Annotated in this window: 51 protein-coding genes and 4 tRNA genes (2 of these 55 only partly in view); 19 read left to right on the top strand and 36 right to left on the bottom strand. The window is 69.7% G+C overall.

The genetic code is table 11. From position 1 onward, the window contains the following. The 5 genes in view from ACZ4Z4_RS29890 to ACZ4Z4_RS29870 are tightly spaced (at most 45 nt apart) and all read left to right on the top strand, a layout consistent with a single transcriptional unit that may run on beyond the window. Window positions 1-637, top strand: partial view of a hypothetical protein gene (locus ACZ4Z4_RS29890; RefSeq protein ID WP_468334055.1) — the 3' portion only. Its footprint begins 170 nt before the window's first position; the window shows 637 of its 807 coding nt (coding positions 171-807); its start codon lies off the left edge, out of view; the stop codon is at window positions 635-637. Continuing rightward, the gene (locus ACZ4Z4_RS29885) at window positions 634-2,835 is read left to right on the top strand and encodes a hypothetical protein (RefSeq protein ID WP_468334052.1); all 2,202 of its coding nucleotides are present in this window, start codon (window positions 634-636) and stop codon (window positions 2,833-2,835) included. Before ACZ4Z4_RS29890 ends, ACZ4Z4_RS29885 begins: the two co-directional genes overlap by 4 nt. Before the next feature lie 45 nt (window positions 2,836-2,880). Beyond that, a complete protein-coding gene (locus ACZ4Z4_RS29880; RefSeq protein WP_468334049.1) occupies window positions 2,881-4,185 on the top strand; it encodes a hypothetical protein in 1,305 nt (434 codons plus the stop codon). Then, the gene (locus ACZ4Z4_RS29875; RefSeq protein ID WP_468334046.1) at window positions 4,182-4,730 is read left to right on the top strand and encodes a Pycsar system effector family protein; all 549 of its coding nucleotides are present in this window, start codon (window positions 4,182-4,184) and stop codon (window positions 4,728-4,730) included. Before ACZ4Z4_RS29880 ends, ACZ4Z4_RS29875 begins: the two co-directional genes overlap by 4 nt. A 42-nt stretch (window positions 4,731-4,772) precedes the next feature. Then, a complete protein-coding gene (locus ACZ4Z4_RS29870) occupies window positions 4,773-5,777 on the top strand; it encodes a M48 family metalloprotease (RefSeq protein WP_468334043.1) in 1,005 nt (334 codons plus the stop codon). Between the two features lie 70 nt (window positions 5,778-5,847). Here ACZ4Z4_RS29870 and ACZ4Z4_RS29865 read toward each other — a convergent pair whose 3' ends face one another. The 11 genes from ACZ4Z4_RS29865 to ACZ4Z4_RS29815 form a co-directional block, all read right to left on the bottom strand. Then, window positions 5,848-9,762 (bottom strand): DNA-directed RNA polymerase subunit beta', encoded by a 3,915-nt coding sequence (locus tag ACZ4Z4_RS29865; RefSeq protein ID WP_468334040.1) that lies wholly within the window; start codon window positions 9,760-9,762, stop codon window positions 5,848-5,850. Between the two features lie 98 nt (window positions 9,763-9,860). After that, window positions 9,861-13,346 (bottom strand): DNA-directed RNA polymerase subunit beta, encoded by a 3,486-nt coding sequence (gene rpoB, locus ACZ4Z4_RS29860; RefSeq protein WP_062780305.1) that lies wholly within the window; start codon window positions 13,344-13,346, stop codon window positions 9,861-9,863. Between the two features lie 593 nt (window positions 13,347-13,939). Then, on the bottom strand, window positions 13,940-14,323 hold the full coding sequence (rplL, locus tag ACZ4Z4_RS29855) for a 50S ribosomal protein L7/L12 (RefSeq protein ID WP_363248005.1): 384 nt from the start codon (window positions 14,321-14,323) through the stop codon (window positions 13,940-13,942). A gap of 108 nt (window positions 14,324-14,431) precedes the next feature. After that, a complete protein-coding gene (rplJ, locus tag ACZ4Z4_RS29850) occupies window positions 14,432-14,962 on the bottom strand; it encodes a 50S ribosomal protein L10 (RefSeq protein WP_150216777.1) in 531 nt (176 codons plus the stop codon). Window positions 14,963-15,232: 270 nt separating this feature from the next. Beyond that, a complete protein-coding gene (locus tag ACZ4Z4_RS29845) occupies window positions 15,233-16,087 on the bottom strand; it encodes an SCO4651 family lipoprotein (protein ID WP_468334035.1) in 855 nt (284 codons plus the stop codon). A gap of 80 nt (window positions 16,088-16,167) precedes the next feature. Further along, window positions 16,168-17,064: an SCO4651 family lipoprotein gene (locus tag ACZ4Z4_RS29840; protein WP_468334032.1), complete on the bottom strand. Its 897-nt coding sequence runs from the start codon at window positions 17,062-17,064 to the stop codon at window positions 16,168-16,170. Between the two features lie 157 nt (window positions 17,065-17,221). Next, complete coding sequence (rplA, locus tag ACZ4Z4_RS29835) at window positions 17,222-17,944, bottom strand: 50S ribosomal protein L1 (protein WP_125514461.1); 723 nt, start codon at window positions 17,942-17,944, stop codon at window positions 17,222-17,224. An 89-nt stretch (window positions 17,945-18,033) separates the two neighbouring features. Next, window positions 18,034-18,468, bottom strand: coding sequence for a 50S ribosomal protein L11 (gene rplK / locus ACZ4Z4_RS29830; protein WP_030782612.1), 435 nt, complete (start codon window positions 18,466-18,468; stop codon window positions 18,034-18,036). A 185-nt stretch (window positions 18,469-18,653) separates the two neighbouring features. Further along, the gene (nusG, locus tag ACZ4Z4_RS29825) at window positions 18,654-19,541 is read right to left on the bottom strand and encodes a transcription termination/antitermination protein NusG (protein WP_468334028.1); all 888 of its coding nucleotides are present in this window, start codon (window positions 19,539-19,541) and stop codon (window positions 18,654-18,656) included. Between the two features lie 77 nt (window positions 19,542-19,618). After that, window positions 19,619-19,906, bottom strand: a complete 288-nt coding sequence (gene secE / locus ACZ4Z4_RS29820) for a preprotein translocase subunit SecE (protein WP_468334025.1) — start codon at window positions 19,904-19,906, stop codon at window positions 19,619-19,621. A gap of 107 nt (window positions 19,907-20,013) precedes the next feature. Then, window positions 20,014-20,086 (bottom strand) — tRNA-Trp (locus ACZ4Z4_RS29815). A gap of 181 nt (window positions 20,087-20,267) precedes the next feature. Here ACZ4Z4_RS29815 and ACZ4Z4_RS29810 point away from each other — a divergent pair. Together ACZ4Z4_RS29810 and ACZ4Z4_RS29805 are read left to right on the top strand one after the other, a co-directional pair. Continuing rightward, the gene (locus ACZ4Z4_RS29810) at window positions 20,268-21,494 is read left to right on the top strand and encodes a pyridoxal phosphate-dependent aminotransferase (protein ID WP_362994392.1); all 1,227 of its coding nucleotides are present in this window, start codon (window positions 20,268-20,270) and stop codon (window positions 21,492-21,494) included. Window positions 21,495-21,637: 143 nt separating this feature from the next. Beyond that, entirely contained in the window at window positions 21,638-22,666 is a 1,029-nt protein-coding gene (locus ACZ4Z4_RS29805; protein ID WP_468334022.1) for an adenosine deaminase, read from the top strand. Here ACZ4Z4_RS29805 and ACZ4Z4_RS29800 read toward each other — a convergent pair. From ACZ4Z4_RS29800 to ACZ4Z4_RS29765, 8 genes are all read right to left on the bottom strand, one after another. After that, on the bottom strand, window positions 22,656-23,711 hold the full coding sequence (locus tag ACZ4Z4_RS29800) for a UDP-N-acetylmuramate dehydrogenase (RefSeq protein ID WP_468334019.1): 1,056 nt from the start codon (window positions 23,709-23,711) through the stop codon (window positions 22,656-22,658). The two genes, ACZ4Z4_RS29805 and ACZ4Z4_RS29800, sit on opposite strands and share 11 nt — an antisense overlap. 70 nt (window positions 23,712-23,781) lie before the next feature. Beyond that, on the bottom strand, window positions 23,782-25,224 hold the full coding sequence (locus ACZ4Z4_RS29795; protein WP_468334016.1) for a DHA2 family efflux MFS transporter permease subunit: 1,443 nt from the start codon (window positions 25,222-25,224) through the stop codon (window positions 23,782-23,784). Window positions 25,225-25,303: 79 nt separating this feature from the next. Further along, window positions 25,304-25,861: a TetR/AcrR family transcriptional regulator gene (locus tag ACZ4Z4_RS29790; RefSeq protein WP_468334013.1), complete on the bottom strand. Its 558-nt coding sequence runs from the start codon at window positions 25,859-25,861 to the stop codon at window positions 25,304-25,306. Window positions 25,862-26,024: 163 nt separating this feature from the next. Beyond that, complete coding sequence (locus tag ACZ4Z4_RS29785) at window positions 26,025-26,453, bottom strand: MaoC family dehydratase (protein WP_362994382.1); 429 nt, start codon at window positions 26,451-26,453, stop codon at window positions 26,025-26,027. Between the two features lie 4 nt (window positions 26,454-26,457). After that, window positions 26,458-26,910 (bottom strand): FAS1-like dehydratase domain-containing protein, encoded by a 453-nt coding sequence (locus tag ACZ4Z4_RS29780; RefSeq protein ID WP_468334010.1) that lies wholly within the window; start codon window positions 26,908-26,910, stop codon window positions 26,458-26,460. An 86-nt stretch (window positions 26,911-26,996) separates the two neighbouring features. Next, window positions 26,997-27,161: a 50S ribosomal protein L33 gene (gene rpmG, locus ACZ4Z4_RS29775; protein WP_004571794.1), complete on the bottom strand. Its 165-nt coding sequence runs from the start codon at window positions 27,159-27,161 to the stop codon at window positions 26,997-26,999. An 88-nt stretch (window positions 27,162-27,249) separates the two neighbouring features. After that, window positions 27,250-27,322: transfer RNA gene (locus tag ACZ4Z4_RS29770), tRNA-Met, on the bottom strand. Window positions 27,323-27,370: 48 nt separating this feature from the next. Further along, a tRNA-Thr gene (locus ACZ4Z4_RS29765) sits at window positions 27,371-27,443 on the bottom strand. Window positions 27,444-27,688: 245 nt separating this feature from the next. Here ACZ4Z4_RS29765 and ACZ4Z4_RS29760 point away from each other — a divergent pair. Continuing rightward, entirely contained in the window at window positions 27,689-28,984 is a 1,296-nt protein-coding gene (locus ACZ4Z4_RS29760; protein ID WP_468334007.1) for an amidohydrolase family protein, read from the top strand. Window positions 28,985-29,113: 129 nt separating this feature from the next. Further along, window positions 29,114-29,770 (top strand): SDR family oxidoreductase, encoded by a 657-nt coding sequence (locus ACZ4Z4_RS29755; protein ID WP_468334004.1) that lies wholly within the window; start codon window positions 29,114-29,116, stop codon window positions 29,768-29,770. Between the two features lie 51 nt (window positions 29,771-29,821). Here the strand turns inward: ACZ4Z4_RS29755 and ACZ4Z4_RS29750 are convergent, their stop codons facing one another. Next, window positions 29,822-30,034: a hypothetical protein gene (locus ACZ4Z4_RS29750; protein WP_362994372.1), complete on the bottom strand. Its 213-nt coding sequence runs from the start codon at window positions 30,032-30,034 to the stop codon at window positions 29,822-29,824. Between the two features lie 286 nt (window positions 30,035-30,320). Between ACZ4Z4_RS29750 and ACZ4Z4_RS29745 the strand changes: the two genes are divergently transcribed. Further along, window positions 30,321-33,038, top strand: coding sequence for an NACHT domain-containing protein (locus ACZ4Z4_RS29745; RefSeq protein WP_468334001.1), 2,718 nt, complete (start codon window positions 30,321-30,323; stop codon window positions 33,036-33,038). Window positions 33,039-33,113: 75 nt separating this feature from the next. Here ACZ4Z4_RS29745 and ACZ4Z4_RS29740 read toward each other — a convergent pair. Further along, a tRNA-Tyr gene (locus tag ACZ4Z4_RS29740) sits at window positions 33,114-33,195 on the bottom strand. A gap of 196 nt (window positions 33,196-33,391) precedes the next feature. Here ACZ4Z4_RS29740 and ACZ4Z4_RS29735 point away from each other — a divergent pair. Further along, entirely contained in the window at window positions 33,392-33,880 is a 489-nt protein-coding gene (locus ACZ4Z4_RS29735; RefSeq protein WP_223776178.1) for a YajQ family cyclic di-GMP-binding protein, read from the top strand. A 149-nt stretch (window positions 33,881-34,029) separates the two neighbouring features. On the opposite strand, the gene ACZ4Z4_RS29730 is transcribed toward ACZ4Z4_RS29735, so the two are convergent. Then, complete coding sequence (locus ACZ4Z4_RS29730) at window positions 34,030-34,296, bottom strand: GlsB/YeaQ/YmgE family stress response membrane protein (RefSeq protein WP_362994366.1); 267 nt, start codon at window positions 34,294-34,296, stop codon at window positions 34,030-34,032. Window positions 34,297-34,399: 103 nt separating this feature from the next. Here ACZ4Z4_RS29730 and ACZ4Z4_RS29725 point away from each other — a divergent pair, with 103 nt between their 5' ends. Further along, the gene (locus ACZ4Z4_RS29725; protein ID WP_468333998.1) at window positions 34,400-35,665 is read left to right on the top strand and encodes an APC family permease; all 1,266 of its coding nucleotides are present in this window, start codon (window positions 34,400-34,402) and stop codon (window positions 35,663-35,665) included. A gap of 37 nt (window positions 35,666-35,702) precedes the next feature. Here the strand turns inward: ACZ4Z4_RS29725 and ACZ4Z4_RS29720 are convergent, their stop codons facing one another. The 13 genes from ACZ4Z4_RS29720 to ACZ4Z4_RS29660 all read right to left on the bottom strand — a co-directional run bounded on the left by ACZ4Z4_RS29720 (window position 35,703) and on the right by ACZ4Z4_RS29660 (window position 47,785). After that, the gene (locus ACZ4Z4_RS29720; protein WP_468333995.1) at window positions 35,703-36,239 is read right to left on the bottom strand and encodes an SMI1/KNR4 family protein; all 537 of its coding nucleotides are present in this window, start codon (window positions 36,237-36,239) and stop codon (window positions 35,703-35,705) included. Window positions 36,240-36,544: 305 nt separating this feature from the next. Then, window positions 36,545-36,940: a YccF domain-containing protein gene (locus ACZ4Z4_RS29715; protein WP_398300146.1), complete on the bottom strand. Its 396-nt coding sequence runs from the start codon at window positions 36,938-36,940 to the stop codon at window positions 36,545-36,547. Beyond that, a complete protein-coding gene (gene htpX, locus ACZ4Z4_RS29710) occupies window positions 36,937-37,800 on the bottom strand; it encodes a zinc metalloprotease HtpX (RefSeq protein WP_468333992.1) in 864 nt (287 codons plus the stop codon). The genes ACZ4Z4_RS29715 and htpX overlap by 4 nt, the downstream gene beginning before the upstream one ends. A 183-nt stretch (window positions 37,801-37,983) precedes the next feature. Next, window positions 37,984-39,516 carry an NADH-quinone oxidoreductase subunit N gene (locus ACZ4Z4_RS29705; RefSeq protein ID WP_468333989.1) on the bottom strand — a complete coding sequence of 511 codons (1,533 nt, stop codon included), beginning with the start codon at window positions 39,514-39,516 and terminating at the stop codon, window positions 37,984-37,986. Next, a complete protein-coding gene (locus tag ACZ4Z4_RS29700) occupies window positions 39,513-41,108 on the bottom strand; it encodes an NADH-quinone oxidoreductase subunit M (RefSeq protein WP_468333986.1) in 1,596 nt (531 codons plus the stop codon). Before ACZ4Z4_RS29700 ends, ACZ4Z4_RS29705 begins: the two co-directional genes overlap by 4 nt. A gap of 6 nt (window positions 41,109-41,114) precedes the next feature. Continuing rightward, window positions 41,115-43,124, bottom strand: a complete 2,010-nt coding sequence (locus ACZ4Z4_RS29695) for an NADH-quinone oxidoreductase subunit 5 family protein (protein ID WP_468333983.1) — start codon at window positions 43,122-43,124, stop codon at window positions 41,115-41,117. Further along, window positions 43,121-43,519, bottom strand: coding sequence for an NADH-quinone oxidoreductase subunit NuoK (gene nuoK / locus ACZ4Z4_RS29690; protein WP_468333980.1), 399 nt, complete (start codon window positions 43,517-43,519; stop codon window positions 43,121-43,123). The genes ACZ4Z4_RS29695 and nuoK overlap by 4 nt, the downstream gene beginning before the upstream one ends. Beyond that, a complete protein-coding gene (locus ACZ4Z4_RS29685) occupies window positions 43,519-44,166 on the bottom strand; it encodes an NADH-quinone oxidoreductase subunit J family protein (RefSeq protein WP_468334244.1) in 648 nt (215 codons plus the stop codon). The genes nuoK and ACZ4Z4_RS29685 overlap by 1 nt, the downstream gene beginning before the upstream one ends. A gap of 14 nt (window positions 44,167-44,180) precedes the next feature. Next, the gene (locus tag ACZ4Z4_RS29680) at window positions 44,181-44,738 is read right to left on the bottom strand and encodes a NuoI/complex I 23 kDa subunit family protein (protein WP_468333977.1); all 558 of its coding nucleotides are present in this window, start codon (window positions 44,736-44,738) and stop codon (window positions 44,181-44,183) included. 2 nt (window positions 44,739-44,740) lie between these two features. Further along, the gene (locus ACZ4Z4_RS29675; protein ID WP_468333974.1) at window positions 44,741-45,709 is read right to left on the bottom strand and encodes a complex I subunit 1/NuoH family protein; all 969 of its coding nucleotides are present in this window, start codon (window positions 45,707-45,709) and stop codon (window positions 44,741-44,743) included. Next, window positions 45,706-46,737 (bottom strand): NADH-quinone oxidoreductase subunit C, encoded by a 1,032-nt coding sequence (locus ACZ4Z4_RS29670; RefSeq protein WP_468333971.1) that lies wholly within the window; start codon window positions 46,735-46,737, stop codon window positions 45,706-45,708. Before ACZ4Z4_RS29670 ends, ACZ4Z4_RS29675 begins: the two co-directional genes overlap by 4 nt. Continuing rightward, complete coding sequence (locus ACZ4Z4_RS29665) at window positions 46,734-47,405, bottom strand: NADH-quinone oxidoreductase subunit B (RefSeq protein ID WP_468333968.1); 672 nt, start codon at window positions 47,403-47,405, stop codon at window positions 46,734-46,736. Before ACZ4Z4_RS29665 ends, ACZ4Z4_RS29670 begins: the two co-directional genes overlap by 4 nt. Further along, window positions 47,396-47,785 carry an NADH-quinone oxidoreductase subunit A gene (locus tag ACZ4Z4_RS29660; RefSeq protein ID WP_055547887.1) on the bottom strand — a complete coding sequence of 130 codons (390 nt, stop codon included), beginning with the start codon at window positions 47,783-47,785 and terminating at the stop codon, window positions 47,396-47,398. The genes ACZ4Z4_RS29665 and ACZ4Z4_RS29660 overlap by 10 nt, the downstream gene beginning before the upstream one ends. Window positions 47,786-48,026: 241 nt before the next feature. Between ACZ4Z4_RS29660 and ACZ4Z4_RS29655 the strand changes: the two genes are divergently transcribed. The 5 genes from ACZ4Z4_RS29655 (at window position 48,027) to ACZ4Z4_RS29635 (ending at window position 55,063) form a co-directional block, all read left to right on the top strand. Then, window positions 48,027-49,199: a sensor histidine kinase gene (locus ACZ4Z4_RS29655; protein ID WP_468333965.1), complete on the top strand. Its 1,173-nt coding sequence runs from the start codon at window positions 48,027-48,029 to the stop codon at window positions 49,197-49,199. A gap of 153 nt (window positions 49,200-49,352) precedes the next feature. Continuing rightward, complete coding sequence (locus tag ACZ4Z4_RS29650; RefSeq protein WP_468333962.1) at window positions 49,353-50,714, top strand: sensor histidine kinase; 1,362 nt, start codon at window positions 49,353-49,355, stop codon at window positions 50,712-50,714. 331 nt (window positions 50,715-51,045) lie between these two features. Then, window positions 51,046-51,717 (top strand): LuxR C-terminal-related transcriptional regulator, encoded by a 672-nt coding sequence (locus ACZ4Z4_RS29645; RefSeq protein ID WP_468333959.1) that lies wholly within the window; start codon window positions 51,046-51,048, stop codon window positions 51,715-51,717. 330 nt (window positions 51,718-52,047) lie between these two features. Beyond that, window positions 52,048-53,979, top strand: a complete 1,932-nt coding sequence (locus tag ACZ4Z4_RS29640) for a 2-oxoacid:acceptor oxidoreductase subunit alpha (RefSeq protein WP_468333956.1) — start codon at window positions 52,048-52,050, stop codon at window positions 53,977-53,979. After that, a complete protein-coding gene (locus ACZ4Z4_RS29635; RefSeq protein WP_468333953.1) occupies window positions 53,972-55,063 on the top strand; it encodes a 2-oxoacid:ferredoxin oxidoreductase subunit beta in 1,092 nt (363 codons plus the stop codon). The genes ACZ4Z4_RS29640 and ACZ4Z4_RS29635 overlap by 8 nt, the downstream gene beginning before the upstream one ends. A 37-nt stretch (window positions 55,064-55,100) precedes the next feature. Here the strand turns inward: ACZ4Z4_RS29635 and ACZ4Z4_RS29630 are convergent, their stop codons facing one another. Beyond that, window positions 55,101-55,472 (bottom strand): winged helix-turn-helix transcriptional regulator, encoded by a 372-nt coding sequence (locus ACZ4Z4_RS29630; RefSeq protein ID WP_468333950.1) that lies wholly within the window; start codon window positions 55,470-55,472, stop codon window positions 55,101-55,103. A gap of 101 nt (window positions 55,473-55,573) precedes the next feature. Here ACZ4Z4_RS29630 and ACZ4Z4_RS29625 point away from each other — a divergent pair, with 101 nt between their 5' ends. After that, complete coding sequence (locus ACZ4Z4_RS29625) at window positions 55,574-56,434, top strand: SDR family oxidoreductase (RefSeq protein WP_468333947.1); 861 nt, start codon at window positions 55,574-55,576, stop codon at window positions 56,432-56,434. Between the two features lie 139 nt (window positions 56,435-56,573). Continuing rightward, a protein-coding gene (gene rarD, locus ACZ4Z4_RS29620; protein ID WP_468333944.1) for an EamA family transporter RarD crosses the window boundary here: on the top strand, window positions 56,574-56,637 show its beginning. Its footprint extends 920 nt past the window's final position; only the first 64 of its 984 coding nucleotides appear in the window; the start codon lies at window positions 56,574-56,576; its stop codon lies beyond the right edge, outside the window.

The raw sequence follows: 56,637 nt of genomic DNA, 5'->3' as shown, positions 1-56,637 counted from the left end.
CTCCGTGATGGAGCTGATCGATGCCGGCGCCTCGGTGACGGCGCTGCTGCGGGCCCTGCTCGCCGAGACGCCGACGGAACTGCGGGCCGTGAACCGGATGGCTTCGCAGTCGGCGCAGATCAGGCTGCGGGCCGTACTCGCCACGGGTTACGTCGCCGTCGACGAGCTCGACGGATGGGTGGGGGCCGACCTCAACCACGCCTGCCGGCTCCTCGACGCGGACGTACTGCGCAGAGCGCTGCGCGAGCGTCCGGACGACTTCGCGCTGTGCGTCTCGGAGAGCGTGCATCACGGCATCGTCCAGCACGACTACCGGGGCATCCCGAAGGACGCCTTCCACCCCGTTACGGTGGAGAGCAAGAACGGACCGCTGAGGGCCTGGCTGCACGGCCCGGCACCCGCGGGCGTGGCGAACCCCACCGATGCCCCCGGCACGCGGGAGCGGGAGGACCGCGCGGCGGCGGCACCCCGGCCGCGTACGAAGACCGCGCCTCCCGCTCCCCTCGACCTCAGCAATGCCTCCTTCGGGGGCAGCTACGTAGCCGGTGATCAGCACGGCGTGTCCGGCAACGGCACGGTCTACGGCGACGTGCACCTCGGAGGCGGCGGCGCACCCGGGCCCGGTGACCGGGGATGAACACGGGCGAGCCGGGCCCCCGGCAGCAGGCGGGCGGCGACAGAGACGTTCCCGAGAGCCCGCAGCAGCCGGGCCCCGAGGCAGCGGAGGCCGACGACCAGAAGGACGAGCGGGATCAACCTCAGGACGCGTGGTCCGCCCGCCGGGACCTGGTCGACCACAGCCCGAAGGCGATGGGCGTCGGCGACAACGCGCGCTTCGGCGGCAGCCTGGTCGCGGGTGACCAGCACGGCGTGAGCGGTGGTCTGGTCGCGGGCGACGTGATCATGGGAAGCAAGACGGAGGTCTACCACTTCGGTGTCTCCGCAACGAGTCACGGCTCCGGAGAGGTGCCGCCGTCGACACTGGAGCGCCTCGCCCCGTACTTCGTCGCCGACGAGTCCGTATTCGAGAGCCTTCTGGAGCGGCTGCGCACGGAGCGGGTCATCGTGCTCTCCGGCCCGCACTTCAGCGGCCGCCGCACCGCCGCGCTGATGCTCCTCCACCGCCTCGGCGTCTCCCCCATCCGCTCCCTCGTACGCGACACCACACCGGCGCAGCTCGTGCAGCAGCTCAGCGACGACCAGCGACCGGCCAAGGGGTACGTGCTGTGCGACCTGACCACGCGCCGCGAGCAGCCGCTCAGGGAACCGCACCTTCTCGCCGCCCGCGGTCAGCTCGAGGACGACGACGCGTACTTGGTGATCACGGTCGGCCCCTTGGCAGCCCTGGAGGACATCACCGCCGTCGAGTGGAAGCCGCCGAGCCCCCGCGACGTACTGACGAGCCATCTGCGTGCGCTGACCGACCGCACCACCGCGGACCGGCTGCTCGCGCTGCCCGCCGTCGCCACGTTCCTGGAACGCGGCCATCAGCTGCGGGAGGTGGCGGCCTTCGCCAAGCACCTCAAGCGGTACGCCGACGGAGAGGTCACGGAAGAGACGGTCGGGACGTTCTCGCTGGCCACTCTCGAGAACCAGGTCCAGGAGTGGTTCGACGAGAACGAAGAGCTGATCCCGCTGCGGGACAAGGCCTTCCTCATCGCGCTGGCCGCCTTCGACGGAGGCCCCTACGCGCTCACGGCTGAGCTCAGCGACCTGCTGTACGCCTTCCTCCAGAGGACCGCGAACTCCGCCCTGCAACCGGAGGTACCCGTCTTCGGCACCCACATCGGCAAGCGCCTCCAGCTCGCCCGTGCCCGGTGGTATCCGGAGGAGGAGAACACGGAGTGGGGGCCGGTCACCCAGTCCAAGGCCGCCTTCCTCGACGACCGGGTCTCACTGGTGCTGCTGCGCGAGGTGTGGACCGGACACCCGTCGGCCAGGCCCGCTCTCGTCCACTGGCTCCAGCGGCTCGCCGGTGACGGAAGGCCGCTGGTGCGCACCCGCGCGGCATCCACCGTCGCCGTCCTCGCGTACGCGGACCTGCCCTCCACCATGGCCCTGGTCATCGAGCCGTGGGCCACGTCCCACCTGTTCCGCCACCGTCTCGTCGCGGTCAACTCCCTGACGCTCGCGCACCTCCTGGAAGCGCCCAACATCCCGAGCGTCCTCGACTCCTGGTGCGAGAGCGAGGACCAGGCGCTGCGGTGGGTGGCCATCCGCGCCTATGGCCTGATCGGCGCCGAGCGGCCGGACCAGACCCTCGCCGCGCTGCGGAGCGCCGTCCGCAAGGAGTACGCGGCCGTCGACGAGGGCGGCGGCGAGCGGGACATCGACGAGCGGATGGTGCAGCAGCTCGCCCAGTCCGTGGAACTGCTGCTGCTCTCCCCGGCCGGAGACCGCGTCCTCACCGAACTGCTGCGCAGGCTCGATCAGGACCGCGCCGTGCGCGATCTGGCCCTGCTCGGATTTCTCAGCGCGTGCGCGCGGCGGGACGGTGACGCGCGGTACGGACGTCCGCTGGTCCTCGACTGGTACGCGACATCGGTGGCGGACGGGGCCCGCGCGGCCGGCGGGATCGCACATCTCTGGCGCGCGGCGCTCGACGATCGCGGACACACGAAGGACGCCCTGGAGGAACTGGGCGCCTGGGTCCGCGCGGCCGATCACGACCCGCCGACGGAGCGGGCACTGGCCGGCCTGCTCCCGGCCCTGGTCACCACCGCCTCCGAACACCAGCGCCTCAGCCACCTCCTGCGCACCCTGCACGGCGAGGACGGCGCTCCCCCGCCCGCCGCCGCGGCCCGGCTGCTGGCCGCGCTCCCGCCCCGCCGCTGACCCACCGGCACACCACCCGCACGCCCCTTCGAGGAGGCAAGCGCCATGCCCGACTTCCGCCAGCCACCGGACTGGCAGCAACCGGCCGACCGGCACACACCACTGATCGACCCCGTCATCACCGTGCGGCAGCTCTCACGGTTCGGATTCACCCGCAAGTCGCTGACCCGCATCGACCACGCCCTGGTCTTCTCGACCCCCCGCGGCGGGTACGACTCCTATCTGCCGCCCCTCCGCCCGAGCCGCGGCGAGGTGGCGGCGAAGCGCTACACATCGGTGTACGAGGTGGACATGGGCGTCCACCCGTACGAGGCCGAGGTCTCGCTGCCCAGCGACAACGACGCCTTCGAGTTCGTCGCCGCGATCGACCTGTCGTGGCAGGTCACCGACCCGGCCGCGTTCGTGAGGAGCGGCCATCGGAACGTACCGGTCCTGCTGCTCGGCGAGCTCCAGCAGGCCGCGCGGCCCCATACACGCCGGTTCGCCATCCACGACAGCGCGAACGCCGAGCGGCAGCTGCTGCACGTGCTCTCCGGGCAGGCACCGCCCGGCGCGGCCGCGGGACTACAGGTGATCTGGACGTTGCGGCTCCGCCGCGACCAGCAGGACATCGAACACCAGCGGCGGCTCCAGTCCATCGATCACCACGCCGCCGAGCAGATACGCACCGAGCAGCAGAGCGCGGAGTACGACATCGAACTCGACCGGCGCACCCGCCGGCAGGACGCGCTCCAGATGAGGCGAGCCGCGGAGTACGGGCAGCTCGACCACGAGCTCGCGCTCCAGCGCCAGACGTGGCAGCAGGAGCAGGACCGGCTGCGGGCCCGCCACGAGGCGGAGCTCAGGAAGATCGAGGCGGAGAAGATCGCGTTCTACCAGGAGTACCTGGAACAAGGGGGTGTGGTGGCCTGGGCCATGCATCTCGCGGGCAACCCCCAGGATTCACGGCTCGTCGTCAACAGCATGCGTGAGGACCGGCTCCGTCTGGTCCTCGCGGAGGTGGAGCTGGCGAAGGAGCTGCTCGGCGGCGACAGCGCCGAGGACTACGAACTGGAGGGCCCGAAACGGCGAGCCCTCGACTTCATGTACGAGATCTTCAACCAGCACGTCGAGGGACTGTCCCAGGGCCGGGCGCCGACACAGCCGTCGCCGGCTCCCACACCTCCGGAAGCTCGGCCCACCGAGCCCGGCCCGCTCCGTGACCTGCCGCAGTCGGCGCACCCGGACGAACGGCCGACGGCAGAGGCCCCCGACCAGGCCCCCGCCCCGACCGAACAGACCGAGTCCTTCCGCGGCTGGCGACCACCCCCCGGCTACGACGGCGAAGAGCACGAGGACCAAGTCCCGTGACGGCCACGAACCCACAGCCGACGGCACCGCCCCCCGCCCCCGCCCCCGTCCCCGGAGCCCACGTCGCCGAGCGGCTCCTCGCGGACCTGCGTGCCGAGATCGCCCGCGCGGACTCGAAGGCAGCCGTTCTCGCGGCGGCTCTCGGAGTGGCAGCCGGCGTCTTCAGCACCCTGCTGACCACGCAGGGCTGGAGTCCGGCCGCGCTCTCCGCGCCGGGCAGCTCGACGTGGTGGTCCGGAGTCCTCGCCCTCGCCGTGGCACTCCTGTCGATGCTTATGGCTGTGCTGCCCCGCTACAACAGCACCCGCATCGGATGGGCGCCCGGCGCTCCCCTGTCGTACTTCGGCGACATTCAACGAGCAGTCCGCAGCGGGCACCTGGCACAGGCACTGGCCGAAACCGAACGAGCACCCCTGCTCGGCACTCTCACCGCCCTGTCCGAGACCAGTCGCATCGCCCTGCGCAAACACCAGTGGATGCGCGTGGGCCTGATCTCCTTCGCCGCGAGTGCGGTGCTGCTTCCCGGCTCCCTGCTCATCGGCTGACATCCCACTCACCGGCTGACGTCCCCCTCCCGGAGGTTGACCATGGACCGCCCGACCGATCCGCCGCGCCCCGACCCACCCGACGACGATCTCGACTACCGCCACCGCGGCGGCCGCGTCCACTACACCGCTCACCAGCGCGGAGTCGACGCGACAGCACTCGGCCAGCTGGTCCTGCTCCTGCCCGGCACGATCATGAGCCTGCTGGTGATTCTGCTGTTCTCCGGCGGACTCGATGTCTGGCTGGGGCTTCCGTTCTGGGTGCTGCCGCTGGTCTGGCTGGCATCCGGAGCTCTGCTCTTCCACCGCCCGACCGAGGACTTCCTCGCGCGCTACCTCCTGCGCCTGCAACGCCCCATGCCCGAGGAGTACGCGCGTCTCGACCCCGTCTGGCGCGAAGTGACCGCCCGCGCGGGCGTCGACGGCCGGGCCTACGAGCTGTGGATCGAGGACAGCGACGGCCTCAACGCGTACGCGGCCGCCGGCCACATCGTGGGCGTCACCCGGTTCGCCCTGGACCACCTGCCGAGCTCCCAGCTCGCCGCGGTCCTCGCCCACGAGCTGGGGCACCACACCGGAGGACACGTCTGGACGTCGTTGCTCGGCTATTGGTACGCGCTGCCGGGCCGAGCGGCCTGGTACGTGATCCGGCTGATCGTCGTCTTCGCGATAGCCGTCGCCAGCTCCTTCTCCTGGCTGGCCACCGCGGCACTGATCCTCGTGATCGGCTTCCTCACGTACTCCACGATCACCTACCTCTACGGCCTGCCTCTCGTCCTGCTCGTCACGCCGTACCTCATCGCGGCCGTGGGGCGCCGAGCCGAACTGCGCGCGGACCAGCACGCGGCGGCGTTGGGGTTCGGTCCGATGCTCGCGCAGGTACTCGTGGCGATGCACGCGGCCGAGACCGAGGCCGGCCACCGCTCTCTGGCGGCCGCGGGGGCCGGGCACGACGCCCCGGGCATGCTCGCCCGGCTCCTCTCCACACACCCCGACTACCCGACCCGGCTGCACCGCCTCAGGCCGTACCTGGAGCCGCGCCGATGACGGGAACGCCAAAGGGCGCCCACCCCACCCACGGGATAAGCGCCCTTCAGCAATGCGACAGACCTAGGCCTTACTGGTTGTACGGCCCATAGTCGTAATCCTCCAGCGGCACAGCCTGACCCGACCCCGTCCCGAAGGGCGAGTAGTCGATGTCGTCGTAGCCGACGGCCGAGTACATCGCGGCCTTGGCCTCCTCGGTGGGCTCCACCCGGATGTTGCGGTAGCGGGAAAGACCCGTACCGGCCGGGATGAGCTTACCGATGATGACGTTCTCCTTGAGGCCGATGAGGCTGTCGGACTTGGCGTTGATCGCCGCGTCCGTCAGGACTCGGGTCGTCTCCTGGAAGGAGGCGGCCGACAGCCAGGATTCCGTCGCCAGCGAGGCCTTGGTGATACCCATCAGCTGCGGACGGCCGGAGGCCGGGTGGCCGCCTTCGGTCACGACCCGACGGTTCTCGGTCTCGAACTTCGAGCGCTCGACGAGCTCGCCCGGCAGCAGCTCCGCGTCGCCGGACTCGATGATCGTCACGCGGCGCAGCATCTGCCGGATGATGATCTCGATGTGCTTGTCGTGGATCGACACGCCCTGGCTGTTGTAGACCTTCTGGACTTCGCCGACCAGGTGGACCTGGACCGCGCGCTGACCGAGGATCCGCAGCACGTCGTGCGGGTTGGTGGCACCGAAGGTGAGCTTCTGGCCCACCTCGACGTGGTCACCCTCGCGCACCAGGACCTTGGCACGCTTCGAGATCGGGAACGCCGTCTCGTCGCTGCCGTCGTCCGGGGTGACGACGATCTTCTTGGTCTTCTCGGTCTCCTCGATGCGGACACGGCCCGCGGCCTCGGAGATCGGGGCGACACCCTTCGGCGTACGAGCCTCGAAGAGCTCGACGACACGGGGCAGACCCTGGGTGATGTCGTCACCGGCCACACCACCGGTGTGGAAGGTACGCATGGTGAGCTGCGTACCCGGCTCACCGATGGACTGGGCGGCGATGATGCCGACCGCCTCACCGATGTCGACCAGCTTGCCGGTGGCGAGCGAACGGCCGTAGCAGAAGGCGCAGGTGCCGACCGCCGACTCACAGGTCAGGACCGAGCGGGTCTTGACCTCCTCGACGCCGTTGGCGACCAGGGCGTCGATGAGGACGTCACCGAGGTCGACGTTGGCCGGCGCGATGACCTTGCCGTCGATGACGACGTCCTCGGCCAGCATGCGGGCGTACACCGAGGTCTCGACGTTCTCCGTCTTGCGGAGCACACCGTCCTCGCCCTTGACCGCGATCTTCAGCTTCAGACCGCGCTCGGTGCCACAGTCCTCCTCGCGAATGATGACGTCCTGGGAGACGTCGACCAGACGACGGGTGAGGTAACCGGAGTCGGCGGTACGGAGAGCCGTGTCCGCCAGACCCTTACGGGCACCGTGAGTCGAGATGAAGTACTCGAGCACCGACAGGCCTTCGCGGAACGAAGCCTTGATCGGACGCGGGATCGTCTCGTTCTTCGCGTTCGACACCAGACCACGCATACCGGCGATCTGCCGCATCTGCATCATGTTTCCTCGGGCACCCGAGTCAACCATCATGAAGATGGGGTTGGTCTTGGGGAAGTTCGCGTTCATCGCCTCGGCGACCTCGTTGGTCGCCTTGGTCCAGATCGCGATGAGCTCCTGCGTGCGCTCGTCCTTGGTGATCAGACCGCGCTCGTACTGCTTCTGGACCTTCTCGTCCTGCTCCTCGTAGCCCTTGACGATGGCCTTCTTGGCCTCGGGCACGACGACGTCGGAGATGGCCACGGTGACACCGGAACGGGTCGCCCAGTAGAAGCCCGCCGCCTTCAGGTTGTCGAGCGTCGCCGCCACGATGACCTTGGGGTAGCGCTCGGCGAGGTCGTTGACGATCTCGGAGAGCTGCTTCTTGCCGACGGAGTAGTCGACGAAGGGGTAGTCCTCGGGCAGCAGCTCGTTGAAGAGCGCGCGGCCCAGGGTCGTACGCAGCCGGAAGCTGTCGCCCTGCTGGTACGCCCGCTCGCCCTCGAAGTCGTCGCCCTCGGCGCTGACCGGCGGGGTCCAGCCGCGCGGCGGGATGGTGCCCACCGGGAAGCGGATGTCGACCTTCGCCTGGAGCGAGAGCTCACGCGCGTCGAACGCCATGATCGCCTCGGCCGTGGAGCCGAAGGACCGGCCCTCGCCGATGACCGTGCGCTCCTCCTCGTCCGTGGTGAGGAAGAAGAGGCCGAGCACCATGTCCTGGGTCGGCATGGTGACGGGACGACCGTCGGCCGGCTTCAGGATGTTGTTCGAGGACAGCATCAGGATGCGGGCCTCGGCCTGCGCCTCCGCGGAGAGCGGCAGGTGGACGGCCATCTGGTCACCGTCGAAGTCCGCGTTGAACGCGGTGCAGACGAGCGGGTGAATCTGGATGGCCTTGCCCTCGACCAGCTGCGGCTCGAAGGCCTGGATGCCGAGGCGGTGCAGCGTGGGCGCACGGTTCAGGAGAACCGGGTGCTCGGCGATGACCTCTTCGAGGACGTCGTACACGACCGTGCGGCCGCGCTCGACCATCCGCTTGGCGCTCTTGATGTTCTGCGCGTGGTTCAGGTCGACCAGGCGCTTCATCACGAACGGCTTGAAGAGCTCCAGCGCCATGGCCTTGGGCAGGCCACACTGGTGCAGCTTCAGCTGCGGACCGACGACGATCACGGAACGCGCGGAGTAGTCCACACGCTTACCGAGCAGGTTCTGACGGAAACGACCCTGCTTACCCTTCAGCATGTCGCTGAGGGACTTCAGCGGACGGTTGCCGGGGCCCGTCACCGGGCGACCACGACGGCCGTTGTCGAAGAGGGCGTCGACCGCCTCCTGGAGCATGCGCTTCTCGTTGTTCACGATGATCTCGGGCGCACCGAGGTCGAGAAGGCGCTTCAGGCGGTTGTTGCGGTTGATCACGCGGCGGTACAGGTCGTTCAGGTCGGAGGTCGCGAAGCGGCCACCGTCCAGCTGCACCATCGGACGCAGGTCCGGCGGGATGACCGGCACGCAGTCCAGCACCATGCCCTTGGGGCTGTTGCTGGTCTGAAGGAACGCGGAGACGACCTTGAGGCGCTTGAGCGCACGGGTCTTCTTCTGGCCCTTGCCGGTACGGATGATCTCGCGGAGGCGCTCGGCCTCCTCGTCGAGGTCGAAGGACTCCAGGCGCTTCTGAAGCGCCGCGGCACCCATCGAGCCGTCGAAGTACGTGCCGAAGCGGTCACGCAGCTCGCGGTAGAGCAGCTCGTCGCCCTCGAGGTCCTGGACCTTGAGGTTCTTGAAGCGGTTCCACACCTCGTCGAGACGGTCGATCTCGCGCTGCGCACGGTCGCGCAGCTGCTTCATCTCACGCTCGGCGCCCTCGCGCACCTTGCGGCGCACGTCGGCCTTGGCACCCTCGGCCTCGAGCTCGGCCAGGTCGGTCTCGAGCTTCTTGGCGCGGGCCTCCAGGTCGGAGTCGCGACGGTTCTCGATCTGCTGACGCTCGACGGAGACGTGCGCCTCCAGGGACGGCAGGTCGCGCGTGCGGCGCTCCTCGTCCACGAACGTGATCATGTACGCCGCGAAGTAGATGACCTTCTCGAGGTCCTTCGGGGCGAGGTCGAGCAGGTAGCCGAGGCGCGACGGGACGCCCTTGAAGTACCAGATGTGCGTGACAGGGGCGGCCAGCTCGATGTGGCCCATCCGCTCACGGCGCACCTTGGCGCGAGTGACCTCGACGCCGCAGCGCTCACAGATGATGCCCTTGAAGCGGACACGCTTGTACTTGCCGCAGTAGCACTCCCAGTCCCGGGTCGGACCGAAGATCTTCTCGCAGAAGAGTCCGTCCTTTTCGGGCTTCAGGGTGCGGTAGTTGATGGTCTCCGGCTTCTTGACCTCGCCGTGGGACCACTGTCGGATGTCGTCCGCGGTGGCAAGGCCGATCCGCAGCTCGTCGAAGAAGTTGACGTCGAGCACTTTGTCGTCAATCCCTCTTTCGGGGTCGAGTCTCAATCATGGTCTGTACGGGTCCGGGGCAGGGCCGGGGCCTCACGAGGAGGCCCCGGCCAGACCCGTCAGACCTCTTCGACGCTGCTCGGCTCGCGCCGGGACAGGTCGATGCCGAGCTCCTCCGCCGCGCGGAAGACGTCCTCGTCGGTGTCGCGCATCTCGATGGACATGCCGTCCGAGGACAGCACCTCCACGTTGAGGCAGAGCGACTGCATTTCCTTGATGAGCACCTTGAAGGACTCGGGAATGCCGGGCTCGGGGATGTTCTCGCCCTTGACGATCGCCTCGTAGACCTTCACGCGGCCGGTCACGTCGTCGGACTTGATCGTCAGCAGCTCCTGGAGGGCGTACGCGGCGCCGTATGCCTCCAGCGCCCACACCTCCATCTCACCGAAGCGCTGGCCACCGAACTGAGCCTTACCACCCAGCGGCTGCTGGGTGATCATCGAGTACGGGCCGGTCGAACGAGCGTGCAGCTTGTCGTCGACCAGGTGGTGCAGCTTGAGGATGTACATGTACCCGACCGAGATCGGGTCCGGGAACGGCTCGCCGGAGCGGCCGTCGAACAGCTGCGCCTTGCCGGACGGAAGCACCATGCGCTCGCCGTCGCGGTTCGGGATGGTGTGCTGGAGCAGACCGGCGAGCTCGTCCTCACGCGCACCGTCGAAGACGGGGGTGGCGACGTTCGTACCCGGCTCGACCTTGTCGGCGCCGATGGCCTGGAGGCGCTGCGCCCACTCGTCCGCGAGACCGGAGACGTCCCAGCCGCGGCTGGCGAGCCAGCCGAGGTGGATCTCCAGGACCTGTCCCGGGTTCATTCGGGACGGCACACCCAGCGGGTTCAGGATGATGTCGACCGGAGTTCCGTCCTCGAGGAACGGCATGTCCTCGATCGGAAGGATCTTCGAGATGACACCCTTGTTGCCGTGGCGGCCGGCGAGCTTGTCACCGTCCGTGATCTTGCGCTTCTGCGCCACGTAGACGCGGACCAGCTGGTTCACGCCCGGCGGCAGCTCGTCGCCCTCTTCACGGTCGAAGACGCGGACGCCGATGACCTTGCCGATCTCGCCGTGGGGCACCTTCAGGGAGGTGTCACGGACCTCGCGCGCCTTCTCACCGAAGATCGCGCGGAGCAGGCGCTCCTCCGGCGTCAGCTCGGTCTCACCCTTGGGCGTGACCTTGCCGACGAGGATGTCGCCGGCGACGACCTCGGCACCGATCCGGATGATGCCGCGCTCGTCGAGGTCGGCGAGGACCTCCTCGGAGACGTTCGGGATGTCCCGGGTGATCTCCTCCGGGCCGAGCTTGGTGTCACGGGCGTCGACCTCGTGCTCCTCGATGTGGATCGAGGAGAGGACGTCGTCCTGCACGAGGCGCTGCGACAGGATGATCGCGTCCTCGTAGTTGTGACCCTCCCACGGCATGAACGCCACGAGCAGGTTCTTGCCGAGGGCCATCTCGCCCTCTTCGGTCGCGGGACCGTCGGCCAGGACCTGGCCCTCGATCACGCGGGCGCCCTCGTCGACGACAACCTTCTGGTTGACGGAGGTGCCCTGGTTCGACCGGGAGAACTTGGCGATGCGGTACGTGGTGTACGTGCCGTCGTCGTTGGTGACCGTGACGTAGTCCGCGGAGACCTCCTGGACCACACCGGCCTTCTCGGCCTTGATCACGTCACCGGCGTCGACCGCGCAGCGGTACTCCATGCCGGTGCCGACGAGGGGGGCCTCGGCGGTGATCAGCGGCACGGCCTGACGCATCATGTTCGCGCCCATGAGCGCGCGGTTGGCGTCGTCGTGCTCGAGGAACGGGATCATGGCGGTCGCGACCGACACCATCTGGCGCGGCGAGACGTCCATGTAGTCGACGTCCGTGCCGGGCACGTAGTCGATCTCGCCGCCGCGGCGACGGATCAGGACGCGGGCCTCGGCGAAGTGGAGGTCGTCCGTCAGCGGCGCGTTGGCCTGCGCGATGACGAAGCGGTCCTCCTCGTCGGCCGTCAGGTAGTCGACGTCGTCGGTGACCTGGCCGTCGACGACCTTGCGGTACGGCGTCTCGACGAAGCCGAACGCGTTGACGCGGCCGTACGAAGCCAGCGAACCGATCAGACCGATGTTCGGGCCTTCAGGGGTCTCAATCGGGCACATGCGGCCGTAGTGAGACGGGTGCACGTCACGGACCTCGAAGCCGGCCCGCTCACGGGAGAGACCACCCGGGCCAAGCGCCGACAGACGACGCTTGTGGGTGAGACCCGACAGCGGGTTGTTCTGGTCCATGAACTGCGACAGCTGCGAGGTGCCGAAGAATTCCTTGATCGACGCCACGACCGGGCGGATGTTGATCAGGGTCTGCGGCGTGATCGCCTCGACGTCCTGCGTCGTCATGCGCTCGCGGACGACGCGCTCCATACGAGCCAGACCCGTGCGGACCTGGTTCTGGATGAGCTCGCCGACGTTGCGCAGACGGCGGTTGCCGAAGTGGTCGATGTCGTCGGTCTCGACGACGATCGACGTGCCGCTGTCGCCAACGGTCTCGGTCTCACCGGCGTGCAGCTTCACCAGGTACTTGATCGAGGCGATGATGTCCTCGACCGTGAGGATGCCCGCGTCGAGCGGAGCGTCCGCACCCAGCTTCTTGTTGACCTTGTAGCGGCCGACCTTCGCGAGGTCGTAGCGCTTGGGGTTGAAGTAGAGGTTCTCAAGCAGCGTCTGAGCGGCCTCACGGGTCGGCGGCTCGCCCGGACGGAGCTTGCGGTAGATGTCGAGCAGTGCGTCGTCCTGGCCCTGGGTGTGGTCCTTCTCCAGGGTGGCGCGCATGGACTCGTACTCGCCGAACTCCTCGAGGATCTGCTCGGTCGTCCAACCGAGAGCCTTGAGCAGAACGGTGACCGACTGCTTGCGCTTGCGGTCGATGCGGACACCGACCATGTCGCGCTTGTCGATCTCCATCTCCAGCCAGGCACCCCGGGACGGGATGATCTTGGCGGAGAAGATGTCCTTGTCGGACGTCTTGTCGATCGAGGAATCGAAGTAGACACCCGGCGAACGGACCAGCTGCGACACGACGACACGCTCGGTGCCGTTGATGACGAAGGTGCCCTTGTTGGTCATGAGCGGGAAGTCGCCCATGAAGACCGTCTGGGACTTGATCTCGCCGGTCTCGTTGTTGGTGAACTCGGCGGTGACGAAGAGCGGGGCGGCGAACGTGAAGTCGCGCTCCTTGCACTCGTCGATCGAGTTCTTGGGGGGCTCGAAGCGGTGGTCGCGGAACGTCAGGGACATCGACCCGGAGAAGTCCTCGATCGGGGAGATCTCCTCGAAGATCTCCTCCAGACCGGACTTGGTGGGGACGTCCTGTCCGCTTTCCAGAGCCGCCTCGACACGAGCCTTCCACGCGTCATTGCCGAGCAGCCAGTCAAAGCTCTCGGTCTGCAGCGCAAGAAGGTTCGGAACCTCGAGGGGCTCCTTGATCTTTGCAAAGGAGATGCGCAGCGGGGCGGTGCTGGCGCCGTTGTTCGTATTCGCGGTCGAGGCAGTGCGCGAGGCGGCCAAGAGGGGGTCCTTCCGAGGGCTCGGACTCACTACGCGCGTACCGGTCCCAGGTTGGACACAGGGACAGACCTTTCTGATCTGGCTGTTTGGCCAGGTCAGGGAAGCTTCAGTCCACGGTGCTCAAGCATGGGCATGCCCCTGGTGACGGGCAGGAGGCAGCTAACAGGCAGCGCAAAGGGTCAGTGTAGCCAGTTGGCCCACTGATGTCCAGTGCGGGTTCTGGGAGACCCTCGTTGTTCTCAACCCCTGCTGCAAGCCACGCCCTCGATGCACATCGATACTGCCCTCTTCGCCGCCGATCCATGCCTCGGATCCGGATCGTTGTGACGACGCGTCCTGAGAATTGCGCGCTGCGTGCGGTTCGTCAAGGCCCCCCTGCCCAGACGTCGCCCTGGGACACTCACCGTCACGGGCTGTCCCGAGGCACAACGAAGATCACCATACTCGCCGGGACCGACATCGCAAGGCGCCCTCACACGCGTGCCCGGGAACGCCGAAAGGCGACCACCCACATGGGTGATCGCCTTAGGCGTCCCGCGCGTTACAGCGTTTCTGCCGTACGTGCGGTGAAGAGAGTCAGACGACTCGTGAGGTCACTTGACCTCGACGGAGGCGCCGGCGCCCTTGAGGGCCTCGGCGGCCTTCTCAGCGGCGTCCTTGGCGACCTTCTCGAGGACCGGCTTCGGGGTGCCGTCGACGAGGTCCTTGGCCTCCTTGAGACCCAGCGAGGTCAGCTCACGCACGACCTTGATGACCTGGATCTTCTTGTCGCCGGCGCCGGTGAGGATGACGTCGAACTCGTCCTGCTCGGCCTCGGCCTCGGCCGGAGCGGCAGCGGCGCCACCAGCGGCGACGGCGACCGGGGCGGCAGCGGTGACGTCGAACTTCTCCTCGAAGGCCTTCACGAACTCGGAGAGCTCGATGAGGGTCATCTCTTCGAACTGCGCGAGCAGGTCGTCCTGGGACAGCTTCGCCATGATGGCGTCCTTCCACTAATTCGGCTGGTGCCGTGTGTACATGGAGGCGGGCGTACGTTGGGCCCGCTGTGACCGTCGCCTCAGGCGGCGGTCAATGTGCGAGCCGAATTACTCGGCACCGCCCTGCTCGGCCTTCTTGGCACGAAGCGCCTCCGCGGTGCGGACGAACTTCGAGGGAAGCGCCTGGAAGAGCGCGGCAGCCTGGGACTGCTTGCCCTTCATGGCGCCCGCCAGCTTGGCGAGCAGAACCTCGCGGGACTCGAGGTCCGCGAGCTTCTTGAACTCATCGGCGGACAGCGCCTTGCCATCAAGGACACCGCCCTTGATGACGAGGTTCGGGTTGTCCTTGGCGAAGTCACGAAGACCCTTCGCCGACTCCACCGGGTCACCGGTGACGAAGGCAACCGCCGTCGGACCCGTGAAGAGGTCGTCCAGCGTGTTGATCCCGGCCTCGTTGGCCGCGATCTTGGTCAGCGTGTTCTTCACCACGGCGTACTCGGAGTTTTCACCGAGGGAACGGCGCAGCTGCTTGAGCTGGGCCACGGTGAGACCCCGGTACTCGGTCAGCACGGCGGCGTTCGAGCTGCGGAACTTGTCCGTGAGCTCGGCTACCGCGGCAGCCTTGTCGGGCGTCGGCATAGAGCGTCGGCCTCCTTCCGGGTGATGAGGACCGCTCAGAAGGGGCCGACAAAACGAAACGCCCCGGCGCAGGCGCACGGGGCGTGAGCTCGACCGAATCGCATGCGATTCAGGAGCACATCCACAGTCACCTGCGCGGGTCGTCCGCCGTTTCAGCGGATCCTTCGGCCGCCGTCCCCTCTTGCGGGAGAACGGCAACGACCAGCGGTCTTTGGCTTCTGTGGAAGAGTACGCGAACGGGTCCGCGCCAGGCAAATCCGGCGGGAACCGTCAGTCCTGGAGGCCCTTCATCTCCTTGGAGAGGTCCATGACCTGCGACTTCGGCGGCGCCTCGACGTTCACCGGCTTGTTGTAGTCGAGGAAGGTGAAGGTCATGTCGAGGCGGCCCTTGTCGCCCTTGCCGCGGGCGCGGAACTGCTTGGTGTGGTCCTCGCCGTCGACCCACATGTCCATCGTGAGCTTCTCGACGCCCATGTCCTCGTACTGCTTGATGCTCTTCTCGCGGCGCTTCTTGGTGGCCGCGTCCTCGTCCTCGACGAGCTTGCGCATCTGGTCCAGCGTGACCGTGCCCGTGTAGTGGGTGGTCTCGACGCCGCCGACGGTCTCGCTGCCGACCTTCTTCAGGTCCTTGGAGCCGGTCAGGAGCGTGGACTGGTCGGCCGGGTTGTTGTCGGCCTGCCCCGAGGCCGAGGTGGCGGCGGCCTTGCCGCCCGCCTCCTCCATGGCCTTGGCGTCGAACTTGATCCAGCTCTTGCCGTCCATCTCCTTCGCGGCCGCCTTGCCGCCGCCGAGGTAGACGCCGCCGTCGACGTAGCGCAGCTCCATCTTCTCCGGGCCCTGGTCAGGCGCGGACATCTTCATCTGCATGGCGAGCGGCTTGGTGCTCATCGCCGCGTCGGCCTGGACCCGCCCGTCACCGGGGACGGTGCCCTTCATCCGGAACGTGAACGAGGTGAGGTCCTCGGTCTTGTCCGCGGCCTTCTTCACGGCCGCCGCGGGGGCCATGTCCTCCCCCGCCTTGTCGGCCTTCTCCGACCCGCAGCTGACCGCGCCGCCGGCGAGCAGCACGGCCGCCAGCGCGGCACCCGCGGTTCTCTTGCGACCCGCTCGTACGGAAAAACTCATGACCCCACCCCTAGGAACACATGATCGACTCATTTTCTGATTGCAGAGAGTACCCGAGGGGCGGGGCCGGAGCTCACGGGTTATGCCGCGGGCTGCCTGTTCAGCAGGTCCTTGAAGCTCATGGTGTCCTCGGCCGGGGGCTTCTCGACGGAGAGCGGGGTGCCGTAGTCGCTGTAGTAGGCCGTCTGCTGGAAGGGGCCGTTCTTCGTGTCGGCCTTCTCGATCTTCTTGACCAGCAGGTCGTCCTCGTTGACCCAGATGTCGATGGTCTCGGTGCTGATGCCGGCCTGCTCGAACTGCTTCTCCAGCTCGGACAGCTGGTCCTTGTCCAGGTCCGAGCTCTTGGCGGTGAAGTCCGCGATGTCGACCTTGCCGGAGTAGTGGGTCGTCTGCGTGCCGCGGACCTTCTCCTTGCCGACGCGCTTGACGTCACCGGAGGCGAGGAGCATCTTCACCGACTGGTTCGGCGTGCTGTTCTGCATCTGGTCCTGGAAGGCCTGGCCGGCGGCGCCGCTCATCTCGGCGAGCGTGTCGTAGTCGTACTCGAGCCAGTGCTTGCCCCCGCCCGCCTGGGCCGCGAACTTGTCGCCCATGTTCGCGTAGAAGCCGTTCTTCAGGTAGCGGTAGTCGAGGGTCGTCTGGCCCAGCTGCCGCATCTGCTGGGCCTGCGTGCCGCCCGTGAAGGTCACCGTCACATTGCCCGTGATCCCGTCGGACCAGCCCATGACGCCCTTCATGTCCATGGACGTGAGCGTGCCCATGGTGGTCGAGCCGTCGATCCGGGCGGTGTCCGCCTTGTCGGTCGACTTCTCGACCGTGCGCAGGGCGGCTATCGGGCTGAGGTTGATGCCGCCGTCGCCCTTGCCGCCGCCGTCGGCCTTGTCCGAGGAGTCACCCGACCCGCAGGCCGACAGACCCGTCAGCGCGGCGACGACCGCGATCGAGAGACCGGTCCGGCGCATGATCGTGCTGTTCATGTTGTCCCCACCCCTTGGCGTCATGGTGTCTGCACGCTAACGCAGGCCTCTGACAGACGTATCCGAAAGGCCCGTACGCAAACAGGACGGGCCCCGCACCTCGAAAGGTTGCGGGGCCCGTCCACAGAACGCGTACGCGACGCGGTTGCCGTCAGTTTCAGACGGCGGCCGGGTCCTCCTCGACGAGGAGGTTGCGGGTGCGGTTCGAGTCGAGCGGAATGCCGGGGCCCATCGTGGTGGTGATGGCGGCCTTCTTGATGTAGCGACCCTTGGCGGCCGACGGCTTCAGACGGAGGATCTCCTCCAGGGCCGCGGCGTAGTTCTCCACCAGCTTGGTGTCGTCGAAGGACACCTTGCCGATGATGAAGTGCAGGTTCGAGTGCTTGTCGACGCGGAACTCGATCTTGCCGCCCTTGATGTCGTTGACAGCCTTCACGACGTCGGGGGTGACGGTGCCGGTCTTCGGGTTCGGCATCAGACCACGCGGACCGAGCACGCGGCCGAGGCGGCCGACCTTGCCCATGAGGTCCGGGGTGGCGACGACGGCGTCGAAGTCCAGGCGGCCCTTCGCGACCTCGTCGATCAGCTCGTCGGAGCCGACGATGTCGGCGCCAGCGGCTTCCGCGGCCGCAGCACGGTCACCGGTCGCGAAGACCAGGACCCGGGCGGTCTTGCCGGTGCCGTGCGGGAGGTTCACGGTGCCACGGACCATCTGGTCGGCCTTGCGCGGGTCGACGCCCAGACGCATGGCGACCTCGACGGTGCCGTCGAACTTGGTCGCGGAGGTCTCCTTGGCGAGACGGACGGCCTCGAGCGGGGCGTACAGCTTCTCCCGGTCGATCTTGGCGTCCGCAGCGCGGAGAGTCTTGCTGCGCTTCACTTCTGCTCCTGGTGTGTTCAGGTATGGAGTCGTGGTGCGGGCCAGCGCTTGGCCCTACCACTGGAGAAAGGTCAGACGGGGGAGGAGTCTCAGCCCTCGACCGTGATGCCCATGGAACGGGCGGTGCCGGCGATGATCTTCGACGCGGCGTCCAGGTCGTTGGCGTTGAGGTCTTCCATCTTGGTCTGCGCGATCTCACGGATCTGCGCCTCGGTGACCTTGGCGACCTTGGTCTTGTGGGGCTCGCCGGAGCCCTTCTCGACACCAGCGGCCTTGAGGATCATCTTGGCGGCCGGCGGCGTCTTGGTGATGAAGGTGAAGGAGCGGTCCTCGTAGACCGTGATCTCCACCGGGATCACCCAGCCACGCTGCGACTCGGTCGCGGCGTTGTAGGCCTTGCAGAACTCCATGATGTTGACGCCGTGCTGGCCCAGCGCGGGGCCGACCGGCGGGGCCGGGTTGGCGGCACCAGCCTGGATCTGGAGCTTGATAAGCCCCGTGACCTTCTTCTTCTTGGGAGGCATAGCTCTCTCCGGGTCCTAGTGAGAGTTTTCAGCCGGCCATCCGGTCATCCGGATGGAGGCATACCGCACAACGATAACGGGTATAGTCGCGCGGCTAAAAACCGAGCAGGTCAGACCGGCTTTGGCAGCCCGTCTGACCTGGTCGGAGGTGTGTGGTCCAGAGGAAGCTCAGGAAGCCGCGAGGGCTAGTTCTTCTGGATCTGGTCGAAGCTGAGCTCGACCGGGGTCTCGCGGCCGAAGATCTCGACGAGGCCCTTGACCTTCTTCGAGTCGGCGTTGATCTCGTTGATCGTCGCCTGGAGCGTCGCGAACGGGCCGTCGGTGACGGTGACCGAGTCGCCCACCTCGAAGTCCAGGACCTGGACCTCGACCTTGCGGGCCGGAGCCGGCTTGCCCTCGGCCTCGGCGGCCTCGCGGGCGGCCTTCTCCTCGGCCTCCGGGGCGAGCATCTTGACGATCTCGTCCAGGGTCAGCGGGTACGGGTCGTAGGCGTTGCCCACGAAGCCGGTGACACCGGGGGTGTTACGGACGACGCCCCACGACTCGTTCGTCAGGTCCATGCGCACCAGCACGTAGCCGGGGAGCTTGTTCTGACGGATCGTCTTGCGCTCGCCGTTCTTGATCTGGGCGACCTCTTCCTGCGGCACCTCGGCCTGGAAGATGAAGTCCTCGACGTTGAGCGAGACGGCGCGCTGCTCGAGGTTGGTCTTCACGCGGTTCTCGTAACCGGCGTACGTGTGGATGACGTACCACTCGCCGGGGAGGGTGCGGAGCTCCTCGCGCAGGGCGACGATCGGGTCGACCGGCTCGGCCTCCTCCTCGGGCGCCTCGTCCTCGTCGATCTCGGCGTCGGCGGCAGCGGCTTCGTCCTCGTCGGACTCGGCCACGGCCTCGGCGTCGCCCTCCAGGTGGATCGCGGCCTCTTCGGCGGGCTCGCCGGCGGCGGCGTCGGCAGCCTCGGCCTGGTCCGGCTCCTCGGCGTCCGCCGCCTCGACGATGTCGAGCTGGTCCTCCACGGACTCCGCGTCCTCTCCGCGAGGCTCAACGGCGTCGTTCAGGTTCGGGTCAGACACGGTGGCTGCTTCTTCCTGGATACAGAGGGGTGGAACACGCGAAAGGGGCGCCATGAACGGCGCCCTTCGCTTTCGGCTCAGCCGAAGATGTACTTGACGGCGTTGCTGAAGCCATAGTCAATCACGGTCACGAGGCCGATCATGATGACGACGAAGACAATCACCACGGTGGTGTAGGTCGTGAGCTGACTGCGAGTCGGCCAGACGACCTTGCGGAGCTCCGCGACGATCTGGCGGTAGAAGAGCGCGAGACGCCCGAAGGGGCCCTTCTTGCCGCGCTTGCCGCCCTTGCGGGACTTCTTCTTCGACTCCGGCGCCTCGTCCTGGGCATCAGGCATGTCGATGGAGCCCACGGCGTCCGTCACTCGTCCTCACCTGATTCCGGGTCGTGGCCGTGCCGCGCCCGGTTGAGCCGCACGGCGGTGCAATGCAGTACGTACATGTGCACACATCCTGGCGAAGGAGTGTGTAGCAGGGCCGGAGGGACTTGAACCCCCAACCGCTGGTTTTGGAGACCAGTGCTCTACCAATTGAGCTACGACCCTTTGATTTCCCCCAACCTACCGCATCCGCCCACGTGCACGGAGTGCGTCGAGAGGAAGCGGCCGGTGAGGGCCAACGAGCAGTGAGTGTACGTGCTCAGCGGCGCCCCGTCGAACAGAAAGGGATCCGGCGCTCCTGGAAACCCGCGCGCCGGGCCCGTTCGGGGTCTGGAACGATGGGGTGATGAGCGCTGCAACTTCTCCGACCGAGCGCCGGGTGTCCGCGCGCATCGGCGCGATCTCCGAGTCCGCGACCCTCGCTGTCGACGCCAAGGCCAAGGCCCTCAAGGCCGCGGGCCGCCCGGTGATCGGCTTCGGTGCCGGCGAGCCCGACTTCCCGACGCCGGACTACATCGTCGAGGCGGCCGTCGAGGCCTGCAAGAACCCGAAGTTCCACCGCTACACGCCGGCCGGGGGCCTGCCCGAGCTCAAGGCCGCGATCGCCACGAAGACCCTGCGCGATTCGGGGTACGAGGTCGACGCGTCCCAGATCCTGGTGACCAACGGCGGCAAGCAGGCCATCTACGAGGCGTTCGCCGCGATCCTCGACCCGGGCGACGAGGTCATCGTCCCGGCGCCCTACTGGACGACGTATCCGGAGTCGATCCGGCTCGCCGGCGGTGTGCCGGTCCCGGTCGTCGCCGACGAGACCACCGGTTACCGCGTCTCCGTGGAGCAGTTGGAGGCCGCGCGCACGGAGCGCACGAAGGTCGTCCTCTTCGTGTCGCCGTCGAACCCCACGGGTGCCGTCTACAGCGAGGCCGACGCCGAGGCGATCGGCCGCTGGGCCGTCGAGCACGGCCTGTGGGTCATGACCGACGAGATCTACGAACACCTCGTCTACGGAGACGCCAAGTTCACCTCGCTCCCCGCGATCCTCCCCGAGCTGCGCGACAAGTGCATCGTGGTCAACGGCGTCGCGAAGACATACGCGATGACCGGCTGGCGAGTGGGCTGGATCATCGGCCCGAAGGATGTCGTGAAGGCCGCGACGAACCTCCAGTCGCACGCCACGTCCAACGTGTCGAACGTCGCGCAGGCCGCCGCGCTCGCGGCCGTCTCCGGTGACCTGGTCGCCGTCGAGAAGATGCGCGAGGCCTTCGACCGGCGCCGCAGGACCATCGTGCGGATGCTCAACGACATCCAGGGCGTCGTCTGCCCCGAGCCCGAGGGCGCGTTCTACGCGTACCCGTCGGTGAAGGGCCTCATCGGCAAGGAGATCCGCGGCAAGCGCCCGCAGGACTCCGTGGAGCTGGCCGCGCTCATCCTGGAGGAGGCCGAGGTCGCGGTCGTGCCGGGCGAGGCCTTCGGGACGCCGGGTTACCTGCGTCTTTCGTACGCGCTCGGCGACGAGGACCTCGTCGAGGGCGTCTCGCGGATCCAGAAGCTGCTCGCCGAGGCCCGCGACTGACGCCCTGGTGAGTTCTCGCGCTCCACGCGCGCGTGCGGGCCGTCTCCCCTCTGCGGGGAGGCGGCCCGTTTCTTCGTTCGGGAGAGGGCCCGAAGGGGGAAAGGCGCTACCGGCGCGCCACGTGCGTACGGCAAGATCCTCCAATGGAGCGTGTACGAGACGTAAGAGAGCTGCCCAAGGCCCATCTGCACCTGCACTTCACCGGGTCGATGCGGCCCGCGACCCTGCTGGAGCTCGCCGACAAGTACGGCGTACGGCTTCCGGAGGCGCTGACCGGCGCCGAGCCGCCGAAGCTGCGCGCCACGGACGAGCGCGGGTGGTTCCGCTTCCAGCGGCTCTACGACGCCGCGCGCTCCTGTCTGCGCGAGCCGGAGGACATTCAGCGCCTGGTGCGTGAGGCCGCGGAGGAGGATCTGCGGGACGGGTCGGGGTGGCTGGAGATCCAGGTCGACCCGACGTCGTACGCGCCGCGGCTCGGCGGACTGATCCCGGCCCTGGAGATCATCCTGGACGCGGTCGAGAGCGCCTCGCGGGAGACCGGCCTCGGCATGCGCGTCCTGGTCGCCGCGAACCGCATGAAGCACCCGCTGGACGCCCGCACGCTGGCGCGGCTCGCCGTGCGGTACGCGGGCCGGGGCATCGTCGGCTTCGGCCTCTCCAACGACGAGCGGCGCGGTATGGCGCGGGACTTCGACAGGGCCTTCGCGATCGCGCGGGACGGCGGTCTGCTGGCGGCGCCGCACGGCGGTGAGCTGACGGGGCCCGCGTCGGTGCGGGACTGTCTGGACGACCTGGACGCGACGCGGATCGGGCACGGGGTGCGGGCCGCGGAGGACCCGCGGCTCCTGAAGCGGCTCGCGGATCGGGGCGTGACGTGCGAGGTGTGCCCGGCGTCCAACGTGGCCCTGGGGGTCTACGAGAAGCCGGAGGACGTGCCTCTGCGGACGCTGTTCGAGGCCGGGGTGCCGATAGCGCTCGGCGCCGACGACCCGCTGCTCTTCGGGTCGCGGCTGGCCGCGCAGTACGAGATCGCGCGGCAGCACCACGCCTTCACCGACGCCGAGCTGGCCGAGCTGGCACGGCAGTCGGTCCGCGGCTCGGCCGCGCCCGCCGACGTGCGGGACAAGCTGCTGGCCGGGATCGACGACTGGCTGACCGCCCCTACAGGCTGACGCCCACCGTCACCGGTTCGTTGACCAGCGTGACCCCGAAGGCGTCGCGCACCCCGGCGACGACCTCGCGGGCCAGGGCGAGGAGGTCCTCGGTGGTCGCGCCGCCGCGGTTGGTGAGCGCGAGGGTGTGCTTGGTGGAGATCCGGGCACGGCCCTCTCCGTAGCCCTTGGTGAAGCCGGCCTTGTCGATGAGCCAGGCGGCGGAGGTCTTCACGCGGCCGTCGCCCGTCGGGAAGGTGGGCGGGGTGACGTCCGGGCCGAGGCGGTCCGCCACGCGCGCGTGGAAGGCGGCGAACTCCTCCTCGGTGAGGATCGGGTTGGTGAAGAAGGAGCCCGCGGACCAGCTGTCGTGGTCCTCGGGGTCGAGCACCATGCCCTTGCCCGCGCGGAGCTTCAGGACGGTCTCCCTGGCCACCGCGGCCGGGACCCGGTCACCCGCCTCGACACCGAGCGTGCGCGCCGTCTCCGGGTACTTGATGGGGGCGCTCATCCCCTGCGCGTCCTCGAGCTCGAAGCGCACCCGCAGCACCACGAACCGGTCGGGGTCGGCCTTGAAACGACTGTGCCGGTACGAGAAGTCGCACTCGGCGTTCGTCATCTCGACCGTTTCCCGTGTCTTCCGGTCGTACGCGATCACTTCGGTGATGGTCGACGAGACCTCCTGGCCGTACGCCCCCACGTTCTGGATCGGCGTCGCGCCCGCGGAGCCGGGGATTCCGGCAAGGCACTCGATGCCCGCGAGGCCGGCCTCGACGGTCCGCGCGACGGCGTCGGTCCAGATCTCGCCGGCCGCCAGCTCCAGCTTCGTGCCGTCGAGCGCGAAGCCCTGGGTGGCGATGCGCAGGGCGGTGCCGTCGAAGCCCTTGTCGCCGATGACGAGGTTCGAGCCGCCGCCGATCAGCAGCAGCGGCGTTCCTGAGTCGTCGGCCTCCCGGACGGCGGCGATCACCTCGGCGTCGGTCGTCGCGGTGATCAGACGGGTCGCGGGACCGCCGAGCCGGAAGGTGGTCAGCGGGGCGAGCGGGGCATCGTGGAGTTCCTGCACGTGCTCAAGGGTACGAGAACGGCCCCGCCGGTCAGGGCGGGGCCGTTCTCGCGGACTTCGGGATGAGGCGTCAGGCGGCGACGAGCTCGCTCTCCTCCGGCTCCTTCGACGTCCCCGGGGCGGACATGCCGGTCCTCCCGCGGGAGGGGATGACCAGCGCGGCCACCGCCGCGAGGGCCACCACCGCGGCACCGACCCAGAGCGCGGGCTCCAGACCGGCCACGAAGTCCTGTCCGGAGCCGTAGCCGCCCTGCGCCGAGAAGATCGAGGACATCACGGCGATGCCGAGGGCGCCGCCGACCTCGCGCAGCGCGTTGTTGGCCCCGGAGGCGATGCCCTGCTCCTGCGGACGGACGCTGGACATGACCAGGTTGGAGGCCGGGGCGAAGTACAGGGACATGCCGAGGCCGCTGATGATCAGGGCGGGCAGTTGCGCGCCGTACGTGGCGTCGGGCGCCACCACGACGGCGTACCACGCGAGACCGACAGCCTGGAGGAACAGCCCGGCAGCGACCACTGGACGGCCGCCGAACCGGTCGGAGAGATAGCCCGCGAGCGGCGAGACGAGCATCGGCATGCCGGTCCAGGGCAGCATCCGCAGCCCGGCCTCGGTCGGCGAGTAGCCGAGGACGTTCTGCATGTACTGGCTGAGCAGGAAGATCGAGCCGAACATCCCGAGGAACATCAGCAGGCTCGCGGCGTTGATCCCGGAAAACGCACGACTACGGAAGAGGCGCATCGGCAGCATCGGCGCCTTGTGCTGAATGCCGTGCCGGACGAAGCCGCCGAGCAGCGCGATGCCCACCCCCAGGCTGACGAGGACGGTGGCACTGGACCAGCCGTCGATGGGGCCGCGCACCAGGGCGTACACGATTCCGAAGAGTCCACCGCTGGCGAGCAGGGTGCCCGCGATGTCGAGACGGGCGCCGCGGGCGTACGACTCGGTGAGGCGGAGGCGTGCGAGGGGCAGCACGATGAGACCGAGCGGGACGTTCAGCCAGAAGATCCACTGCCAGGAGACGTGCTCGGTGAGGCTGCCGCCGATCAGCGGCCCGCCCGCGACCGCCAGGCCGTTGACGGCGCCCCAGATGCCGTAGGCCATGCCGCGCTTGGCCGGTGGTACCGCCGCCGTCAGCAGGGTCAGCGTGAGCGGCATCATGATCGCGGCGCCGACCCCCTGCACCGCGCGGGCGGCGATCAGCGCGTCGAGACCCGGCGCGAGCGCCGCGGCGGCGGAGGCACCGGTGAAGATCGAGAGGCCGACCATGAAGAGTCGCCGGCGGCCGAACCGGTCACCCAGGGACGCGCCGAACATCAGCAGCACGGCGAAGGTGAGGGTGTAGGCGCTCACCGTCCATTCCAGGTCGTGCAGCGCTCCTCCGAGGTCCTTACGGATGGAGGGCAGGGCGGTGGTGACGACGAGGTTGTCGAGTGCGGCCATGAATCCGGCGACGCTGGTGATGACGAGGGCCCAGACCGCTCCCCTGCGCTGCTCTGCTGTCTGCTGTGACATTGCCTTCCCCCCTGTGAGGTTAGTTATTGATGACTAACTTTCGCGGTCACGGAAAAGCGTCCGCCGTCGGCCCGCCCGCTCACGCCTTGGGCTGCGCCGAATCGTAGAAGCCGGTCCACACCCGGTGATCAGGCGTGAATCCCATCGACACCAGGACGTTGATCAGCATCCCGTACGCCAGGAACTGCGTCGTCTCCTCGACGTCCGCGCCCAGCGCGAGGCGCACCGTGTCGTACATCTCCATCCAGGCGGCCCGCAGCGCGTCGCCGAACTCCCGGTCGCCGGACGCCTCCGCGGAGGCCACGGCGACGTACATCTGCATCTGCATGAGGAGCTTGTCCGGGTCGTCGGCGATGAGCGCCTGATAGGCCTCACCCATGGCGTGCAGCGCCTCCTCCCCCTCCAGCCCCTCGGACGCCTTCCGGAAGACCTCGGTGACCTCCTGGCAGCAGCGCCCGGACGCGGCGAGAAAGATGGCCTGCTTTCCCGGGAAGAGGCGGAAGAGGTACGGCTGCGAGACACCCACCCGCTTGGCGATCACCTCGGTGGACGTGCCGTGGTAGCCCCCGCGGGCGAACTCGACCATCGCCGCACGGACGACGCTCTCGCGCCGCTCTTCTGCGCTCATCCTGACCATGCGGAGTAAGTTAGTGGCCAATCACTAAGCGGTCAAGGGCGGGCAGCGGGCTGAGCAGCGGGCCGCCGAGGCGGGCGGGTGGGCTGCTCTGCGGATACGCGTAAGGGGCACCCCCAGTTGCAGGGCGCCCCTTACATACGTCTACGTAGAGCCTCGCCAGCCGTCAGGCCAGCTGTACGACCGCCCGCGACATGCCGAGGACCTTCTGGTCGCCGCTCTTCGCCAGCAGGTCGACCCGCACGCGGTTGTCGTCCAGCTTGGCCGCGACCTTGGCGCTGACGTCGATGGTGGCGCCCTTGTCGTCGTTCGGGACGACGACGGGCTTGGTGAAGCGGACACCGTACTCGACGACCGCCCCGGGGTCGCCCAGCCAGTCGGTGACGACGCGGATCGCCTCGGCCATGGTGAACATGCCGTGGGCGATGACGTCGGGGAGGCCGACCTCGACCGCGAACTTCTCGTTCCAGTGGATCGGGTTGAAGTCACCGGAGGCGCCCGCGTACCGCACGAGTGTGGCGCGGGTCACCGGGAAGCTCTGGGCCGGCAGCTCGGTGCCGACCTCGACGTCGTCGTAGGAAATCTTCGCCGTCATCGCTTCACGCCCCCTCTGCCGCGCGCGCGACGAGCTTGATCCAGGCGGTCACGACATGCTCGCCCGCCTCGTCGTGGACCTCGCCGCGGACGTCCAGGATGTCGTTGCCCGCGAGCGACTTGATGCCTTCGATGGTCGAGCTGACCGTGAGCCGGTCACCCGCGCGCACCGGGCGGCTGTAGGCGAACTTCTGGTCGCCGTGCACCACGCGGCTGTAATCGAGACCCAGCTGCGGGTCCTCGATGACCTGACCCGCCGCCTTGAATGTGATCGCGAACACAAAAGTGGGCGGAGCGATCACATCGGGGTAACCGAGCGCTTTGGCGGCCTCCGTGTCCGTGTAGGCGGGATTGGCGTCTCCCACCGCTTCGGCGAACTCACGGATCTTCTCCCGGCCGACCTCATAAGGATCAGTGGGGGGATAGGACCGCCCCACGAAGGACTGGTCGAGCGCCATGGGCTCGGCACCTCCTGCGGTTGGTTTCGTAAACGACGCGAGGCCGCCCCCGAACAACGGGGACGGCCTCGTGTACGAGCCTGTGTTTAGCGCGTTTCGCGGTGCGCAGTGTGCGCGTTGCAGCGCGGGCAGTGCTTCTTCATCTCCAGTCGGTCCGGGTCGTTACGCCGGTTCTTCTTGGTGATGTAGTTCCGCTCCTTGCACTCCACGCAGGCCAGCGTGATCTTCGGGCGGACGTCGGTGGCAGCCACGTGAGTGCTCCTTGACGGACGGATGGACGGATGAACGCATAAAAGAGTAGCCGATCGAAGGACCGACCCCACAATCGGCTACCAGGAGTAGCGGTGACCGGACTTGAACCGGTGACACAGCGATTATGAGCCGCTTGCTCTACCGACTGAGCTACACCGCTGCGATGCCGTGATCTCCTCGCCCGAAAGCGAGGATCACTCGACATCAGAGCCCCAATGCGGAATCGAACCGCAGACCTTCTCCTTACCATGGAGACGCTCTACCGACTGAGCTATTGGGGCGAGCGATGAAGACATTACACGGTTGGTCGCCGATCGCCCAAATCCGTTTCGCCGGGGCTGCCCCAGGACGTCGGCCGGCCCGTCTCAGGCGTCTGTGAGCGCCCCGTGCGGCTACTCGCACCACACCGGTACGACTATTCCGCTCCTCCTCGAAGCGGGCCTTTCGCCGTCCTAGGCTCGACGCGCGCTGCGTGATCTTGCCGCCTCGAAACGACTGCAGCCGTCCCCCGAGCCCCAGGAGCGCGATGCCCGACAGCCAGCCGCAGCAGCCCCACTCCTCCGGCGCCCCCGGACCGTCCGGTTCCGGCCCCGCGGACGATCCCGGGGCCCTGCTGCTCTGCGGAGCCCGGCTCACCGACGGCCGGACCGTCGACGTCCGGCTCGGCGGCGGGCGCATCGAGGCGGTCGGCACAGCCGGCAGCCTGACCTCGCACGCCGCGCGCGTGGACCTCGACGGCTACCTCCTGCTGCCGGCGCCCGCGGAGCCGCACACGCACGGCGACACGGCGCTGTCGGCGGACGCGGTGGGGCCGGTCTCGTACGACGTCCCCGACGTGCAGCGCAGGGCCACCGAGGCGGCCCTGTTGCAGCTCGGGCACGGCGCCACGGCGGTCCGTTCCCACGTGCGGATCGGTGACGTGCAGGGGCTCGGCCCGATGGAGGCGGTGTTGCAGGCGCGGCGCTCGCTCCGGGGGCTGGTCGACATGACGACCGTCGCGGTACCGCGGCTGCTGACCGGCGTCGCCGGCGCCGACGGGCTCGCGATACTGCGCGACGCGGTGAAGATGGGCGCCTCCGTAGTGGGCGGTTGTCCTGATCTCGACCCCGACCCGACGGGTTACACGGAGGCGGTCCTGGAGATCGCCGCGGAGCACGGGTGCCCCGTCGACCTGCACACGGACGGTGACGACCCGGCCCGGCTCGGGCGGCTCGCGGCGATGGCGGCCGGGGTGCGGGCCGGGGTGACGGTCGGGCCGTGCGGCGGCCTCGGACGGCTGCCCACGGACGTGGCCTCGCGCACCGCCGAGCAGCTCGCGGCGTCCGGGGTGACGGTGGTGTGCCTGCCGCAGGGCGGGTGCGGGAGCGCGGAACGGCGCAGGACGGCGCCCGTGCGGCTGCTGCGTGCGGCCGGGGTGCGGGTCGCCGCGGGCAGCGGGGCCCTGCGGGACGTGTCGAACCCGGTGGGGCGCGGCGATCCGCTGGAGGCCGCGTATCTGCTGGCCACGGGGTTCAGGCTGCGGCCCGAGGACGCCTACGGAGCGGTGAGCGGGGCTGCGCGGGCGGCCATGGGTCTGCCCGAGGTGCGGGTGGAGGCGGGCTTCCCCGCGGAACTGCTCGCCGTGCGCGGCGACCGGCTCGCGGGGGCGCTGTCGCTCGCGTACAGCCGGATCGTGGTGCACGGGGGGCGCGTCGTGGCGCGGACCAGCGCGGTGCGCGAGTACTGCGACTCCGCCGTGGCGGTGGCGCTGGACCTGCCGCGGCAGGGACGGTCGACGGAGGCGGCGCCCGGCCGCCCGAAGGGTGACGAGGCGTCCTCCTGAGGGCTGGACGGGCTCCCGCGCGCGGGGGTGCTGGGACAGCCTGCACGCACGCGTGGCCTCACTGCCGCACTACCGGCCCCCCACGCGCGCGTTGAGCGCTCTCGTCCGCCCTGTCGTACGGTCGGGAGTATGCGCATTGTCATCGCTGGGGGTCATGGTCAGATCGCGCTGCGGCTGGAGCGTCTGCTCGCCGCGCGTGGTGACGAGGTGGCCGGGGTGATCCGCAACCCCGATCACGAGGCGGATCTGCGCGAAGCGGGTGCTGAACCGGTGCTGTGCGACCTGGAGTCGGCGTCGGTCGACGAGGTGGCCGAGCGACTGCGCGGAGCCGACGCGGCGGTCTTCGCGGCGGGCGCGGGGCCGGGCAGCGGCGTCGACCGCAAGGACACCGTGGACCGCGGCGCGGCCGTGCTCTTCGCGGACGCGGCGGAGCGGGCCGGAGTGCGGCGCTACATCGTCGTGTCGTCGATGGGCGCCGATCCCGGGCACCAGGGCGACGAGGTCTTCGACGCCTACCTGCGGGCCAAGGGCGAGGCGGACGCGAACGTACGCGCGCGTGCCGCCCTGGACTGGACGATCCTGCGTCCCGGGATGCTGACGGACGACGCGGGCACCGGTCTCGTACGCCTGGAGGCGTCGACCGGACGCGGGCCGGTCCCGCGGGACGACGTCGCCGCGGTGCTCGCGGAGCTCCTGGAGACCCCGGCGACGGCCGGGCTGACGCTGGAGCTGGTCAGCGGCTCCGTGCCGGTGTCGGTGGCGGTCAAGTCGGTCGCGGGCAACTGAGGGCGCAGGCTTAGCTGTCCGGCCGGTCCCAGAACGGCTTCTGAGGCCCGCTCAGAACAGCGGGAGCTGTCCGGGGTGGTCGGGGACCACATAGCCGTCCAGAGCCGCCTGTGCGGCTCCCAACGGGGCCTGCCTGCGGGACCCCGGGCAGGAGATCAGGTCGCCGGTGCCGCGCGGGCCCGGCGGGTCGTGGCGGGCGAACCGGCCGCCGACGACAGCGATCTCGCGGCGGCACTCCGGGCAGTTTCTGCGACGGGAGGACATGCGATCAGTGTGCCCGGCCGGCGCGGGCGCCCGGGGCTGCCATGTGTCACACACGCCGCCACCTGTCACCACACGCCACGATCGCATGCCGTTCGGACGCTCCGAAAGTACGTACGAACGCTCCGCCCTCCGGCGTTCCCGCGGGTCAAGGAGTGGTGCCTCAACTGGGGGAAGTTAACGCGAAGTTGGCCGTTCCCTCCTGGGCTCAGCCCTATCCTGCCGCGAAGACGATCGGCGGTTCGGGCCGCGCGGAATGCCTCGGAGGGCTGGGCTGATGGAACCCGCCGTGATCGGAGCCCGGCTCGCGTCGAGCATCGTGGGCCCGCTGATCAGGAAGCTGTTCGTGTCCGAAGGCCCTGGGGCCGACCTGGTCGACAGTCCCGTCCGGGTGTCGCGACTCGTCTCGTTCCGCGGTGAGAAGCGGACGCTCTCCGACAAGGATCTGCACAAGATCGCCGAGGAGCTGGTCAAGCGAGCCGCCCACTCGACCGGCGTGGAAGAGCTGCTGCCCTCCTTCGAGAAGCAGGCCGTCATCCACGCCGTCACCGACTCCCTGCGCACCCTCGGCACACTTGACATGGACGATGTGCAGGCCGTGCGGCTCGGCCATCTGGAGCTCTCCCGGCACCTGCGCGCCCAGAACCGGACGGCGACGCTCGGCCTGTCCCACGACGCGGTCACGCTGCACGCCGGCGTGCTGGACACCGCGTGCCTGCACATCCTGAACTTCTTCACCCAGCGGTCCACTTTCGTGGCCCGCACCCTGCTCGAACAGAGCCGCGCCCTGGAGGAGTTGACCCGCAAGATCGACTCCCTGATCACCCGGTCACCCTCCCCGGCGGACGGCCCGTTCGAGGAGCGGTATGCGCACTACATCGCGGCCAAGCACGGCAAGCTGAGCATCTTCGGCCTCGACCTCTCCGGAGCTCCGGAGAGCTGGCGGCTCGACGTGGCGTATCTCAGGCTGGACGCGGCCGCCGACGCGCTCAGCGCCACTCCCAGTGTGGTCTCGGCCGACCACGTCCTCGCGGGCCGTAACCGCGTACTCCTCAGGGGTGCGGCCGGCTCCGGAAAGACCACCCTCATCCAGTGGCTGGCGGTGACCACGGCGAAGAAGTCGCTGGACGAACAGTTGCTGTATCTCTACGGAGTCGTCCCGTTCGTCCTCCCCCTGCGCACCCTGACCCGCGGTGGCGCCCCTCTGCCCACTCCCGACGGCTTCCTGGCCGCGGTGGACTGCCCGATCGCCGGCAGCCAGCCGCACGGCTGGATCGACCGGGTGCTACAGGCGGGCCGCGGGCTCATCCTGATCGACGGCATCGACGAGGTACCCGAGGACGACCGCAACGACGCCCGTCGCTGGCTCCGGGAGCTCCTCAGCGCCTACCCCGACAACCGCTGGCTCGTCACCTCCCGGCCCTCGGCCGTACGGGAACGCTGGCTGACCGAGGACGACTTCGCCGAGCTCGACCTCGCCCCCATGAACAGGGCCAACATCGCGGAGTTCATTCAGCGGTGGCACAAGGCGGCCGGCATCAGTGACCAGTACGCCACCGAGCTCCTGCGCGCGGTCCGCGCCCAGGAGGACCTGAGCAGGCTCGCGATCAATCCGCTGATGTGCGGCCTGATCTGCGCCCTGCACCAGGACCGCCGCGGCTTCCTGCCCGAGGGCCGCAAGGAGATCTACGACGCGGCCCTGTCCATGCTGCTCTTCCGGCGCGACCGTGAGCGGGGTGTCAACAAGTCCGGGCCCATCCACATCAGCGAGGCCGAGCACATCCAGCTCATCCAGAAACTGGCCTACTGGATGATCCGCAACGGCCGCTCCGAGATGAACCGCACCGACGCGGTGGAACTCCTGGGCCAGGTCCTGCCGGCCATGCCGAAGGTCGCCGAACAGGGCACGCCGGAGGAGGTCTACCGGCATCTGCTCGTCCGCAGCGGTCTGCTCCGGGAACCGAGTGCGGACTCCATGGATTTCGTCCACCGGACCTTTCAGGACTACCTCGGGGCCAAGGCGGCGGTCGAAGGGCTCGACTTCGACTTCCTCATCGCCAACGCGCACCTGGACCAGTGGGAGGACGTCATCCGCATGGCCGTCGCCCATGCGCGGCCCACCGAGCGGACGTACCTCCTCACCGGCCTCATCAGGCGCCAGGACACCTCGCGCCAGAGCCTGGACCGGCTGCACCTCCTCGCGGCCGCCTGCCTGGAGCACGCGACCGAGCTCGCCCCCTCGGTGCGGGCCGAGGTGCAGGAGCGGGCCGCGGCCCTCATCCCGCCGCGTTCGCCGGACCAGGCGCGTGCCCTGGCGGCCATCGGCCCCGTAGTCATCGAACTGCTGTCCGGCCCCCGGGAGCTGCCCGCGCGCCCGAACGACCCGGGCCCGTTCGCCACGGAAGAGCAGAAGGCCAGGGCCGCCGCGGCGGAAGCCGCCCACCGAGCCGTGGCGGACGAGGCGTACTTCACCGTGCTGACCGCCACACCCATCGCCACCTATGCCGCGATCGAGCTGCTCGCCCTGTACCGCAACCACCCCGACCTGCGCGTACGCAACGAACTCGCCCAGGCGTGGGGGCGGTACGACACCGAGCTCTACGGCCAGGAGGTGGTCGCGCACCTCGCCGAGGACGGCCTCTACTTCCCCGTGTCGAACCTGAACGAACTGCGTGCGCTGCGCAGCTTCGGCGGCCGCTCCCGCATCAGGATCGCGGGCGAGTTCACTGTCGACGATTTCGTCGCCATGTGCCCGGGGCAGCGCCTCACCCACCTGTGGCTCGAGGCGGACATGGGACCCACCTGGGAGTGGCTGGGCCTCTTCCCCAAGCTGTGCGAGCTCACGATCGAGACACTCCAGCCGAGCATCGACCTCAGCACCCTGGAGAGGGTGCGTTCCCTGCTCACTCTGCGTGTCCCCGAAGGCACCGCTCTTGTCGGCGCCCACCTGCTGCCGGAGTCCACGAAGGTCGTACGGGGACGTCTCGGCACGGTCAGCCCGGTCTGAACAGCCACGCCGCCCTCTACGAAGAAACCCCCTCCGCTCTGCGTTTCCGCAGATCGGAGGGGGTTTACCTTCATGTGGCGGCGCCAGGATTCGAACCTGGGAAGGCTGAGCCGGCAGATTTACAGTCTGCTCCCTTTGGCCGCTCGGGCACACCGCCGGGTTTGTCGCCAAGCTCCGCTTTCGCGTCGCTCCGTGGCAACGACGTAAACGATACCTGATGCACAGGGGTGCTTCGCCACCCGATTGAGCGGCACCCCGCGCGGGGGTGGTGGCTAGGCTTTGCGGATGCGGCCAGCGTCAGTCGGCCGTGTAACCGCTGAGTACGCATACCCCGATACAAGGAGCCACAGGACATGGCCGACTCCAGTTTCGACATCGTCTCGAAGGTCGAGCGGCAGGAGGTCGACAACGCCCTCAACCAGGCCGCCAAGGAGATCTCGCAGCGTTACGACTTCAAGGGCACGGGCGCCTCGATCTCGTGGTCCGGCGAGAAGATCCTGATGGAGGCGAGCGGCGAGGAGCGGGTCAAGGCGATCCTCGATGTCTTCCAGTCCAAGCTGGTCAAGCGCGGCATCTCACTGAAGGCGCTGGACGCGGGCGAGCCGCAGCTGTCCGGCAAGGAGTACAAGATCTTCGCCTCCATCGAGGAGGGCATCTCCCAGGAGAACGCGAAGAAGGTCGCCAAGATCATCCGCGACGAGGGCCCCAAGGGCGTCAAGGCGCAGGTGCAGGGTGACGAGCTGCGGGTCAGCTCGAAGAGCCGGGACGACCTTCAGGCCGTGCAGGCACTGCTCAAGGGGCAGGACTTCGATTTTGCGCTGCAATTCGTGAACTACCGGTAGCTCTGCCGGTACTCCTGCCGGCGCTTCTGCCGGTGGTCCACTGTCGCGGTGGTCCACTGTCGTACGAGCGACGGCCTGAACTACGGAGGGCGGGCACCCCGGATGGGGTGCCCGCCCTTGCTGCTGGCCGCAGATCGGGGAACGGCCGCTCAACGCCGTGAGTGGCCGAAGAGGATGCGGTACGCGACCAGCAGGACCAGTGAGCCGCCGATCGCCGCCGCCCAGGTGGCGCCGTCGTAGAAGTCGTCGGCGATGGGGTGGTCGAGGTAGCGGGCGGAGATCCAGCCGCCGATGAAGGCGCCGGCGATGCCGATGACGGTCGTGCCGATGAAGCCGCCCGGGTCTCGGCCGGGCAGCAGCAGTTTGGCGACGGCTCCGGCCAGCAGTCCCAGAACGATCCAGCTGATGATGCCCATGCGGTGACCCGGCCTTTCTCGCGCGGTGAGCTTTTGTGCGCTGTTGCCCTGAAGGACGTCTCTACGGAGAGTCGCGGTTGCGGTGATCCGTAGGGTGCGGCGTATGACACAACAGGCGGAGCTCCGGCGGACGCTCGGCGTCTTCGACGCGGTGGTGATCGGCCTCGGGTCGATGATGGGTGCAGGGATCTTCGCGGCTCTCGGGCCGGCTGCCGGAGCCGCCGGCTCGGGGCTGCTGATCGGCCTCGGCCTCGCCGCCGTGGTGGCGTACTGCAACGCGATGTCGTCGGCGCGGCTCGCCGCCCGCTATCCCGCGTCGGGCGGGACCTACGTCTACGGGCGGGAGCGGCTCGGGGCGTTCCGGGGCTACTTGGCGGGCTGGGCGTTCGTCGTCGGCAAGACGGCGTCGTGCGCGGCGATGGCGCTCACCGTGGGGGCGTATCTCTGGCCCGGGCAGGCGCACGCGGTGGCCGTCGGAGCCGTCGTGCTGCTGACCGCCGTCAACTATGTGGGCGTGCAGAAGTCGGCGTGGCTGACGCGCGGGATCGTCGCCGTGGTGCTCGCCGTGCTGGCGGCCGTCGTGGCCGCTTGCGCGGGGTCGGGGGCGTCCGACGCCGGGCGCCTCGACGTGGGGCTCTCGGACGGGTTCGGCGGGGTGTTGCAGGCAGCCGGGCTGCTGTTCTTCGCCTTCGCCGGGTACGCGCGGATCGCGACGCTCGGCGAGGAGGTGCGGGATCCCGCGCGGACCATTCCGCGGGCGATCCCGCTCGCCCTGGGCATCACGCTGTGCGTCTACGCGGCCGTGGCGGTGGCCGCGCTGACCGTACTGGGCTCCGACGGGCTCGCCGGTGCGTCGGCGCCGCTGGTGGAGGCGGCGCGTGCGGCGGGGGCGCCGGGGCTCGTGCCGGTGGTACGGGCGGGCGCGGCGGTGGCGGCGCTCGGCTCGCTGCTCGCGCTGGTCCTCGGCGTGTCGCGGACCACGCTGGCCATGGCGCGGGACAGGCACCTGCCGGGGGCTCTCGCGGCCGTGCACCCGCGCTTTAGGGTGCCGCACCGCGCGGAGCTCGCCGTCGGGGCCGTGGTCGCGGTGGTGGCGGCGACGGTGGATGTGCGTGGGGCGATCGGCTTCTCCTCCTTCGGAGTGCTCGTGTACTACGGGGTCGCCAACGCGTCGGCGTGGACGCTCAGTTCGAAGCCGACAGCGCGTGTCGTGCCGCTGGTGGGCGGAATCGGCTGCGTCACGCTGGCGTTCGCCCTGCCGGTGTCCTCGGTGGTGGCCGGGGTGCTGGTGCTGGCAGTGGGTGTCGTCGCCTATGGGGTGCGGGGGCGGATGCGGGGCCGGAACGACGGCGGGGGTTCTGACGGCTGAAGGCGGTTCCCTGGGGGAAGGCCGCAGGAAGGGTGCCTCACGCGCGCGTGCGGGCGTCCTCCCAAGCCGGCAGTTCCAGGTCGTCGTTGTCCTCCTCGTACCAGCCCGTGCCGTCGAGCCATGCGGTGAGCCACGTCGTGAGGTCCGGGGAGTCGATGAACCAGGCGTGCCGCGGGTCGCCGCCGTTGGGCTCGAAGAGCAGGACCTGCGCGTCGTCGGTGCGGCAGTCCACGCACGCGTACATCGCGCAGCCCCAGTGGGATATCGGCAGGACGCCTTCGGGCCAGCCCCATTCGGAGCCGCGCATCGTGAAGTACTCCTCGACGACGGCCGGCTCGCCTCCTGACGACTTGCCTTCGAGCAGGGGCAACAAGCCGTACTCCGGGCCCCAACCGCCGTCGCCTATGCGGGTGTAGAGCGCGGCGAGCAAGGGCGGCAGCGTGAAGCCCAGGGAGGCCTCCGCCCGGGCCAGGGTCGCCGCGTCCACGGGGGCGGGGAGGGAGTCCCAGCCCCAGGGGCGGGTGGCGCGCGCCTCGGTGGCGACACGGGCCAGCAACTGCTCGCTGTCGTTCATGGGTTCATGGTGGACCACGGCACTGACAATCGGGCCGGGCCCGTCCCTCCGTACTGGGTCGGTGGGCCGAGCCACTTCAGGTCAGGACGACTTCGATGGCCATCCGTGCGAGGAGGGCGAGGAGCTCCTCGAAGGGGGGCGAGGTGCCCTGCGTGGCGACGGGCGACGGTCAGCCAGTGGCACCGGCCGTCCGCGTCGAGGTGCTCCGCGTCCGCGCAGTACGCCCAGATCTCGTCGTGCGGCGCGGCTTCGGGGTCGTACGCGGTGAGGGCATACCTCGGCTGCCGCACCGGAGTGCACCCGCTTCAGTAGCGCGCGGCGAACGGCTGGTCGGTACGGACGATGTCGCGGCCGAGGGGCAGCAGGGAGACCGGGATCAGCTTGAAGTTGGCGATGCCCAGGGGGATGCCGATGATCGTGACGCACAGGAGGATGCCGGTGAAGATGTGGCCGAGGGCGAGCCACCAGCCGGCGAGGAGCAGCCACAGCACATTGCCCACGCAGGAGGGCGCGCCCGCGTCGCGGCGCTCGACCGTGGTGTAGCCGAAGGGCCACAGCGCATAGCGGCCGATGCGGAAGCTGGCCAGACCGAACGGGATGCCGATGATCGTGACGCAGAGGATCGCACCCGCGACCAGGTAGGCCAGGAACATCCAGAAGCCGCAGAGGACGAGCCATATGACGTTCAGGATTGTCTTCACTGGTGGCGACCTGCCATCTGCTCGAGCCGGGCGATGCGCTCCGCCATCGGCGGGTGTGTGGAGAACATCTTGGACATGCCCTGCCCCGGACGGAAGGGGTTGGCGATCATCATGTGGCTCGCCGTCTCGAGGCGGGGCTCCGGAGGCAGCGGCAACTGCTTGGTGCCCGCGTCGAGTTTCCGCAGGGCGCTCGCGAGGGCGAGGGGGTCGCCGGTGAGCTGCGCGCCGGACGCGTCGGCCTCGTACTCCCTGGAGCGGCTGATCGCGAGCTGGATGACGGAGGCCGCGAGCGGGCCGAGCAACATGATCAGGAGCATGCCGAAGATGCCGGGGCCCTCATTGTCGTTCGACCGGCCGACGGGGATCAGCCAGGCGAAGTTGACCAGGAACATGATCACGGAGGCGAGGGCGCCCGCGACCGACGAGATCAGGATGTCGCGGTTGTAGACGTGGCTGAGCTCGTGGCCGATGACGCCGCGCAGCTCGCGCTCGTCGAGGAGGCGGAGGATGCCGTCGGTGCAGCACACCGCCGCGTTGCGCGGGTTGCGGCCCGTCGCGAACGCGTTCGGCGCCTCGGTGGGCGAGATGTACAGGCGGGGCATGGGCTGGCGGGCCTGGGTGGAGAGCTCGCGGACCATGCGGTACAGCTCGGGGGCCTCGAATTCGCTCACCGGGCGGGCCCGCATGGCGCGCAGGGCGAGCTTGTCGCTGTTCCAGTACGCGTACGCGTTGGTGGCGAGCGCTACGAAGAGCGCGACGACCAGACCCGTACGCCCGAAGAAACTGCCGATGACAAGGATGAGCGCGGACAGTCCCCCGAGGAGTACGGCGGTCTTCAACCCGTTGTGCCGGCGGTGCACGGTACGCCCTCCTGGTGGTGCGTGGGGGAACCCTCTGCTGACTGGTGCTTCCACTGTTCAGTGGACCCTCCCGTACTGGTCAACGCCAGGCGGGGAGCACTAGTTCCCTTGTGCACGCATGAGCGGTGTAGGCCGCGCGGGTGACGGCGGGGGCCGACCGGGGCGCCCGGCCGGAGCGGGCCGTCAGAACAGGGCGGTGTCCGAGAACCTCAGGACCAGCTGGGGCGCTCCGGAGAGCGCGATCCCGAGGACCGCCGTCAGCGCGATGGCCGCCGTGAGCGGGGCGGGGACGCGGTGCTTGACCGGCTCCCCCTCCGGGGCGCGGAACAGGAGCGCCGTCCACTGGAGGTAGTAGAAGAGCGCGATCACCACGTTCACGGCCATGACCACGGCGAGCCAGCCGAGGCCCGCGTCGACAGCGGCCGAGAAGACGGTGACCTTCGCGAAGAGACCGATGATGCCGGGCGGCAGTCCCGCCAGGCAGAGCAGGAAGAAGCCGAGGACGAGGGCGGCGAGGGGGCTGCGCGCGTACAGGCCGCGGTAGTCGCTGACGCGGTTCAGGCGCTGTGTGCGGCCGACGAGGGCGGCCACGGCGAAGGCGCCGAGGTTCACGGCGGCGTACATCAGGGCGTACGCGACGGTGGAGCCGATGGCCTTCTCGGCGGCGGCCTCGTTGTCGGCGTACCCGGCGGCGGCGATCGGGACCAGGAGGTATCCGGCCTGGCCGACCGAGGACCAGGCGAGGAGGCGGACCGCGCTGTACGCGCGCGTGGACTGCTGGCGCAGGGCCGCCACGTTGCCCGCGGTCATGGTGAGCGCGGCGAGGACGGCGAGCGCGGGGCCCCACACGTCCGCGTACGACGGGAAGGCGACGACGGTGACGAGGATGAGGCCGGTGAAGCCGACGGCCTTTCCGACGACGGAGAGGTAGGCGGCGACGGGCAGGGGCGCGCCCACGTAGGTGTCCGGCACCCAGAAGTGGAAGGGCACGGCGGCCACCTTGAAGGCGAAGCCGACGAGGGTGAGCGCGACGCCGGTCTGGGCGAGCGTGTGGAGTTGTCCGTCGACTTCCTGGAGCTCGGTGGCGATCTCCGTGAGGTGCAGGGTGCCGGTCGCCGCGTACACGAAGCTCACGCCCATGAGGCTCACCGCGGTCGCGGTGACCGAGGAGAGGAAGAACTTCAGGGCCGCTTCGGAGGAGCGTTTGTCGCCGCGCCTGAGGCCGACGAGGGCGAACGCCGGCAGGGACGCGACTTCGAGGGCGACGATGAGCGTCGCGAGGTCGCGCGAGGCGGGCAGCAGGGCGGCGCCCGCCGCGGAGGAGAGCAGCAGGAACCAGAACTCCCCTTCGGGGAGTTCGTCGCCGGAGTCCTTGAGGGTGCTCATGGAGAGCAGGGCGGCGAGCAGGGCGCCGCCGAGGACGAGGAGCTGGATGACGAGGGTGAAGCGGTCGGCGGTGTAGCTGCACGCGTGCGGGCCCTCGCCGGTCAGGCAGAAGGTCGAGCGGTCGTCGTCCAGGAGGGGCAGCAGCGAGAGCGCGGCCGCGGCCAGGCCCGCCACGGAGAACCAGCCGAGGAGCGCCTTCTTGCCGTCCTTCACGAAGAGGTCGGCCACGAGTACGACGAGGCCGACGACCGCGGCGATGGTCGGCGGCGCGATCGCGAGCCAGTCGACGGACTGGACGAGGCTGGCGGCGCTTTCGGCGGCCACGGTCACGACTTGCCTCCAGTGAGGAGCTTCTGCACGGCCGGGTCGGTCAGGCCGAGGAGAGCCGCGGGCCAGAGTCCGGCGAGGACGGTGAGGGCGACGAGCGGGGTCCAGGCGGCGAATTCGTAGCCGTGGACGTCGGCGAGGGCCTTGGGGGCGGGCTCGTCGGCCGTGGTGGTCTGCGGCATCGGGCCCATGCAGACACGGCGTACGACGATGAGCATGTACGCGGCGGTGAGCAGGGTGCCGAAGGCGGCGATGGCCATGAAGGTGAGGAAGGCGGGCCGGCTGAGGTCGGAAGCGGGCTCGAACGCGCCGAACAGCGCGAGCATTTCGCCCCAGAACCCGGCGAGGCCCGGCAGTCCGAGGGAGGCGACGGCACCGAAGGCGAGGAGGCCGCCGAGGCGGGGGGCCTTGCCGTAGAGCGCGGCGCCGGACTCCTGGGCGAGGGAGTCGAGGTCGGTGGTGCCGGTGCGGTCCTTCAGCGCGCCGACGAGGAAGAAGAGCAGGCCGGTGATGAGGCCGTGGGCGATGTTGGCGAACAGGGCGCCGTTCACTCCGGTCGGGCTCATCGTGGAGATGCCGAGCAGGACGAAGCCCATGTGGCCGACGGACGAGTACGCGATGAGGCGCTTGAGGTCGCCCTTCGCGCCCTGCTTGGCGAGCGCGAGGCAGGCCAGGGATCCGTAGATGATCCCGACGACCGCGAAGGCCGCGAGGTACGGCGCGAACTCCCGCATTCCGTCGGGGGCGATGGGCAGGACGATCCGGACGAACCCGTACGTACCCATCTTCAGCAGCACGCCGGCCAGCAGGACCGAGCCGACGGTCGGCGCGGCGGTGTGGGCGTCGGGCAGCCAGCTGTGCAACGGCCACATCGGCGTCTTGACCGCGAGCCCGATCCCGATCGCCAGAACGGCGATGACCTGCACGGATGTGGTCAGGTCACGGCCGTTGTCAGTGGCGAGTGCCACCATGTCGAATGTGCCGGACTTGAGCCCGATGAGGAGCAGGCCCAGCAGCATGACGACGGATCCGAGCAGGGTGTACAGGATGAACTTCCAGGCGGCCTGCGTGCGTTGCTCACCGCCCCAGCGGGCGATGAGGAAGTACATCGGGATGAGCACCATCTCGAACGCCAGGAAGAACAACAGCAGGTCGAGGACGGCGAAGGTCGCGAGAGTGCCGGACTCGAGCATCAGGATCAGCGCGACGAACGCCTTGGGGGACGGGCCCGCAGGCAGCTTGAAGTAGGAGTACAGCGCACAGAGGAACGTCAGCAGCGCGGTCAGGACCAGAAGGGGGAGCGAGATGCCGTCGATGCCGAGATGGATGCGCACGTCGAGTGCGGGGATCCAGCTGATATCGGTCGTGGCCTGCATCTTCGACGGCTGGTCGTGGTCGAAGCCGAGCGCGAGGACGATCGCGGCGATGAGGATCACGCCGGTCACGGTCACACCGTGGCGCAGCACGGCCTGGTCGGGCGACTTTCCCTTCAGCCCGGGCGGGGCCGGCAGCAGGGCGGCCACGGCGCCGATGAGCGGGCCGACGACGATCAACGCCAGAAGAAACTGCATCACGGACTCACTGATACCGATCACGGCTGCTCACGCTCCGGCGGTGGCGACGAGGACGGCGGCGACGGCCAGGACGACCGTGCCTGCGAGCAGCGCGCTCAGATAGGTCTGCACGTTGCCGGTCTGTGCGCGGCGGACGGCCACGCCGAGCCAGCGGGGTGCGGCGCCCGCGCCGCGCACGTACGTCTCGACGACCTCACGGTCGAGGAAGCGGACGAGTCCCGCGGCGGCCCGGACGGGGCGCACGAACAGGGCGGTGTAGACGGCGTCGAGGTGGAAGCCGGCGGCGGCGTGCCGGTGCAGCGGGCCGAGCAGCAGGCGGCCGGGGTCGGCCGGGTCCGGTGCCGAGGCCACGTCTCCGTAGGCGGGGGCGTGGGTGGCGATGGCCTCCGCCTCGACCTGGGAGCCCTCGCCGTCCGGGGTCGCGGCGACCGCGCCCATCGGGACGCGGGCGGTGAGCGCCATGGTGTGGCGCCACGCGCCGTAGGTGACCAGGCCGCCGACCAGCGCGAGGCCCGTGCCCAGGACGGAGGTGGTGAGCGTCGGGGCGAGCGAGTGGCCGTCGAACCAGTCCGGCAGGACGCCGGCGGCCAGACCGAAGACGAGAGAGGGGACGGCGAGCACCCACAGCACAGCGGTCATGGCGACGGGCTGCTTCCCGTGGTCGGGGGCATCCGCTCCCCTGCCGTTGAAGGCGAGCAGCCAGAGCCGCGTCGCGTACGCGGCGGTGAGGAGGGCGGTGAGCAGACCGGCGACGAGGACGATCCAGCCCGCCGCAGTGGGCGCGGACCCGGCGTGGCCCGTGGCCGTGTGCTCGGCGGCGCCGAGCACGGCCTCCTTGGAGAAGAAGCCGCTGAACGGCGGGATCGCGGCGAGCGCGAGGAGCGCCACGGTCATCGTCCAGTAGGCGTCGGGGACGCGGTCGCGCAGGCCCTTCATGCGGGACATGGCGGCCAGCGAGTTGGTGCCGGCGGCGTGGATGAGCACGCCCGCGGTGAGGAACAGCAGCGCCTTGAAGGCGCCGTGGGACAGGAGGTGGAAGACGGCGGCTCCGCGGTCGCCGACGGCGAGGGCGCCGGTCATGTAGCCGAGCTGGCCGATCGTCGAGTACGCGAGGACGCGCTTGATGTCGTCCTGGGCGAGCGCGGCGAGGGCCGAACCGGCCATGGTGACGGCGGCCATGACGGCGAGGACGACCAGGGCCGCGGCGGACGCGGCGAAGACGGGGAGGAGCCGGGCCACGAAGTAGACGCCGGCGGCGACCATCGTCGCGGCGTGGATCAGCGCGGAGACGGGTGTGGGGCCTGCCATCGCGTCGGGCAGCCAGGTGTGCAGCGGGAACTGCGCCGACTTGCCCGCCACGCCCGCGAGGAGCAGCAGGGCGATGAGTGTCGGGTGGTCCAGACCGCCGTCCGTGACCGTCGCGAGGATCGTCGTGACGCGGAAGGAGCCCGTGTCGGCGGCGAGCGCGAACAGGCCGATCAGGAAGGGGACATCACCGAGCTTGGTGACGAGGAAGGCCTTCAGGGAGGCGGCGCGCGCCTCGGGGGTCTCCCAGTAGTGGCCCACCAGGAAGTACGAGCAGATGCCCATGATCTCCCAGCCGACCAGGAGCACCATCAGGTCGCCGGAGTAGACGACGAGCAGCATCGCGGAGGTGAAGAGGGAGACGAGAGCGGCGTACGAGGGGTAGCGCGGGTCGTCGCGGAGGTAACCCGTCGAGTAGATCTGCACGCAGGACGCGACGACGGCGACCAGGACGGCGACGAGGGCGGCGAAGCCGTCGATGTGCAGGGCGAGCTCGATGGGGACCGAGCCGGTCGGGGTGAGCTCGGTCGCGGCGTCGACCGGGGCCTTGCCGGAGCCGGTGCCGCCGCCCTGCCGGGCCGCCACGAGCACGGCGAGCACGAGGGCCGTCAGGGTGGGCAGGACCGCGAGGGGCCGGACGAGGCCGGGGACGCGGCGGCCGAGGAGGAGACCCGCGGACGCGCCCAGGAACGGAAGGAGGGGGACGAGGACGGCGAGGGTGGTCGTGGTCACGCGGTGGCCTCAGCCTTCTTCGACGTCTGCGCCGACGGCGGCTGCTGTGCGGGGTCGGGCTCTTCGGCGGCGGCCTCTGCGGTGGTCTCGGCGGTGTCGCGGAGTTCGTCGACGGCGGAGCTGCCGCGGTTGCGGTAGACCGCCAGGACGATCGCGAGGCCGATGCCGATCTCGGCGGCGGCGATGGCGATGACGAAGAGGGTCAGGGCCTGGCCGGCGTGGAGGGAGTCGCGGAGCCAGACGTCGAAGGCGACCAGGTTGAGGTTGACGGCGTTGAGCATCAGCTCGACGGACATCAGGACGAGGATCGCGTTGCGCCGGGCGAGCACGCCGTACAGGCCGACGCTGAAGAGGAGGACGGCGAGGACGGCGGGATAGGCGAGGTGGAGGTGCATCAGTTGTTCTCCTCCCGGTCTGTGGCCCGGACATCCGACGCGGCCTTCGACGCGGCGTTCGACGCGGCCTTCGAAGCGGCGTTCTTGCGGGACAGGACGATCGCGCCGACGAGGGCGGCGAGGAGGAGGACCGAGAGCGCCTCGAAGGGGAGCACCCAGTGCCGGAAGAGGACCGAGCCGGTCACGGCGGTGGAGCCCTGGGCGGCGCCGTCCAGGTCGATCACCGTGGTGCGGAACGCGTCCACGACGACCCAGACCAGGGCGGCGGCAGCGGTGACGGCCACCGCGAGCGCGACCGGCCGGTTGCCCGAGTCGGCGTCCGGGGAGCGGCCGATGGGCGCCCTGGTGAGCATCAGCCCGAAGAGGAGGAGGACGACCACGGAACCGACGTAGATGAGGACCTGCACCCAGGCGATGAACTCGGCGGTCAGCAGGAGGTACTCGACGGCGAGGCCGCCGAGCGCGACGACGAGCCACAGGGCGGCGTGCACCAGCTGCTTGGTCGTGACCGTGATGACCGCCGCGCCGAGCGTGACGAGGCCGACCAGGAGGAAGGCGATCTCGACGCCCGTCGGGGAGAGGAAGCCGTGTGTTTCGGCGGCGAGGCTGTGTGATTCGGCGGCGAAGCCGTGTGTGTCGGCGGCGATGTGCACGACCTTGTTCACGACTCCTCGCCCTTCGTCTCGGGCTCCGCGACGGCCGAGGCCAGTTTGTCCGCGGTCTTGCGGGCGGCGGCGAGCTCCTTCGGCTCCTCGGCGCCGGTGTCCAGGGCGGGCGGGGCGGGGACCGTCCACATCCACTCGCGGAGCTTGTCGCGCTCGTGGGTGAGTTCGTGGATGTCGGTCTCGGCGTACTCGAACTCCGGCGACCAGAAGAGCGCGTCGAAGGGGCAGACCTCGATGCAGATGCCGCAGTACATGCAGAGGGCGAAGTCGATGGCGAAGCGGTCGAGGACGTTGCGGCTGCGCTCGCGGCCGCCGGGGGCGGCGGGCGGGACCGTCTCCTTGTGGGAGTCGATGTAGATGCACCAGTCGGGGCACTCGCGGGCGCACAGCATGCAGACCGTGCAGTTCTCCTCGAACAGGCCGATGACGCCCCGGGTGCGGGGCGGCAGTTCGGGCTGGTGCTCGGGGTACTGCTCGGTGACGGTCTTCTTCGTCATCGTGCGGAGGGTGACGGCGAGGCCCTTGGCCAGGCCGGATCCGGGGATGGGGGACATGGTTAGGAGATCGCCACCTTCACGATGCCGGTGAGCGCGATCTGCGCGAGGGCGAGCGGGACGAGGAGGGTCCAGGCGAGCTTCTGGAGCTGGTCCTCGCGGAGACGGGGGTAGCTGACGCGCAGCCAGATGACGGCGAAGGCGAGCACTGCCGTCTTCAGCAGGGTCCAGACCCAGCCGAGCCCGTCGGCACCCCATGGGCCGTGCCAGCCGCCCAGGAAAAGGACGGTGGTCAGGCCGCACAGGACGACGATTCCGGCGTACTCGGCGAGGAGGAAGAGGGCGAAGCGCAGACCGGTGTACTCGGTGTAGGCGCCGAAGATGATCTCGGAGTCGGCGACGGGCATGTCGAAGGGCGGGCGCTGGAGTTCGGCGAGGCCCGCGACGAAGAAGACGAGGGCGCCGACGATCTGCCAGGGCAGCCACCACCACTCGAACGCGTCGACGATGCCGGGCAGTGAGACCGTGCCCGCGGCCATCGCGACGGAGGCGGCGGCGAGGAGCATCGGCAGTTCGTACGCGAGGAGCTGGGCGGCGGTGCGGAGGCCGCCGAGGAGGGAGAACTTGTTGGCGCTGGCCCAGCCCGCCATGAGCGAGCCGAGTACGCCGACGCCCATCACCGCGAGCACGAAGAAGATGCCCGCGTCGACGACCTCGCCGACCGCGCCCTCACCGGGGCCGATCGGGATCGCGACCAGGACGAGGAGGTACGGGAGGAGGGCGATGGCGGGTGCCAGCTGGAAGACGCGGCGGTCGGCCCTGGCCGGGACGACGTCTTCCTTCTGGGCGAACTTCACGCCGTCGGCGACGAGTTGGGCCCACCCGTGGAAACCACCCGCGTGCATGGGGCCGAGGCGGCCCTGCATGTGGGCCATCACCTTGTGCTCGGTCTGGCCGACGACGAGGGGCAGGACCAGGAACGCCGCGAAGACGATGACGAGGCGCAGGGCGACGTCGAGGGCGTCGTTCACTCGTTCCCTCCAGTGTCTTCGGTGTCCCCGGTGTCTCCAGAGGTACGGGGGTTCTCCGGCTCGGGCTTGGGCTCGGGCTCCGGCTCGGGCTGCTTCGTGGTGTCGAACGCCGGGCGGGCGTGGTGCCAGGGAGCGTCGGAGCTGCGCGGAGCCTCCGGTTCCGCTTCAGTCGAAGCTGCGGCACCGGTCGGCGCTGCGGCATCAGGTGCAGCCTGCGCCCGCTGCGACGCCGAGCCCTGGCTCGCGCTGCGCGCACGCCTCGGGGGGCGGGTCGGCGGCGTCTCCCGTTCGACGGGCGTGGCCGGGGTGTTCTCCGCCGGGGGCGCCGACGCGGCGGCCTGGCTGGCGGAGCCCTCGCTCACGCTGCGGGTCCGTCGCACGGGGCGTTCGCCCGCGGCGCGGCCCGCCGCCCCGGCGGCTCCGGCGCGGCCCGCCCCGCGCGCCGGGCGTGCCGGAGCCGGGGGGAGCTGGCCCTTCAGAGGGCCCCATTCGTTCGGGTCGGGCACGCCGGGGGGCAGCATCTGGCGGCGTTTGGGGCCGCCGTGCTCGGACTCCCCCGGCTCCTTGGCGCCCGGCCAGGCCTTCGCGACGCGGGCCGCGAGCACGAAGTCCTTGCGCAGGGGGTGGCCCTCGAAGCTGTCGGGCAGGAGCAGCGGGGTCAGCCCGGGATGGCCCTCGAAGGTCACGCCGAACATTTCGTGCGTCTCGCGCTCGTGCCAGGCCGCGCCCGCGTAGACGTCGACCGCGGAGGCGAGCACCGGGGCGTCGTGCGCGACCGTCGTGCGGAGCAGGAGGCGGCGTACGGGAGAGAGCGCCACGACGTGGGCGGCCACCCTGAAGCCGGTGCCCGGCTCGTCGACCGCGCTCAGCCAGTCGAAGTAGGTGCAGGCCAGGGTGGTGCGGGCGGTTTCCAGGGCGGTGGTCCAGGCGGCCGGGGGGACGTCGACGGTGAGTACGTCGTACGACTCGTCGGCCGTCGCCTCCGCGCCGAAGAGCTCCTCGACGGGGCTCGGCAGCCAGCCGGTCATGCCTGGCCCTCCCCCGGCGCGGGCGCCTTCACCAGGCCGCTCCGGAGCGCGGTCGCCGAGGGACGGGCACCAGAACCATTGCCGGGGCCGGAACCGTTGCCGGGGCCGGAACCGTTGCCGGGGCCGGAACCGTTCCCGTACCGCTCCCCCAGCGACTCCCGTGCGATCTTCTCCTGGAGTTTGAGGATGCCCTGGAGGAGCGCCTCGGGGCGGGGCGGGCAGCCGGGGACGTACACGTCGACCGGGATGATCTGGTCGACGCCCTTCGTCACGGAGTACGAGTCCCAGTAGGGGCCGCCGCAGTTGGAGCAGGCGCCGAAGGAGATGACGTACTTCGGTTCGGGCATCTGTTCGTACAGGCGCTTCACCGCGGGTGCCATCTTGTCCGTGACCGTGCCGGAGACGACCATCAGGTCGGCCTGGCGCGGGCCGGGCGCGAAGGGGATGACGCCGAGCCGGATGAAGTCGTGGCGCGCCATGGACGCGGCGATGAATTCGATGGCGCAGCAGGCGAGGCCGAAGTTGAAGACCCAGAGGGAGTACCGGCGGCCCCAGTTGAGGACCACCTTCATCGGCTCGGGGGCGAGGCGGGCGAGCGCGCCCAGCCTCTTCGGCTCGGGAAGCAGCACGGGCCGCGGCCGCCCTTCGGTCTCCGGGGTCACGTCCACGTCAGGACGCCCTTCTTGTATGCGTACAGCAGGCCCACGGCGAGGAAGCCGAGGAAGATGAACATCTCCACGAGTGTGGTCGCGCCGTAGCCGGGCGCGGCGAAGACCGTCGCCCAGGGGAAGAGGAAGATCGAGTCGACGGCGAAGATCACGTAGAGGAACGCGTAGACGTAGTAGCGGACCTGGGTGTGGGCCCAGCCCTCGCCGACGGGGTCGACGCCGCACTCGTACGTCAGGAGTTTCTCCGGGGTCGGCACCACCGGGCGCAGCAGCCGCCCCGCGCCGAAGGCCACGGCGACGAACAGCACGCCCACGACGGCGAGCAGTCCGACGACGGAGTACGACTGGTAGTAGCTTGCCGCGACGTTCGTCACGTGCACGTCACTCCCTCACTCCCTGACCGTCCTTCACTCCCTGACCCCGACCCTTTGCGCCGATCTGTTTCGGCGAGCTGTTTCGACGAACTGTTTCGACGATCTGTACGCACGGGAGTCTAGGGCCTGCTAAAGGTTCAGTAAGCAGAGCGTCACGCAATGGTCCGGCCGGGGTGGGGTTATCCCCCGGCTGCCCCGGCGGACCCCCTCATGGCGTCGCGGCGGCGGGCCGGGCACCCTAGCGCGTATGACCGCACGCACCACGCCTCCGCATGACGACGACCGGCCGCCGCCCGCGCGCTTCGCGTACGACCGGCACACCTGGAAGGAGATCGCACACCTCCTGGTGAACCTGCCGCTGGGGATCGTCGGCTTCGTCTACGCGGTGACCGTGCTGGCCCTGGGCGCCGGCCTGACGGTGACGGTGGTCGGTCTGCCGCTGCTCGCGATGGGGCTGCTCGGCGCCCGCCTCATCGGCAGGGCCGAACGGGGGCGGGCCAGAAAGCTGCTCGGCGTCCGGATCGACGAGCCGAGTCCGATGCCGGGCCACCGCGGGCAGGGGTTCCTCGGGCGGCTGTGGGCGAACCTGAAGGACCCGGTGGGCTGGCGCACCATGCTGTACGCGTTCATCCGGCTGCCGTGGGGCGTGGTGACCTTCGCGATCACCCTCACCGGGCTCTTCGTGCTCTGGCCGGTGCTGCCCTTCATCGTGCGCGGCCTCACCAACGCCGACCGGGCGATGGTGCGCGGGCTGCTGTCGCCCTCCGACGAGTTGGAGCGGCGCATCGCCGAACTGGAGTCCGACCGGGGCGTGGTGGTGGACACCGCCGCCGCCGACCTGCGCCGCATCGAGCGCGATCTGCACGACGGGGCGCAGGCCCGCCTGGTCGCCCTCGCCATGGGGCTCGGCCTCGCCAAGGAGAAGCTCCTGGAGGACCCGGACGCCGCGGCCTCGATGGTCGACGAGGCGCACGGCGAGGTGAAGCTGGCCCTTCAGGAACTGCGCGACCTGGCCCGCGGCATCCATCCGGCCGTCCTCACCGACCGCGGCCTGAACGCCGCGCTCTCCTCGGTGGCCTCGCGCTGCACGGTCCCGGTGAAGGTGACCGCCGAGCTTCCGGCGCGCCCGGCGGCCGCGATCGAGGGCATCGCGTACTTCACGGTCTCCGAGCTGTTGCAGAACATCAGCAAGCACAGCGGGGCGAAGTCCGCGAGCGTCGAGGTCTGGCGTTCGGAGGACCGGCTGCTCATCCAGGTGTGGGACGACGGGCGCGGCGGTGCGCGGTTCGACGGCGGGACGGGCATGGCGGGGCTCGCGGACCGGCTCGGCGCCGTGGACGGGCTCTTCGTGATCGACTCCCCGCAGGGCGGGCCGACGACGATCACCGCGGAACTGCCGTGGCGGGACCGCGTGGGGTAGGGAAAACCCCCGGTGGAAGACGCCGACCCGCTCCATGGTCGCGAGCGGCCGCGTCGACGAGTCTGTAACCAGGGCGCCACCGAGCGCCCCGAGTACGGACCCGCAACCCGCGACTCGCACACACGGACGCAGACGCAGAAACGGACGGCAGCGATGGCCACGGACTACGGACAGGGGTACGCGCGGATGGACCGGCCGGAATTCCGGGGCTCCGACGTCGAGGAGCGGCGCCACCGCCTGCCCGCCGGGCTGCGCGCCCCCGTCGAGGCACGCACCTGGCGGGAGTTCGGCTACACCCTGCTGAGCCTGCCGATCGGCATCACGGCCTTCGTCTTCGCCATCACGATGCTCTCGCTCGGCGCGGGCCTCCTGATCACCTTCATCGGCATCCCGGTGCTGGCGGCGGGGCTGGCCGGCTGCCGCGGCATCGGCGCCCTGGAGCGGACACGGGCGCGCGGGCTGCTCGGTCTGGAGATCGCGCCGCCGGAGCCGCTGCGGCCCAAGGGCGGCGGCCTGCTGGCGCTCATGGGTGCCGTCCTGAAGAGCGGCGCGTCCTGGCGGCATGTGCTGTACTCGCTGCTGATGCTGCCGTGGTCGCTGTTCTCGTTCACGGTGGCGGTGGTGTTCTGGTCGTACGGCTGGCTGATGCTGACGTATCCGCTCTGGTTCTGGGTCTTCCCGATGTACGCGGGGCAGGACGGCATCCAGCTCTACGGCGGCGACGACGGCCACCGCATCTACCTCGACAACCCGTTCGAGCTCACCATCACGGCCGCGACCGGTCTCCTCATCACGCTGGCCACGCCGTGGATCCTGCGGGCCCTGACGACCGTGGACCGCGTCATGGTGTTCGGGCTGCTCGGCCCCTCGCGGCTCGCGACCCGCGTCGTCGAGCTGGAGTCGGACCGCGGTGTCGTCGTGGACACCGCCGCCGCCGACCTGCGCCGCATCGAGCGCGATCTGCACGACGGGGCGCAGGCCCGTCTGGTCGCCCTCGCCATGGATCTGGGGCTCGCCAAGGAGAAGCTGGCCGAGGACCCGGAGGCGGCGGCGCGCATGGTGGACGAGGCGCACGGCGAGGTGAAGGTCGCGCTCCAGGAGCTGCGCGACCTGGCCCGCGGCATCCATCCGGCCGTCCTCACCGACCGCGGCCTGGACGCCGCGCTCTCCTCGCTGGCCGCCCGTTGCACGGTGCCGGTCCAGGTGGAGGTGGACCTGACGAGCCGCCCGGCGCCGGCCATCGAGGGCATCGCGTACTTCACGGTCTCCGAGCTGTTGCAGAACATCAGCAAGCACAGCCGGGCCGACGCCGCGAGTGTCGACGTCTGGCGGGCCGAGGACCGGCTGATGCTCCAGGTGACCGACAACGGGGCGGGGGGCGCCGACGTGTCGGCGGGCTCCGGTCTCTCGGGGCTCGCGGAGCGGCTCGACGCGGTCGACGGGATCCTGGTCGTCGACTCGCCGGTGGGCGGCCCGACGACGGTCACGGCGGAACTGCCGTGGCGCAAGGCCTGACGCTGACCGATACCGGTCGGCAACCGGCCTCCGCCCCGAGACCACCACCGGCACCGACACCCACACCGCCACTGGGTCCCCAGCACCCCCGGCACCACGCCACCCCCGCCCCACACCGCCCCGGCTCACCCCCCGAGCCGGGGCGCCCGTGTGTCCTCCAGCCGTCCAAGTCGCGGCAGTCTGGTGAGCGGTCCGGTGGTCGGCGGCGGATCGCGCGATACTGAGGTGCCGAGATGTTCGGCCGACGCGACCGCTGTCGGACCGACACGGGTCGGACGAGCGCGCTGCCGGACCAGTGCGCCGGGGGGCAAAAGTGCCGGGGGGCCAAAAAATGGAGGACAAAGTGCGGGTGGTCATCGCCGAGGATTCAGTGCTGCTCCGGGAGGGCCTGACCCGGTTGCTGACCGACCGCGGGCACGACGTGGTCGCCGGTGTGGGTGATGCCGACGCGCTGATCAAGACGATCACCGAGTTCGCCGCGCAGGACGCCCTGCCGGACGTGGTCGTCGCCGATGTGCGGATGCCGCCGACCCACACCGACGAGGGCGTGCGCGCCGCGGTGTATCTGCGCGCCCAGTACCCCGACCTCGGGGTCCTGGTCCTTTCGCAGTACGTGGAGGAGCAGTACGCCACCGAGCTGCTCGCCGGTTCGAGCCGCGGTGTGGGCTATCTGCTCAAGGACCGGGTCGCCGAGGTGCGGGAGTTCGTCGACGCGGTGGTGCGGGTGGCGGAGGGCGGCACGGCGCTCGACCCGGAGGTCGTGGCGCAGCTGCTGGGCCGCAGCCGCAAACAGGACGTCCTGGCGGGGCTTACACCGCGGGAGCGCGAGGTACTCGGCCTGATGGCCGAAGGACGGACGAACTCGGCGGTGGCCCGGCAGCTCGTGGTGAGCGACGGCGCCGTCGAGAAGCACGTGAGCAACATCTTCCTGAAGCTCGGCCTGTCACAGAGTGACGGGGATCACCGTCGCGTGCTCGCGGTCCTCACCTATCTCAACTCCTGAACAGCTGACACCCTGCCGGATGACGTCGGACGGCACCCGGAATCGAGTGCCCCTCCGGCCCGGGCAGGTATGAACAGGGGTGAACACAGAGAGTCACGAGCGCGGCGGTGTCGGTCAAGGCAAGTCCTGGAACCAGAGGCGGGGAGCGTCATCCATGGAGGACCGGGGGGCGAGGCAAACCATGGCAAACCAGTACAACACGGCGTCTCAGAAACGCATCCAGAATGCGAGCAACCCCAGGAAGGCGACCCTTACAGACGTAGGGTGGACCTTGGGAGCGCCGGTCGTCCCGGCGATTCCGCACAGTCGCCTCGAGGGAGGTCCAGTTCAGTGACCAGCCAGGTCAGTAGCCAAGCCGAGCAGGCCGACGGGGCAGTCGTCGGAGGACAACGCAAGCCCGCAGGTGACAAAGGTGTACGCCGTCTGGACCGGGTCATCATCCGCTTCGCGGGTGACTCCGGCGACGGCATGCAGCTCACGGGCGACCGGTTCACTTCGGAGACCGCTTCTTTCGGCAACGACCTGTCGACGCTGCCGAACTTCCCCGCCGAGATCCGCGCACCCGCCGGCACCCTGCCGGGTGTCTCCTCCTTCCAGCTGCACTTCGCCGACCACGACATCCTGACCCCGGGTGACGCGCCGAACGTACTGGTGGCGATGAACCCGGCGGCGCTGAAGGCGAACATCGGCGACGTGCCGCGCGGCGCGGAGGTCATCGTCAATACCGATGAATTCTCCAAGCGTGCGATGCAGAAGGTGGGTTACGCCACCTCGCCGCTGGAGGACGGCTCCCTGGACGGCTACAGCGTGCACCCGGTGCCGCTGACCACGCTGACGGTGGAGGCGCTGAAGGACTTCGACCTCTCCCGCAAGGACGCCGGGCGCTCGAAGAACATGTTCGCGCTGGGTCTGCTGTCGTGGATGTACCACCGGCCGACCGAGGGGACCGAGAAGTTCCTGCGGACCAAGTTCGCCAAGAAGCCCGAGATCGCCGAGGCGAACATCGCGGCGTTCCACGCGGGGTGGAACTTCGGCGAGACCACCGAGGACTTCGCGGTCTCCTACGAAGTGGCTCCGGCCGCACAGGCGTTCGCGACCGGCACCTACCGCAACATCTCCGGCAACCTCGCCCTGTCGTACGGTCTGATCGCGGCGGGCCGGCAGGCGGACCTGCCGCTGTACCTCGGGTCGTACCCCATCACGCCGGCCTCGGACATCCTGCACGAGCTGTCCCGGCACAAGAACTTCGGCGTGCGCACCTTCCAGGCCGAGGACGAGATCGCGGGGATCGGCGCGGCGCTGGGCGCGGCGTTCGGCGGGTCGCTGGCGGTGACCACGACGTCGGGTCCGGGTGTGGCGCTGAAGTCGGAGACCATCGGTCTTGCGGTCTCGCTGGAACTGCCGCTGCTGGTCGTGGACATCCAGCGCGGCGGGCCGAGCACGGGGCTGCCGACCAAGACCGAGCAGGCCGACCTGCTCCAGGCGATGTTCGGGCGCAACGGCGAGGCGCCGGTGCCGATCGTGGCGCCGAAGACCCCGGCGGACTGCTTCGACGCGGCGCTGGAGGCGGCCCGCATCGCGCTCACCTACCGCACGCCGGTCTTCCTGCTGAGCGACGGCTATCTGGCCAACGGCAGCGAGCCGTGGCGCATCCCCGAGATCGATGAACTCCCGGATCTGCGGGTGCAGTTCGCCTCCGGGACCAACCACACCGAGGCCGACGGCACCGAGGTCTTCTGGCCCTACAAGCGCGATCCGCAGACCCTGGCCCGCCCGTGGGCGATCCCGGGCACGCCGGGCCTGGAGCACCGCATCGGCGGCATCGAGAAGCAGGACGGCACGGGCAACATCTCCTACGACCCGGCCAACCACGACTTCATGGTCCGCACCCGGCAGGCCAAGGTCGACGGCATCGCCGTGCCCGACCTGGAGGTCGAGGACCCGAGCGGGAACGCCGACACCCTCGTCCTCGGCTGGGGTTCGACGTACGGGCCGATCACCGCGGCGGTGCGCAGACTGCGCGCCGCGGGCGACTCGATCGCGCAGGCCCATCTGCGCCATCTCAACCCGCTGCCGCGGAATCTGGGCGACATCCTCGCGCGTTACGACAAGGTGGTGATCCCCGAGATGAACCTCGGTCAGCTCGCCACGCTGATCCGCGCGAAGTATCTGGTGGACGCGGTCTCGTACAACCAGGTCAATGGCATGCCCTTCAAGGCCGAGCAGCTCGCCACGGCTCTCAAGGAGACCATCGATGGCTGACACGAAAACGGCCGGTCCGGCGGGGACCGGGAGCACGATCGAAGCGCTTTCCCTGGTGCCCAAGGCCGAGGCACAGCAGTCCATGAAGGACTTCAAGTCCGACCAGGAGGTGCGCTGGTGTCCCGGCTGCGGTGACTACGCCGTGCTGGCGGCGGTGCAGGGCTTCATGCCCGAGCTCGGCCTGGCGAAGGAGAACATCGTCTTCGTCTCGGGCATCGGCTGCTCCTCCCGCTTCCCGTACTACATGAATACGTACGGGATGCACTCCATCCACGGCCGCGCCCCGGCCATCGCCACCGGCCTCGCCTCCTCGCGGCGGGACTTGAGCGTATGGGTGGTCACCGGTGACGGCGACGCGCTGTCCATCGGCGGCAACCACCTCATCCACGCCCTGCGCCGCAACGTGAACCTGAAGATCCTGCTGTTCAACAACCGGATCTACGGCCTCACCAAGGGCCAGTACTCCCCGACCTCCGAGGTCGGCAAGATCACCAAGTCGACGCCGATGGGGTCGCTCGACGCGCCCTTCAACCCGGTCTCCCTCGCGATCGGCGCCGAGGCCTCCTTCGTGGCCCGCACCGTGGACTCCGACCGCAAGCACCTCACCTCGGTGCTGCGCGAGGCCGCCGCGCACCCCGGCACCGCGCTGGTGGAGATCTACCAGAACTGCAACATCTTCAACGACGGCGCCTTCGAGGTCCTCAAGGACAAGCAGCAGGCCGAGGAGGCGGTGATCCGCCTGGAGCACGGGCAGCCCATCCGCTTCGGCGCCGACGGCTCCAAGGGCGTCGTGCGCGACACGGTGACCGGCGACCTCAAGGTCGTCACCGTCACCCCGGAGAACGAAGGCGACATCCTGGTCCACGACGCGCACGCCACGTCACCGACCACCGCCTTCGCCCTGTCCCGGCTCGCCGACCCCGACACCCTGCACCACACCCCGATCGGCGTCCTGCGCAACGTCGAACGGCCGGTCTACGACACCCTCATGGCCGACCAGCTCGACACCGCCATCGAGAGAGACGGCAAGGGCGACCTCGCCGCGCTGCTCGCGGGCGGCGACACCTGGACGGTCGTCGGCTAGCCCGACCCGCTCGGTTGCGAGGCCCGGTCCTGACCTTTCAGGACCGGGCCTCGTCGTATGCCGCGCGCGCCTTCTGCACGTCGTCCATGCGCCGGTCCGTCCAGGCCGCCAGGGCCCGCACCTGCTCGGCGGCCTCGCGGCCGAGCTCCGTGAGGGAGTAGTCGACGCGGGGCGGGATGACCGGCTTGGCGTCGCGGTGCACCAGGCCGTCGCGCTCCAGGGTCTGCAAGGTCTGGGCCAGCATCTTCTCGCTGACGCGGCCGATCTCCCGGCGCAGCTCGCTGAACCGGTACGAACGGTCCTCCAGGGCGAGCAGGACGAGGACGCCCCAGCGGCTCGTCACGTGCTCCAGGACGAGGCGGTGGGGGCACATCTCCTCGCCGACGACGTTCCACGTACTTACGTCCATGCCAGTACCTTACTTCAAAGTGGGTACTTACGGAAAGTTAGCGCTGCCCCTAGGGTGAGTGTCATACCGCATTTCACCGGATCTAACAGGAGCAACCAGACATGAGCATCGTCGTCACCGGAGCCACCGGACACCTCGGCCGTCTCGTCATCGAGGGGCTGCTCGCCGCCCGGGTCCCCGCCGGGGACATCGCGGCCGTCGTACGCGACAAGGACAAGGCCGCCGACCTCGCCGAGCGCGGCGTCGAGCTGCGCGTGGCGGACTACAGCGCCCCCGAGACCCTGCGCGGCGCCTTCGCCGCGGGCGACCGCGTCCTGCTGATCTCCGGCAGCGAGATCGGCCGGCGCGTGCCGCAGCACCGCGCGGTCGTCGACGCCGCGCGCGAGGCGGGCGTGGCGCTGCTCGCGTACACGGGCGTCCTCGGCGGCCCCGACGCCGACTTCGACCTGGCGGCCGAGCACAAGGCGACCGAGGAGCTGATCCTCGACTCCGGCCTGCCCTACACCTTCCTGCGCAACGGCTGGTACCACGAGAACTACACCGAGCACCTCGCCCCGGTCCTGGAGCACGGCGCCGTCGTCGCCTCCGCGGGCGACGGCCGCGTCGCCTCCGCCGCCCGCGCCGACTACGCCGCGGCCGCCGTCGCCGTGCTGACCGGCGAGGGCCACGAGGGCAAGGTCTACGAGCTGAGCGGCGACGTCGCATGGAGCTTCCCCGAGTACGCCGCCGAGATCGCGGCGCAGACCGGCAAGGACATCTCGTACGCGAACGTGCCCGCCGAGCAGCACCTCGCCGTGCTGACCGGCGCCGGGGTGCCCGAGCCGATGGCGGCGATCCTCGTCGACGTGGACGCGGCCGTCGCGCGGGGGCGCCTGGCGGGGACCAGCGGGGAGCTGGCAAAGCTGATCGGCCGGCCCACCACCCCGCTCGCGGACGCGGTGTCCGCGGCGCTCCGGGGCTGAGCCCGGCCGGGCGTCAAGAGCGCCCCGGGGCGCCGCCGCGAGCGTCACGAGCGTCACCGTGGAACGGGCATGACAGCCGAGGGTTCCCGGCGCTACCTTCAGTGGGGCAGCACGGGCTGCCGTGCACGAAGGAGGGGCCGTGGACAGCGGAGCAGCCGGGAAGCCGGGGAGCGAGCAGCGCGTCGGACTGCTGAACGGCTTCG

It is taken from the genome of Streptomyces sp. NPDC030245 (genome assembly GCF_055572995.1).
Note: the sequence above shows the minus strand (reverse complement) of the source record. Positions and strands in the feature narration are given on the sequence as shown.

Coding starts and splice junctions, on each gene's coding strand:
- ACZ4Z4_RS29885 (WP_468334052.1), top strand. CDS start 634: ATGAACACGGGCGAGCCGGGCCCCCGGCAGCAGGCGGGCGGCGACAGA.
- ACZ4Z4_RS29880 (WP_468334049.1), top strand. CDS start 2,881: ATGCCCGACTTCCGCCAGCCACCGGACTGGCAGCAACCGGCCGACCGG.
- ACZ4Z4_RS29870 (WP_468334043.1), top strand. CDS start 4,773: ATGGACCGCCCGACCGATCCGCCGCGCCCCGACCCACCCGACGACGAT.
- rplL (WP_363248005.1), bottom strand. CDS start 14,323: ATGGCGAAGCTGTCCCAGGACGACCTGCTCGCGCAGTTCGAAGAGATG.
- rplJ (WP_150216777.1), bottom strand. CDS start 14,962: ATGCCGACGCCCGACAAGGCTGCCGCGGTAGCCGAGCTCACGGACAAG.
- ACZ4Z4_RS29845 (WP_468334035.1), bottom strand. CDS start 16,087: ATGAGTTTTTCCGTACGAGCGGGTCGCAAGAGAACCGCGGGTGCCGCG.
- ACZ4Z4_RS29840 (WP_468334032.1), bottom strand. CDS start 17,064: ATGAACAGCACGATCATGCGCCGGACCGGTCTCTCGATCGCGGTCGTC.
- rplK (WP_030782612.1), bottom strand. CDS start 18,468: ATGCCTCCCAAGAAGAAGAAGGTCACGGGGCTTATCAAGCTCCAGATC.
- ACZ4Z4_RS29810 (WP_362994392.1), top strand. CDS start 20,268: ATGAGCGCTGCAACTTCTCCGACCGAGCGCCGGGTGTCCGCGCGCATC.
- ACZ4Z4_RS29805 (WP_468334022.1), top strand. CDS start 21,638: ATGGAGCGTGTACGAGACGTAAGAGAGCTGCCCAAGGCCCATCTGCAC.
- ACZ4Z4_RS29795 (WP_468334016.1), bottom strand. CDS start 25,224: ATGTCACAGCAGACAGCAGAGCAGCGCAGGGGAGCGGTCTGGGCCCTC.
- ACZ4Z4_RS29790 (WP_468334013.1), bottom strand. CDS start 25,861: ATGGTCAGGATGAGCGCAGAAGAGCGGCGCGAGAGCGTCGTCCGTGCG.
- ACZ4Z4_RS29785 (WP_362994382.1), bottom strand. CDS start 26,453: ATGACGGCGAAGATTTCCTACGACGACGTCGAGGTCGGCACCGAGCTG.
- ACZ4Z4_RS29780 (WP_468334010.1), bottom strand. CDS start 26,910: ATGGCGCTCGACCAGTCCTTCGTGGGGCGGTCCTATCCCCCCACTGAT.
- ACZ4Z4_RS29760 (WP_468334007.1), top strand. CDS start 27,689: ATGCCCGACAGCCAGCCGCAGCAGCCCCACTCCTCCGGCGCCCCCGGA.
- ACZ4Z4_RS29755 (WP_468334004.1), top strand. CDS start 29,114: ATGCGCATTGTCATCGCTGGGGGTCATGGTCAGATCGCGCTGCGGCTG.
- ACZ4Z4_RS29750 (WP_362994372.1), bottom strand. CDS start 30,034: ATGTCCTCCCGTCGCAGAAACTGCCCGGAGTGCCGCCGCGAGATCGCT.
- ACZ4Z4_RS29735 (WP_223776178.1), top strand. CDS start 33,392: ATGGCCGACTCCAGTTTCGACATCGTCTCGAAGGTCGAGCGGCAGGAG.
- ACZ4Z4_RS29730 (WP_362994366.1), bottom strand. CDS start 34,296: ATGGGCATCATCAGCTGGATCGTTCTGGGACTGCTGGCCGGAGCCGTC.
- ACZ4Z4_RS29725 (WP_468333998.1), top strand. CDS start 34,400: ATGACACAACAGGCGGAGCTCCGGCGGACGCTCGGCGTCTTCGACGCG.
- ACZ4Z4_RS29720 (WP_468333995.1), bottom strand. CDS start 36,239: ATGAACGACAGCGAGCAGTTGCTGGCCCGTGTCGCCACCGAGGCGCGC.
- nuoK (WP_468333980.1), bottom strand. CDS start 43,519: ATGCACCTCCACCTCGCCTATCCCGCCGTCCTCGCCGTCCTCCTCTTC.
- ACZ4Z4_RS29680 (WP_468333977.1), bottom strand. CDS start 44,738: ATGTCCCCCATCCCCGGATCCGGCCTGGCCAAGGGCCTCGCCGTCACC.
- ACZ4Z4_RS29670 (WP_468333971.1), bottom strand. CDS start 46,737: ATGACCGGCTGGCTGCCGAGCCCCGTCGAGGAGCTCTTCGGCGCGGAG.
- ACZ4Z4_RS29655 (WP_468333965.1), top strand. CDS start 48,027: ATGACCGCACGCACCACGCCTCCGCATGACGACGACCGGCCGCCGCCC.
- ACZ4Z4_RS29650 (WP_468333962.1), top strand. CDS start 49,353: ATGGCCACGGACTACGGACAGGGGTACGCGCGGATGGACCGGCCGGAA.
- ACZ4Z4_RS29645 (WP_468333959.1), top strand. CDS start 51,046: ATGGAGGACAAAGTGCGGGTGGTCATCGCCGAGGATTCAGTGCTGCTC.
- ACZ4Z4_RS29635 (WP_468333953.1), top strand. CDS start 53,972: ATGGCTGACACGAAAACGGCCGGTCCGGCGGGGACCGGGAGCACGATC.
- ACZ4Z4_RS29630 (WP_468333950.1), bottom strand. CDS start 55,472: ATGGACGTAAGTACGTGGAACGTCGTCGGCGAGGAGATGTGCCCCCAC.
- ACZ4Z4_RS29625 (WP_468333947.1), top strand. CDS start 55,574: ATGAGCATCGTCGTCACCGGAGCCACCGGACACCTCGGCCGTCTCGTC.